The 56,056-nt window shown below is 61.6% G+C and carries 56 protein-coding genes and 1 pseudogene (2 of these 57 cut by a window edge); 38 read left to right on the top strand and 19 right to left on the bottom strand.

Annotated elements, in window-relative coordinates; genetic code table 11:
* The 19 genes from J2W17_RS10115 to J2W17_RS10025 all read left to right on the top strand — a co-directional run.
* Positions 1-56, top strand: partial view of a YncE family protein gene (locus J2W17_RS10115; protein ID WP_307333104.1) — the 3' end only. It extends 1,897 nt beyond the left edge of the window; 56 of the gene's 1,953 nt are visible here — the last part of the coding sequence; the start codon falls outside the window, past its left edge; the stop codon is at positions 54-56.
* 12 nt (positions 57-68) lie between these two features.
* Positions 69-725, top strand: coding sequence for an SCO family protein (locus J2W17_RS10110; RefSeq protein WP_307333103.1), 657 nt, complete (start codon positions 69-71; stop codon positions 723-725).
* Positions 722-1,357, top strand: coding sequence for an SCO family protein (locus J2W17_RS10105; protein ID WP_307333102.1), 636 nt, complete (start codon positions 722-724; stop codon positions 1,355-1,357). The genes J2W17_RS10110 and J2W17_RS10105 overlap by 4 nt, the downstream gene beginning before the upstream one ends.
* 9 nt (positions 1,358-1,366) lie before the next feature.
* Entirely contained in the window at positions 1,367-2,917 is a 1,551-nt protein-coding gene (locus J2W17_RS10100; protein ID WP_307333101.1) for a cytochrome c/ABC transporter substrate-binding protein, read from the top strand.
* A gap of 13 nt (positions 2,918-2,930) precedes the next feature.
* Entirely contained in the window at positions 2,931-3,884 is a 954-nt protein-coding gene (locus tag J2W17_RS10095; RefSeq protein WP_307333099.1) for a peptidylprolyl isomerase, read from the top strand.
* A 223-nt stretch (positions 3,885-4,107) separates the two neighbouring features.
* Complete coding sequence (locus J2W17_RS10090) at positions 4,108-4,641, top strand: response regulator (protein WP_307333098.1); 534 nt, start codon at positions 4,108-4,110, stop codon at positions 4,639-4,641.
* Between the two features lie 69 nt (positions 4,642-4,710).
* On the top strand, positions 4,711-6,417 hold the full coding sequence (locus J2W17_RS10085) for a GspE/PulE family protein (protein ID WP_307333096.1): 1,707 nt from the start codon (positions 4,711-4,713) through the stop codon (positions 6,415-6,417).
* A complete protein-coding gene (locus J2W17_RS10080) occupies positions 6,398-7,201 on the top strand; it encodes a hypothetical protein (protein ID WP_307333095.1) in 804 nt (267 codons plus the stop codon). The genes J2W17_RS10085 and J2W17_RS10080 overlap by 20 nt, the downstream gene beginning before the upstream one ends.
* 1 nt (position 7,202) lies before the next feature.
* Positions 7,203-7,748, top strand: a complete 546-nt coding sequence (locus J2W17_RS10075) for a PilN domain-containing protein (RefSeq protein ID WP_307333093.1) — start codon at positions 7,203-7,205, stop codon at positions 7,746-7,748.
* The gene (locus J2W17_RS10070; protein ID WP_064678373.1) at positions 7,735-8,283 is read left to right on the top strand and encodes a GspMb/PilO family protein; all 549 of its coding nucleotides are present in this window, start codon (positions 7,735-7,737) and stop codon (positions 8,281-8,283) included. The genes J2W17_RS10075 and J2W17_RS10070 overlap by 14 nt, the downstream gene beginning before the upstream one ends.
* Positions 8,283-8,801, top strand: coding sequence for a hypothetical protein (locus J2W17_RS10065; protein ID WP_307333091.1), 519 nt, complete (start codon positions 8,283-8,285; stop codon positions 8,799-8,801). Before J2W17_RS10070 ends, J2W17_RS10065 begins: the two co-directional genes overlap by 1 nt.
* The gene (locus J2W17_RS10060) at positions 8,798-10,630 is read left to right on the top strand and encodes a secretin N-terminal domain-containing protein (protein WP_307333089.1); all 1,833 of its coding nucleotides are present in this window, start codon (positions 8,798-8,800) and stop codon (positions 10,628-10,630) included. The genes J2W17_RS10065 and J2W17_RS10060 overlap by 4 nt, the downstream gene beginning before the upstream one ends.
* Before the next feature lie 2 nt (positions 10,631-10,632).
* Positions 10,633-11,106 (top strand): type II secretion system protein, encoded by a 474-nt coding sequence (locus J2W17_RS10055; protein WP_307333087.1) that lies wholly within the window; start codon positions 10,633-10,635, stop codon positions 11,104-11,106.
* Between the two features lie 3 nt (positions 11,107-11,109).
* Entirely contained in the window at positions 11,110-11,484 is a 375-nt protein-coding gene (locus J2W17_RS10050) for a type II secretion system protein (RefSeq protein WP_064678369.1), read from the top strand.
* Positions 11,459-11,995, top strand: coding sequence for a type II secretion system protein (locus J2W17_RS10045; protein WP_307333082.1), 537 nt, complete (start codon positions 11,459-11,461; stop codon positions 11,993-11,995). Before J2W17_RS10050 ends, J2W17_RS10045 begins: the two co-directional genes overlap by 26 nt.
* Positions 11,992-12,381, top strand: a complete 390-nt coding sequence (csgE, locus tag J2W17_RS10040; protein ID WP_128870090.1) for a curli production assembly/transport protein CsgE — start codon at positions 11,992-11,994, stop codon at positions 12,379-12,381. The genes J2W17_RS10045 and csgE overlap by 4 nt, the downstream gene beginning before the upstream one ends.
* Positions 12,378-12,812 (top strand): curli assembly protein CsgF, encoded by a 435-nt coding sequence (locus tag J2W17_RS10035; protein ID WP_307333078.1) that lies wholly within the window; start codon positions 12,378-12,380, stop codon positions 12,810-12,812. Before csgE ends, J2W17_RS10035 begins: the two co-directional genes overlap by 4 nt.
* 28 nt (positions 12,813-12,840) lie before the next feature.
* Positions 12,841-13,707: a CsgG/HfaB family protein gene (locus J2W17_RS10030; protein WP_307333076.1), complete on the top strand. Its 867-nt coding sequence runs from the start codon at positions 12,841-12,843 to the stop codon at positions 13,705-13,707.
* A 1,136-nt stretch (positions 13,708-14,843) separates the two neighbouring features.
* Entirely contained in the window at positions 14,844-15,200 is a 357-nt protein-coding gene (locus J2W17_RS10025; RefSeq protein WP_307333074.1) for a DUF6124 family protein, read from the top strand.
* A 150-nt stretch (positions 15,201-15,350) separates the two neighbouring features.
* Here J2W17_RS10025 and J2W17_RS10020 read toward each other — a convergent pair whose 3' ends face one another.
* Genes J2W17_RS10020 through J2W17_RS10005 form a run of 4 tightly spaced genes read right to left on the bottom strand, consistent with a single transcriptional unit; the run spans position 15,351 to position 20,965 of the window.
* Positions 15,351-16,799 carry a curlin gene (locus J2W17_RS10020; RefSeq protein WP_307333072.1) on the bottom strand — a complete coding sequence of 483 codons (1,449 nt, stop codon included), beginning with the start codon at positions 16,797-16,799 and terminating at the stop codon, positions 15,351-15,353.
* Between the two features lie 27 nt (positions 16,800-16,826).
* A complete protein-coding gene (locus J2W17_RS10015; RefSeq protein ID WP_307333069.1) occupies positions 16,827-17,288 on the bottom strand; it encodes a curlin in 462 nt (153 codons plus the stop codon).
* Positions 17,289-17,348: 60 nt separating this feature from the next.
* Positions 17,349-19,583 (bottom strand): Ig-like domain-containing protein, encoded by a 2,235-nt coding sequence (locus J2W17_RS10010; protein WP_307333067.1) that lies wholly within the window; start codon positions 19,581-19,583, stop codon positions 17,349-17,351.
* Positions 19,584-19,618: 35 nt separating this feature from the next.
* Complete coding sequence (locus J2W17_RS10005; RefSeq protein WP_307333064.1) at positions 19,619-20,965, bottom strand: hypothetical protein; 1,347 nt, start codon at positions 20,963-20,965, stop codon at positions 19,619-19,621.
* A 520-nt stretch (positions 20,966-21,485) separates the two neighbouring features.
* Here J2W17_RS10005 and J2W17_RS10000 point away from each other — a divergent pair.
* The 5 genes from J2W17_RS10000 to J2W17_RS09980 all read left to right on the top strand — a co-directional run bounded on the left by J2W17_RS10000 (position 21,486) and on the right by J2W17_RS09980 (position 29,948).
* Positions 21,486-22,934 carry a sensor histidine kinase gene (locus J2W17_RS10000; protein WP_307333063.1) on the top strand — a complete coding sequence of 483 codons (1,449 nt, stop codon included), beginning with the start codon at positions 21,486-21,488 and terminating at the stop codon, positions 22,932-22,934.
* 180 nt (positions 22,935-23,114) lie between these two features.
* Positions 23,115-25,922, top strand: coding sequence for a multicopper oxidase domain-containing protein (locus J2W17_RS09995; RefSeq protein ID WP_307333061.1), 2,808 nt, complete (start codon positions 23,115-23,117; stop codon positions 25,920-25,922).
* On the top strand, positions 25,919-26,950 hold the full coding sequence (locus J2W17_RS09990; RefSeq protein ID WP_307333059.1) for an SCO family protein: 1,032 nt from the start codon (positions 25,919-25,921) through the stop codon (positions 26,948-26,950). Before J2W17_RS09995 ends, J2W17_RS09990 begins: the two co-directional genes overlap by 4 nt.
* A gap of 102 nt (positions 26,951-27,052) precedes the next feature.
* Positions 27,053-28,549: an ATP-binding protein gene (locus J2W17_RS09985; protein ID WP_307333057.1), complete on the top strand. Its 1,497-nt coding sequence runs from the start codon at positions 27,053-27,055 to the stop codon at positions 28,547-28,549.
* Positions 28,518-29,948 carry a sigma-54-dependent transcriptional regulator gene (locus tag J2W17_RS09980; RefSeq protein WP_307333056.1) on the top strand — a complete coding sequence of 477 codons (1,431 nt, stop codon included), beginning with the start codon at positions 28,518-28,520 and terminating at the stop codon, positions 29,946-29,948. The genes J2W17_RS09985 and J2W17_RS09980 overlap by 32 nt, the downstream gene beginning before the upstream one ends.
* Here J2W17_RS09980 and J2W17_RS09975 read toward each other — a convergent pair.
* From J2W17_RS09975 to J2W17_RS09965, 3 genes are all read right to left on the bottom strand, one after another.
* The gene (locus J2W17_RS09975) at positions 29,939-30,325 is read right to left on the bottom strand and encodes a hypothetical protein (RefSeq protein WP_307333054.1); all 387 of its coding nucleotides are present in this window, start codon (positions 30,323-30,325) and stop codon (positions 29,939-29,941) included. The two genes, J2W17_RS09980 and J2W17_RS09975, sit on opposite strands and share 10 nt — an antisense overlap.
* 148 nt (positions 30,326-30,473) lie before the next feature.
* On the bottom strand, positions 30,474-30,782 hold the full coding sequence (locus tag J2W17_RS09970) for an addiction module antidote protein (protein WP_307333052.1): 309 nt from the start codon (positions 30,780-30,782) through the stop codon (positions 30,474-30,476).
* Positions 30,783-30,784: 2 nt separating this feature from the next.
* Positions 30,785-31,078: a type II toxin-antitoxin system RelE/ParE family toxin gene (locus J2W17_RS09965; protein ID WP_307333050.1), complete on the bottom strand. Its 294-nt coding sequence runs from the start codon at positions 31,076-31,078 to the stop codon at positions 30,785-30,787.
* Between the two features lie 180 nt (positions 31,079-31,258).
* Between J2W17_RS09965 and J2W17_RS09960 the strand changes: the two genes are divergently transcribed.
* From J2W17_RS09960 to J2W17_RS09935, 6 genes are all read left to right on the top strand, one after another.
* Complete coding sequence (locus tag J2W17_RS09960; RefSeq protein ID WP_307333048.1) at positions 31,259-31,927, top strand: ABC transporter ATP-binding protein; 669 nt, start codon at positions 31,259-31,261, stop codon at positions 31,925-31,927.
* 1 nt (position 31,928) lies between these two features.
* Positions 31,929-34,400, top strand: a complete 2,472-nt coding sequence (locus J2W17_RS09955) for an ABC transporter permease (protein WP_307333341.1) — start codon at positions 31,929-31,931, stop codon at positions 34,398-34,400.
* Positions 34,390-35,460, top strand: a complete 1,071-nt coding sequence (locus J2W17_RS09950) for a lipocalin-like domain-containing protein (RefSeq protein ID WP_307333045.1) — start codon at positions 34,390-34,392, stop codon at positions 35,458-35,460. The genes J2W17_RS09955 and J2W17_RS09950 overlap by 11 nt, the downstream gene beginning before the upstream one ends.
* 137 nt (positions 35,461-35,597) lie before the next feature.
* Positions 35,598-35,840, top strand: coding sequence for a hypothetical protein (locus tag J2W17_RS09945; RefSeq protein ID WP_307333043.1), 243 nt, complete (start codon positions 35,598-35,600; stop codon positions 35,838-35,840).
* Between the two features lie 11 nt (positions 35,841-35,851).
* A complete protein-coding gene (locus J2W17_RS09940) occupies positions 35,852-36,025 on the top strand; it encodes a hypothetical protein (protein WP_307333041.1) in 174 nt (57 codons plus the stop codon).
* Positions 36,026-36,828: 803 nt separating this feature from the next.
* On the top strand, positions 36,829-37,506 hold the full coding sequence (locus J2W17_RS09935) for a type 1 glutamine amidotransferase domain-containing protein (RefSeq protein ID WP_307333039.1): 678 nt from the start codon (positions 36,829-36,831) through the stop codon (positions 37,504-37,506).
* 77 nt (positions 37,507-37,583) lie between these two features.
* On the opposite strand, the gene J2W17_RS09930 is transcribed toward J2W17_RS09935, so the two are convergent.
* Positions 37,584-38,540 carry an alpha/beta fold hydrolase gene (locus J2W17_RS09930; protein ID WP_307333037.1) on the bottom strand — a complete coding sequence of 319 codons (957 nt, stop codon included), beginning with the start codon at positions 38,538-38,540 and terminating at the stop codon, positions 37,584-37,586.
* A 250-nt stretch (positions 38,541-38,790) separates the two neighbouring features.
* Here J2W17_RS09930 and J2W17_RS09925 point away from each other — a divergent pair, with 250 nt between their 5' ends.
* Positions 38,791-39,864 carry a diguanylate cyclase gene (locus J2W17_RS09925; protein ID WP_307333035.1) on the top strand — a complete coding sequence of 358 codons (1,074 nt, stop codon included), beginning with the start codon at positions 38,791-38,793 and terminating at the stop codon, positions 39,862-39,864.
* A 222-nt stretch (positions 39,865-40,086) separates the two neighbouring features.
* Positions 40,087-41,319, top strand: coding sequence for a M20/M25/M40 family metallo-hydrolase (locus J2W17_RS09920; RefSeq protein WP_307333033.1), 1,233 nt, complete (start codon positions 40,087-40,089; stop codon positions 41,317-41,319).
* A 181-nt stretch (positions 41,320-41,500) separates the two neighbouring features.
* Here the strand turns inward: J2W17_RS09920 and J2W17_RS09915 are convergent, their stop codons facing one another.
* The 4 genes from J2W17_RS09915 to J2W17_RS09900 form a co-directional block, all read right to left on the bottom strand.
* Positions 41,501-42,370: an isocitrate lyase/PEP mutase family protein gene (locus tag J2W17_RS09915; protein WP_307333031.1), complete on the bottom strand. Its 870-nt coding sequence runs from the start codon at positions 42,368-42,370 to the stop codon at positions 41,501-41,503.
* A gap of 262 nt (positions 42,371-42,632) precedes the next feature.
* The gene (gene astA, locus J2W17_RS09910) at positions 42,633-43,667 is read right to left on the bottom strand and encodes an arginine N-succinyltransferase (RefSeq protein ID WP_307333029.1); all 1,035 of its coding nucleotides are present in this window, start codon (positions 43,665-43,667) and stop codon (positions 42,633-42,635) included.
* Between the two features lie 61 nt (positions 43,668-43,728).
* Positions 43,729-44,745: an arginine N-succinyltransferase gene (locus J2W17_RS09905; RefSeq protein WP_307333027.1), complete on the bottom strand. Its 1,017-nt coding sequence runs from the start codon at positions 44,743-44,745 to the stop codon at positions 43,729-43,731.
* A gap of 118 nt (positions 44,746-44,863) precedes the next feature.
* Positions 44,864-44,986, bottom strand: a complete 123-nt coding sequence (locus J2W17_RS09900; RefSeq protein ID WP_307333025.1) for a hypothetical protein — start codon at positions 44,984-44,986, stop codon at positions 44,864-44,866.
* Positions 44,987-45,312: 326 nt separating this feature from the next.
* Here J2W17_RS09900 and J2W17_RS09895 point away from each other — a divergent pair, with 326 nt between their 5' ends.
* The 4 genes and pseudogenes from J2W17_RS09895 (at position 45,313) to J2W17_RS09880 (ending at position 47,755) form a co-directional block, all read left to right on the top strand.
* Positions 45,313-45,885, top strand: coding sequence for a histidine phosphatase family protein (locus J2W17_RS09895; protein ID WP_307333023.1), 573 nt, complete (start codon positions 45,313-45,315; stop codon positions 45,883-45,885).
* Complete coding sequence (cobF, locus tag J2W17_RS09890; protein WP_307333020.1) at positions 45,885-46,640, top strand: precorrin-6A synthase (deacetylating); 756 nt, start codon at positions 45,885-45,887, stop codon at positions 46,638-46,640. Before J2W17_RS09895 ends, cobF begins: the two co-directional genes overlap by 1 nt.
* A gap of 46 nt (positions 46,641-46,686) precedes the next feature.
* Positions 46,687-46,932 (top strand): annotated as a pseudogene (locus J2W17_RS09885) (transporter substrate-binding domain-containing protein); the annotation flags it as partial.
* 106 nt (positions 46,933-47,038) lie between these two features.
* Positions 47,039-47,755 (top strand): alpha/beta hydrolase, encoded by a 717-nt coding sequence (locus J2W17_RS09880; RefSeq protein WP_307333017.1) that lies wholly within the window; start codon positions 47,039-47,041, stop codon positions 47,753-47,755.
* Positions 47,756-47,758: 3 nt separating this feature from the next.
* Here the strand turns inward: J2W17_RS09880 and J2W17_RS09875 are convergent, their stop codons facing one another.
* The 5 genes from J2W17_RS09875 to J2W17_RS09855 form a co-directional block, all read right to left on the bottom strand.
* Positions 47,759-48,346, bottom strand: coding sequence for a hypothetical protein (locus J2W17_RS09875; RefSeq protein ID WP_307333015.1), 588 nt, complete (start codon positions 48,344-48,346; stop codon positions 47,759-47,761).
* Positions 48,347-48,521: 175 nt separating this feature from the next.
* The gene (locus tag J2W17_RS09870; RefSeq protein ID WP_307333014.1) at positions 48,522-49,316 is read right to left on the bottom strand and encodes a hypothetical protein; all 795 of its coding nucleotides are present in this window, start codon (positions 49,314-49,316) and stop codon (positions 48,522-48,524) included.
* 327 nt (positions 49,317-49,643) lie between these two features.
* On the bottom strand, positions 49,644-50,825 hold the full coding sequence (locus J2W17_RS09865; protein ID WP_307333012.1) for an acetyl-CoA C-acetyltransferase: 1,182 nt from the start codon (positions 50,823-50,825) through the stop codon (positions 49,644-49,646).
* An 11-nt stretch (positions 50,826-50,836) separates the two neighbouring features.
* Positions 50,837-51,502, bottom strand: coding sequence for a CoA transferase subunit B (locus J2W17_RS09860; RefSeq protein WP_010455523.1), 666 nt, complete (start codon positions 51,500-51,502; stop codon positions 50,837-50,839).
* A 36-nt stretch (positions 51,503-51,538) separates the two neighbouring features.
* A complete protein-coding gene (locus J2W17_RS09855) occupies positions 51,539-52,237 on the bottom strand; it encodes a CoA transferase subunit A (protein ID WP_307333009.1) in 699 nt (232 codons plus the stop codon).
* Between the two features lie 269 nt (positions 52,238-52,506).
* Between J2W17_RS09855 and J2W17_RS09850 the strand changes: the two genes are divergently transcribed.
* On the top strand, positions 52,507-53,409 hold the full coding sequence (locus tag J2W17_RS09850) for a LysR family transcriptional regulator (RefSeq protein WP_307333007.1): 903 nt from the start codon (positions 52,507-52,509) through the stop codon (positions 53,407-53,409).
* Between the two features lie 125 nt (positions 53,410-53,534).
* On the opposite strand, the gene J2W17_RS09845 is transcribed toward J2W17_RS09850, so the two are convergent.
* Entirely contained in the window at positions 53,535-54,377 is an 843-nt protein-coding gene (locus tag J2W17_RS09845; protein ID WP_307333005.1) for an NAD-dependent protein deacetylase, read from the bottom strand.
* Positions 54,378-54,639: 262 nt separating this feature from the next.
* Positions 54,640-55,686: a class I SAM-dependent methyltransferase gene (locus J2W17_RS09840; protein ID WP_307333003.1), complete on the bottom strand. Its 1,047-nt coding sequence runs from the start codon at positions 55,684-55,686 to the stop codon at positions 54,640-54,642.
* Between the two features lie 354 nt (positions 55,687-56,040).
* Between J2W17_RS09840 and J2W17_RS09835 the strand changes: the two genes are divergently transcribed.
* Positions 56,041-56,056 carry the start of an HvfB family MNIO-type RiPP peptide maturase gene (locus tag J2W17_RS09835; protein ID WP_307333001.1) on the top strand. It continues 824 nt past the right edge of the window, so the window shows 16 of its 840 coding nt (coding positions 1-16); the start codon lies at positions 56,041-56,043; the stop codon falls past the right edge of the window.

Genomic DNA, 56,056 nt, shown 5'->3' with positions numbered 1-56,056 from the left:
GTTTCGATGACAAGACATTTGCCAGCGTTCGGGTCATGCCCGGCGATACCCACTAAGAGGAAACTGACATGAATCGCTTCGCAAACAGTGGGCTGCTGACACTCTGCCTGTTGACCGCCGGTATCGGCCAGGCCCTGGCGCATTCGGCAAATGAACACGCCGGGCATGAGATGCCGGCCAAAAGCGCCAGCTCGGAGAGCGCTCAGGTCAAGTTCGCCGACGTCGCCCTGGTGGATCAGAACGATAAAACGGTGCGTCTCGAGAAGGATCTGGTGACCGACAAGATCGTGGTCATGAGCTTCATCTACACCAGTTGCACCACGGTCTGCCCGGTGGTGTCCTCGATCATGGCCAAGGTGCAGAAACAGCTCGGCGCCCGGGTCGGCAGCGAAGTGCAGCTGGTCTCCATCAGCATCGATCCGCAGCGCGACGACGCCAAACGCCTGAACGACTATGCCCGCACCTTTCAGATCGGTCCGGGCTGGAGCTGGCTCACCGGCAGCGTGCAGTCGGTCAACGAAACCCTCAAGGGCCTGGGCAGCTTCAGCGGCGACTTCAAGAGCCATCAACCCTTGATCCTGGTGGGGGACGGCAACAGCCGCAACTGGACCCGTTATTACGGCTTCACCGACCCGGCCGTGCTGACCCGCGAAGTGGAAAAGCTCAGCGGCCAGCGCAACGGACGTAACAAGCACACTGCCATTGCCATGGAGCATCACCCATGAAAGCGCTCGCCTTGATTCTCCTGACGATGGGCCTTTGCGCTAGCGGCGACAGGGCGTTCTCCCACGAAGGGCACGGGAGCGCCGCGCCTGCGGCGGATGCCGCACAACCGGCTGCCGCACAACCGGCTGGCGGCACCCGCGATGCGCAGACCTGGTTCACCGACACGCCGCTGCAGGACCAGAACGGCAACACCCTGCGCTTCTACAGCGACGCGTTGCAGAACCGCGTGGTGCTGCTGAACGTGATTTTCACCAGTTGCAACGATGCCTGCCCGCTGATTACCCGCAAGCTCAAGGAGGTTCGCGAAGTGCTGGGTGACAAGGCCGACGGCATCACCTTTATCTCCCTTACCAGTGATCCGCTGCGGGACACCCCGGCGGTACTCAAGGCCTACACCTTGAAGCAGGGCGTCGATGGGCCCCACTGGCTTTTTCTTACCGGTGACAAGGCGCAGATCGACCTTGTACTGAGCCGCATCGGCCAGATCCTGCCGAGCCCCGAGCAGCATTCCACCCAATTGATCGTCGGTGACGTCGCCAACAAGCGCTGGAGCAAGATCCGTCCCGATGCCCCGGCCGCCGCCATTGCCCAGCGCCTGCAGTTGCTGACAATGCCTGTGGCCGGTCGTTGAGCCCGCGCCATGAAAATCTCACTGATCCTCGGCCTGCTACTGCTCGGCGGCATCAGTCTCGCCGCCCAGGGGCTACCCCTGAGCCCCAGCGAAAGTGCCGGCAAGCGGCTGTATCGCGAAGGGGTGTCGGGCAGCGGTGAGCCGATCATGGCCCGGGTCGGTGCGGCGAACATGCTGCTGCCGGCCAGCAGCCTTCCGTGTGCCAACTGCCATGGCAACGACGGCCAGGGGCGGCCGGAAGGCGGGGTGCGGCCGCCGGACCTGAGCTGGTCGCGACTGACCAGCAACTATGGCCAGCAGCAAATCAATGGCCGTGACTACCCGGCATATACCGAAGGCCTATTGGCGCGGGCGATCCAGGAAGGGCGCGATCCGGGCAACAATCGGCTGGATCCGGCGATGCCGCGGTTCGTGTTGTCGATGAATGATCAGCGCAACCTGACGGCTTACCTCAAGCGCCTGGCCGATGACCGCGACCCGGGCCTGACCCCCGCCACGCTGCATCTGGGCACGTTGTTGCCAAGCCAGGGACCGTTGAGCGAGGAGGGCGCCACGGTGGCCTCGGTGCTCAAGGGCAGCGTGGCGAGCATCAATGAAGCGGGCGGTATCCATGGCCGGCAGTTGTACCTGACCATCGTCGATCCGGGTCCGGATCGCGCCAGTGCCGAGCAGGCGCTGGATCGCTTGATCGAGCAGGAGCAGGTATTCGCCCTGATCGCACCGCTGGTACCGGCACTGGATTCGGATCTGGCGGCGCGCCTGGATCGGGCCGGCATCCCGTTGATCGGACCGCTGTCGCTGTTGGGGACGGCCCAGGCCAGTCGGCAGATTTTCGAGCCGCTGCCGGGATTGCGTGAACAGCTGATCGCCCTGGCCGATTACGCCACCACCAGTTTACGGGTGCTCCAGGGACCGACGCTGATCACCTACCCGGACGAGCCCGGACAACAAGTGGCGGCGCAGAACCTCAGTCAGTACCTGCAGGATCGCGCCTGGCAAAAGGTGAGTCTGCAAGCCTATGACCCGGCCCGGGACGATGTGCCGCTGGGCTCGCGCTCGGTGTTCTACCTGGGCAGCGGTGGTGGATTCAGTCGCTTCGCCGCACGCTTGCAGACCGCAGGGCAAGTGCCTTACCTGTTCGCCGCCTCGAACCAGGTGGCCGGCGATCTGTTGCAAGTGCCCAGTGGGTTTTCCCGGCGGGTGTTTCTGGCCTATCCGTTCGTCCCCAGTGACTGGACGCTGGCCGGACGCCTGGCGCTGACCCGGATGCGCAAGCACCAGGGGCTCGGCGGGCAGCACGCGGTGCTGCAGGTAGGCGCGTTCAGTTCGATGCTGCTGTTCAGCGAGGGCATGAAGCAGGCCGGACGCGACGCCAGCCGCGAGAAGCTCGTCAACGCGCTGGAAGGTCTGCATGACTTCGATACCGGGCTGACCCCGAAGATCAGCTTCGGTCCGGGTCGGCGCCAGGGCTTGAGCGGCGCGCACATCGTCACCGTCGAGCTGCCCGACCAGCGCTTCTATCTGGTAGCACCCTACAAACCCATTGCCGCCACGCCCTGACCGGAGGTCGATGATGAAACTCAACACTGTGCTGATTCTTATGACGATGTGGATGCCCGTGGCGTTTGGCGGCAATAGCCCGGCTGCCGCGCGGGTCAACGGCGAGGAAATTTCCGAATGGCGCCTGGAGCGTTATTTCGCCGAATTCCTCGAGGACCAGGGCCGGGCAGTGGCGAGCATTCGCAACCCCAAGGCCTACAAGCAACTGCGGCAGGCCGCTCTCGACGCGTTGATCGACCGCGAGCTGCTGTGGCAGGAAGCGGTCAAGCGCGGGGTGGTGATCAGCGACGCCATGGTCCACAGCCAGGTCGACCAGACCCGCCAGGCCATCGGCGATGCGGATAAGTTCGCCCGGCGCCTTGAAGATGCCGGCTTCGACGAAGCCGGTTATATCGAGTACACCCGCCGTGAACTCGCCGCCCGTCAGGTGTTCGCCGACCTGACCAAGGCCGCCGAACCGGATGAAAAGCAGATCCGCGCCTTCTATGAAGCGCATCGCGCTGAAATGAGCCGGCCCGAAGAGGTCCAGGCCCGGCACATCCTGATCAAGGTGGCGCAAGATGCCGACCCTTCCACAGTTGAAGCGGCGCGGCTACGCTTGGAGCAGTTGCGTGTGAAAATCACTCAGGGCGAGGACTTTGCCAGCGTGGCCCGGGCCGGCTCCGAAGATGCATCCGCCAGCGAAGGCGGGGACCTGGGCTATTTCCCCCGGGGGCGCATGTTGCCGGCGTTCGAAGCGGCGGCGTTCGCCCTGAAGCCGGGAGCCGTCAGCGAGCCGGTTCGCACGGCGGTCGGCTGGCATCTTATTTATGTGCAGAACCACCTGGAGGCGACCGATGTCTCAGAGGAGCAAGGGCTTGAGATGGTTCGGGTGTACCTCGCCCGGCAAAAACAGGCCCAGGCTCGTCGAGACGTTCTGGCGCAGTTACGTTCCAGTAATCGAATCGAGCGTATTGACGATGAATGAAGGTTTACCCCCCAATAGTGGGGAAAGAGCTTCAGTGCCCATCCACACGCTTCCCCGTCTTTGGGGGCAGTACTTGCTGGACGATAGGGCATTGTCTTCAAATTCAAGGACATGAACAGAGAATAATACCGGCGCCCGGCCTGGCATGAAGTGTGCGTTAGTCCTGTAAAGGGCGCACTCCCAGGGCTGGAACATCGGACCTGCGGTTTTCAAGGAGTCGACCTTGTTAAACAAAGTACTGGTTGTCGAAGACGAACAGCTCCTTGCCGAAAACCTCAAGGATTACCTTCAGGCGCAAGGGCTGGACGTCCGGATTGCACATGACGGTGCGACGGGTATCGGTGAAGCCGAACGGTTTGCACCCGATGTGATGGTGTTCGATTACCGCTTGCCCGATATGGAAGGCTTTGAGGTGCTCGATGCTGTCCGCCGGAACAGGAATTGTCATTTTGTACTGATCACGGGGCACCCAACCGCTGAAGTCTGTGAGCGGGCCCGGCAACTCGGAGTCAGTCATATCCTGTTCAAACCCTTTCCATTGGCGGAATTGGCCCGAGCAGTCTGCGATCTTCTGGGCGTGGAGCGCGAACCCAAAGCAGGCATGAGCAGCTCCGAAGGTTTTGTCGAACGACGCCAGAGCAGGACCGAAAGTTTCCCGCTGCAGTTGTACGACGGCAGTTGGGTGCTGGCAGATCGTCGAAGAACCTCATCGACTTCCAAGGCACCAGACGACGGACAATTGCTCACCGGGGATTAGGGGCGCGACAGGCCGTAACGGCTCGCCGCGTCGACAGGGCTCAAAGCCCCCGGCGTTGGAGAGCATGCCATGGACCGTCTATCCCTTGCCGTCGAACCGGCGCTGCTGGACTGTATACCGTCCCGTTTTTCCAGTGAGCAACTTGCCCAGGCCCGGGCCCGGGCCACCAGTTCCGGCGAGCGGGTCCTGGAAGCCCTCGGGGTGCTGTGCGAACTGGCCCCCATGCCCTTCATCCAGTGCCTGGGCGCGACCCTGCATTATCCGGTGCTCGACACCGACAGCCTGTTTCAAGCCACCCCGGTGTTCGACCGGGTCACCCTGGCCCAATGCCTCAAGCGCGAATTCATCCTTCTGCGTCACGCCGATGCGGTCATCGGTGTGTTTGCCGACCCCTTCGATAGCTCGCGCCTGGCCTGGATCGATGACTGCCTGCACGGCGCGCCGCTGTACCTGGTGCACGCCGACGACCTCAAAGCCTACCTGGCGCGTCACGAAGAGAGCTTCCACGCAGTGGAATCGCTCAACGCCCAGGCCGACGCCAACATCGAAATCGATACCCTGCAAAGCCTGTCCCTGACCAGCATCAGCGAAGACGCCAGCGTGGTGGTCAAGCTGGTCAACTCGACCCTGTACGACGCGCTGAAAATGCACGCCAGCGACATCCACCTGGGCACCACCGGCAGCGGCCTGGTGATCAAGTACCGCATCGACGGCGTGCTGAACAACATCAGCAAGATCCAGGGCAGCGAGTTCGCCGAACAGGTGATTTCCCGGGTCAAGGTCATGGCCGAACTGGACATCGGCGAAAAACGCGTACCCCAGGATGGTCGCTTCAAGATCGGCATCAGCGGCCGGCAGATCGACTTCCGGGTGTCGATCATGCCGAGCATTTTCGGGGAAGACGCGGTGTTGCGGGTGCTGGACAAACAGGACCTGGCGGACAAGGTCAGCGGCGTGCAGTTGCAGGCCCTGGGTTTTGAAGAACACACCCTGCGCCAGCTGCGTCGGCTGGCCGCCGAACCCTACGGCATGGTGCTGGTCACCGGCCCCACCGGCAGCGGCAAGACCACCACCCTCTACGCGATGATCACCGAGATCAACCACGGCGTGGACAAGATCATCACCATCGAAGACCCGGTGGAATATCAACTGCCCGGCGTGCTGCAGATCCCGGTCAACGAAAAGAAAGGCCTGACCTTCGCCCGCGGCCTGCGCTCGATTTTGCGCCATGACCCGGACAAGATCATGGTCGGTGAAATACGCGACCCCGACACCGCGCAGATTGCGGTGCAGTCGGCGCTCACCGGACACCTGGTGTTCACCACCATCCACGCCAACAACGTGTTCGACGTCATCGGCCGTTTCACCCAGATGGAAATCGACCCTTACAGCCTGGTCTCGGCCCTCAACGCGGTGCTGGCGCAACGGTTGATCCGTCTTGTGTGCGCCAGTTGCAGCGCGCCGAGCAACCCGACCGATGAAGAACTGCGCCTCAGCGGACTCGACCCACAGCAGGTCGATCACTACCACTTCGTCCACGGCAAAGGCTGCGGCCATTGCCGGGGCACCGGCTACCGCGGGCGTACCGCGATCGCCGAGCTGCTGCACCTGGACGACGAGCTGCGGCAGATGATCGTCGAGCGCCAACCGGTTTCGAAAATCAAGGCACACGCCTGCAAACGTGGCTTGCGCCTGCTGCGCGAGTCGGCTCTGGAACTGGTTGCAGAGGGGCGGACCACGCTCGAGGAGATCAATCGTGTCACTTTTGTCTCGTGATCGTTTTGTCGCCGTGCTCGGCGCCAGCGGCGTCGGCCTCGGCCAGCGCAAGGGTAACGAAACCCTGTGGCTGGGCAGCGTCGGCTTTATCGACGAAGGGTTCCATGCCTGGGCTGTGGCCCTGGACACCCTCGACTGCCTGCTGGCTGAACATACCCGGGCCGGTGCCGAATTGAGCGTGGTGATTTCCGGGCACTTCAGTCGTTTTTGCCTGGTGCCCTGGAGCGACCAGATCAGCAGCCCTGATGAACTGCAGGGGTTCGCGCACCTGTGTTTCGAAGACCTCTTCGGCGTACCGACTCAACCCTGGAGCCTGGTGCTGTCGGCCGAGCCCGCGGGCTACGACCGCGTCGCCAGTGCGCTGCCGCAAGACCTGCTGGCGCGCCTGCGCAGCCTGGTCAGCGAGCGCGGCCTGCGCTTGCGCTCGGTGCAGCCGTACCTGATGGCCGCTTTCAACCACTTCGATAAAAGCCTCGATGCCGGCGATTTCCTGTTCGTGGTCGCCGAGCCGGTGCGCAGTGTATTGCTGCTGGCCCGGGAAGGGCGCTGGGCGGCGGTGCGTTCGGTCGGCACCGGCGACAGCGACGCCGCACTGACCGCGCTGATCGGTCGTGAAAGCCAGTTGCAGGCCTCCACCAGTGAACGGCCATTGAGCGTTTACCTGCATGCGCCGGCGCGTATCGAGGCGCAGCCCGACGTACCCGGTGTGCTATTGCGCACCCTTGAAGAAGACCGGACCGGCGTACGCGATGCGTTGTACGTCATGTCCCGGGCGGTGGCCTGACATGCGCGCCCTGATGCTCGACTTTCAGCCGCGCCGCCGCTCGGGCCCCTTGGGCTGGAGCCTGCTGGCCGGTGGCCTGGTGCTGACCCTGGGCTGCTTCTTCGTCCAGCAGCACCTCAATGAACAGGCCGCGCAACAGCAAGGCCATCTGCAGACCGCCCAGCGCGTGCTCACCGGTGACACCGGCGCCAAGACCAGCCTGACCCCGGCCGAAACCCGGGAACAGGCGCAGAACCTGGCCGAGATGCGCAAGGTTTCGCAGCAACTGCGTCGGCCCTGGGAGCGGCTGTTCGCCATGCTCGAAAAGATGCCCCGGGATGATATCGCCTTGCTGACCCTTACCCCCGATGCGCGCAAAGGCCAGGTGCGGATCAGCGCCGAGGCACGGGATCTGGAAGCCATGCTCGCGTTCCACCAGCGTCTGGAAGCCAGCGACGAGCTGTCCGACGTGTCGCTGCTCAGCCACGAAATCGTCGTCAAATCGCCGGAACAACCGGTGCAATTCAACCTGTCGGCTGCTTGGGAGATTGGCGATGCAAATCCCTAGATTGATCGTCCACGAATACCTGCAGGGGCTGGGCGTGCCCGGCCTGGCCGGGCTGGCAATGCTGCTGCTGGCGCTGTTGTATGGCCTGGGCGGCCTGATGCCGGACTGGCAGGCGCTGCAAACCCTCAGCCAGCAGACCCGCGAAGCCGGCGAGTACCTGGCCCGGGTCGAAGACGGCAGCGTCGCCGCCCCGGTGGTGCCGCAACGTCAGCTCGACGACTTCCGCAGCAAGCTGCCGTCGCAACCACAGGCTACAGTCGCCATCGACAAGATCTACGCGCTGGCGGCCCAGGAACGCATCACCCTGGCCCGGGGCGAGTATTCCCTGGGCATCGACCCCAAGACGCACCTGGCCCGCTATCAGATCCTGCTGCCGGTGCGCGGCACCTACCCGCAACTGCGGCGCTTCCTGCATGCCTTGCTCGGCCAGTTGCCAGCGGTGGTGGTCGAGGACGTGGAGTTCCAGCGCAAGAAAATCGCCGACACCGACCTGACCGGGCGGATCCGCATGACCCTTTACCTGTCGAGGTCATGATGAATACCAAGCGCGTAATGGGTTGGGCGGCGTTCTTCGGCGTGGCGGCGGCGCTGACCTGGTTGCCCGACTACTGGATGCCGTCGCAGGAGATAGAGGTCTCGGTCGCCCCCGCGTCCACCTCGAGTACCAGCAAAACCCGCGGTGCACTGCCAGCGACGGCGGCCGCTAAAAAACCGGCGGTGGTCAAGGACCTGACCCCGGCTGGCGACCTGTTCGCCGCCCGCAGCTGGAAGGCGGCCCCGACGCTTGCCAGCGTCACCGAACAACCCGTCATCGTCACCCCGGTGGTGCAAGCCCCCAGCGCACCGCCAATGCCGTTCCAGTTCATCGGCAAGTTGAATGACCGTTCCGACCTGCAAGTGTTTTTGCAGAACGGCGAAAAAATATACGTCGTGCGCAAAGGGGATGTGATCGACGAAACCTGGCGGATCGAGGGCATTTCCGATGTGGAATTGAGCTTTGTCTACCTGCCTCTGCATTTGTCCCAGACCTTGTCTGTGGGGAGCACGCAATGAACCAATCCCGGTTGTTGATGAGCCTTGGCCTGTGCGTAGCGCTGGCCGCGTGCAGTACGGCGCAAGTGGCCAACAAGGAAGCGTCCGAGCTGATCGAGCAGGGCCAGTACGAAGCCGGCCTGGCCCGGGTCGAGGAGGGGCTGCGGGAGAACCCTCGCGATACCGAGTTGCACCTGTTGCGCAACAGCGGTCGGGCCAAGGCGATCACGGCGCTGCTGACCCAGGGCGACACCGATCGTGCACGCCGGGATTTCGCCTCGGCACGCATGGCCTACAGCCGGGTGCTGACCATTGAACCCAACAACCGCCGCGCCCAGGACGCCCTGCGCCAGCTCGACTACCTGCGCAGCATGGAAGACAAGCTTGAACTGGCCCGTGGCGACCTGCGCCGCGGTGACATCTACGGCGCCGACCGCCAGGTGAAACAGATCCTCGAGCTGGATCCGAAGAATGAGGGCGCGCTGGAACTGCAAGGCAACATCCGCCTGGTGCAAAGCCGTAACGTGATCACCTATCCGCAGCTGCGCACCCGCCTGGACCGGCCGGTGACCCTGGAGTTTCGCGACGCCAACCTGAAGGTTATTTTTGAAGTGCTGTCCCAGGTCGCCGGTTTGAATTTCATCTTCGACAAGGACCTGCGCCCGGACATGAAAGCCACCATCTTCGTGCGCGACGTGCGCATCGAAGACGCCGTGGAATTGCTGCTGCAACAGAACCAGCTGCACCAGAAAGTGGTGAACGAAAACACCTTGCTGATCTACCCGGACTCGCCGCAGAAGGTCAAGGATTACCAGGAACTGGTGATGCGCACCTTCTACCTGACCAGCATCGATGCCAACACCGCGTTGAACATGATCAAGACCATGCTCAAGACCCGTGACGTGTTCGTCGATGAACGCCTCAACACCCTGACCATGCGCGACAGCGAAGACGCGGTGCGCATGGCGGAAAAACTCCTGCAGTCCCAGGACCAGTCCAACCCGGAAGTGGTGCTGGAGGTGGAGGTGATGGAAGTCGCGACCCAGCGCATTCTCGACCTCGGCCTGCAATGGCCCAACACGTTCGGCGTGGTCAACAGCGACGGTTCGGCGGTGACCTTGCTCGATCAGCTCAAGGGCATCAACTCCGGCCGGATCAGCATCTCGCCCTCGCCCCAGGCCAAGATCAACGCCCAGGACAACGACATCAACACCCTGGCCAGCCCGGTGATTCGCGTCAGCAACCGTGAACAGGCGCGTATCCACATCGGTCAGCGCGTGCCGATCATCAGCGCCACCTCGGTGCCGTCGACCCAGGGTCCGGTGATCACCGAAAGCGTCACCTACCTGGATGTCGGTCTCAAACTTGAAGTGCAGCCGACCGTGCACCTGAACAACGAAGTGGCGATCAAGATCGCCCTGGAAGTCAGTAACGCCACCCCGCTGGAGCCGACCCGCCAGGGCACGATTCCGGTTCAGGTCGACACCCGCAACGCCCAGACCACCCTGCGTCTGCATGACGGCGAAACCCAGATCCTCGCCGGCCTGATGCGCAACGACCACGGCGCCACCGGCAACAAGATTCCCGGTCTCGGCGACATTCCGGGCCTGGGTCGCTTGTTCGGCAGCAACAAGGACACCGTCGGCAAGTCGGAACTGGTGCTGTCGATCACCCCGCGGATCGTGCGCAACCTGCCGTACCAGAGCCCCTCGGACATGGAATTTCCTACCGGCACCGAAACCAGCATGCACATCCAGGCGCCGGACCGGCGGCTGGAGTCGGCTGGCGCGCCTGCGGCGATCGATCGGCCGGTCGCGGTCACCACCCAAGTCGTTATCGAGAAGCCTTGATCATGAACGCCTCGCAACGCGGTTTTACCCTGATCGAAGTCGTGGTGACGCTGGCCCTGATCGGCCTGCTGGCCGGCATGGCCGCGCCGCTGACCGAGACGGTGGTGCGCCGGGGCAAGGAGCAGGAGTTGCGCACGGCCCTGTACCAGATTCGCGACGCCATCGATGCCTACAAACGCGCCTTCGACGCCGGCTACATAGAGAAATCGCTGAACAACAGCGGCTATCCACCGAATCTGCAAGTGCTGGTGGACGGCGTGCGCGATGTGCGCAGTGCCAAGGGCGCCAAGTTCTATTTCCTGCGCCGGGTGCCCCGCGATCCGCTGGCCTCGGTCAAGCGCGACGACGAAGGCGGCTGGGGTTTGCGCTCTTATGACAGTACGGCTCAAAGCCCGCGGGAGGGCGAAGACGTCTTTGACGTCTACTCCCAGGCGCGCGGCAAGGGTCTCAACGGCATCGCCTACCGGGAGTGGTGACTTATGCGCCGGGAAAAGGGTTTTACCCTGCTGGAACTGATGGTGGTCATGGCAATCATCGCGACGCTGATGACCATCGCCTTGCCCCGCTATTTCAACAGCCTCGAAGCCTCGAAGGAGACCACCCTGCGCCAGAGCCTGTCGGCGATGCGCGAGGCGCTGGACCACTATTACGGCGACACCGGGCGCTACCCCGATTCCATCGAACAGCTGGTGGAGCAGCGTTACCTGCGCAACCCGCCGATGGACCCGATCGCCGAACGCAAGGACCTGTGGGTCCTGGTGGCGCCGCCGGACGGTGTACCTGGCGGCGTCGCCGATATCAAGAGCGGTGCGACAGGGAGGGCGCGTGATGGCAGCCTTTATGCCGAGTGGTAGACCCTCGAACCAGGCGGGTTTCACCTACCTGGGGGTGCTGTTCCTGATCATGGTGATGGGCATGGGCCTGGCCAGTGCCGGCGAATTATGGTCGACCGCCTCGCGCCGGGATCGTGAACGCCAGTTGCTCTGGGTCGGTACCCAGTACGCCCAGGCATTGCGCAGTTATTACCGCAGCTCGCCGGGCCTGGCGCAGTACCCCAAGGAACTGGCGGACCTGCTGCAGGACGAACGTTTCCCCAATGCCAAACACCATATTCGCCAGCTGTACCCGGACCCGATCGGGGGCGGCGAATGGGCGCTGATGCGCGGTTTCGACGGGCGCATTACCGGCCTCTACAGCCCTTCGACGGACAAGCCGCTCAAACAGGCGGACTTCCCCAGTCAATGGTCGGACTTCACCGGCATGGCCAGTTACAAGGACTGGCAGTTCGTGGCCGAGAAGGCGTTCCTCGAGGGCACGTCGGGGCCGAAAAGTCCGTCCCGGTCGCCACAAGGGGTGATGCCATGAACAGATTCTGCCTGGCGCTGATCCTGCTGCTGGCGACGCCGTTTGCCGCGGCCGCCGAAGAGGACGAAATGATGGGCTTTATCGTCGATGACACCATCTCGCACATCGGCCACGAGTTTTATTACGCGTTCAGTGAACGCCTGCGCGCCACCAGCCCCATGGATTTCAACCTGGTGGTACGCGAACGACCTTCCGCACGCTGGGGCAGCCTGGTGACGGTGGAGTATCAACAGCGTTTGGTTTATCGGCGCTTCCTGCCGCCGAACACCGTGGACCTCAAGGAGGAGGCGTCCGACGCCGCCGACTGGGTGCGTGGGCAGATCGTCAAACGCAAGCTGGAAGCCTTGTTGCAGGACACCACGGACCTTGAGAGGGACGAACTATGAAAACGAAAACGTTGTTGCACCGCCCCGGACTTTCATTGGCCGCCATCTGCCTGCTCGGGTTCGCCAGTGGCGGCCTGGTCCAGGCCACGGAGCTGGTCTACACGCCGATCAACCCGTCATTCGGCGGCAACCCGTTGAACGGAACCTGGCTGCTCAACAAAGCCCAGTCGCAAAACGACTACGACGATCCGGACTTGAAAGACCGGACTTCGCTGGCCGGGACCTCGGCCCTCGAACGCTTCAGCAGCCAGTTGCAATCGCGGTTGCTGGGACAGTTGCTGGACAACATCTCCACCGGCAACACGGGGAGCCTGTCCACCGACGCTTTTATCGTAAACGTCATCGATGACTCCGGCGCACTGACTATTGAAGTGACCGACCGAGCGACCGGTGAAATTTCGGAAATCCAGGTGAATGGCCTGGCCCCTTGAGGGGCTCGGTCAATGGGGAGTCAAGGACATGAAAAAGATCATAGCGCTAGGGCTGATGTTGGCGGCATTACAAGGGTGCAGTGTGCGCGAGCCGATGTCGGCGGAGCAGGACACCGAAACCCCGACCCTGACACCTCGGGCGTCGACCTATTATGACTTGCTGAACATGCCACGGCCCAAGGGCCGGTTGATGGCGGTGGTGTACGGTTTCCGGGATCAGACCGGGCAGTACAAACCGACCCCGGCCAGTTCCTTTTCCACCAGCGTGACCCAGGGCGCGGCGAGCATGTTGATGGATGCGATGCAGGCCAGCGGCTGGTTCGTGGTGCTGGAACGCGAGGGGCTGCAAAACCTGCTGACCGAACGCAAGATCATCCGCGCCTCGCAGAAAAAGCCGAATACGCCGATGAATATCCAGGGTGAGCTGCCGCCCCTGCAGGCGGCGAACATGATGCTCGAGGGCGGGATCATCGCGTACGACACCAACGTGCGCAGCGGCGGGGAAGGGGCCGGTTACCTGGGCATCGACATTTCCCGCGAGTATCGGGTGGATCAGGTCACGGTGAACCTGCGGGCGGTGGATGTGCGCAGCGGGCAGATCCTGGCCAACGTGATGACCAGCAAGACCATCTACTCTGTGGCCCGCAGTGCCGGGGTGTTCAAGTTCATCGAGTTCAAGAAGTTGCTCGAGGCCGAGGTCGGCTACACCACCAACGAACCGGCGCAGTTGTGTGTGTTGTCGGCGATCGAAGCGGCGGTGGGGCATCTGTTGGCCCAGGGGATTGAACGCAAGATGTGGCAGGTGGCGGGGGACAAGACGGCGCCGGTGCAGGATGAGACGCTGGACCGGTATTTGACCCAGGCCAAGGTGGTGCCTGAGGGTGAGGATGAGTGACGTGGCGGCCTTCGGGCCGACCAGGTTCTTGCGAATATCCGCGGACCCTGTGGGAGCTGGCTTGCCTGCGAAGGCGGCCTGACAGCCGACCTGTATTTTGTTGACTGGGTACATATCCATTCCTGCGGTAACGACCGCCTATGGTTTCGCTCTTACAGCGAGTCCCTTTTGGCAAACGCCCCAAAAGGAACCAAAAGGTCTCGCCCCAGCGTCCGGCCCCTCGCTAGGGCTCGGCGTTCCTTCGCTCCGGCATCCATCCGGGGACACTGCCCTCCGGTCTGCTTCGCGACGACCTACATGCAGCGTGTTCGACTGCGTCGAACGGCGCTGCGCGCCACTCCCCGGATGCACACCTCCACTCAGCCTCCCGAAGGGGCGGGTGGATCAAGATCAAGAGCAGCAGGCGAGCTAACGCTCGGCCTGATGAGTGGTGAAGAGCGTCGGTGTACGCCGATCCTTTGTAGGAGCTGGCTTGCCAGCGAAGGCGGCCTGACAGCCGACCAATCTCTGACGGATGTACGCAGACCCCCTGTAGGAGCTGGCTTGCCAGCGAAGGCGGCCAAACAGCCGACCGATCTCTGACGGATGTACGCAGACCCCCTGTAGGAGCTGGCTTGCCAGCGAAGGCGGCCTGACAGCCGACCTGATCTTGCGGACATACCCGGAACCATTGTGGGAGCGAGCCTGCTCGCGAAAGCGGCGTGCCATTCAGCATTGATGTTGGCTGACACAGCGCCATCGAGCAGGCTCGCGCACAGGGGGATATGTACTGATTTGAGGGTATGTTTAATAGTGTTTAGCGTTACTTCCCGAAAGCTACACCATCTTGCGCCGTTGCCTACAACTACGCCAGAATCCGCCGGCTTGTGCGCCTTGGCCCTGGTCTTTATCGTTCCCCCATCGCTGCCAATTCAGCGATCGGGTTTAGCGACCCGACCAGGTATAAGTGCCACAATGCACCCGTCTTTATTGCAGGCGATCTTAAGCCCGCAGTTTCGATATGGTGGCTGTGCGCGGGAGACCCTCGGGTCTGCCGGGTCTTATACCTCTCGGTTCGCTAACCTGCGTACAGCCGCCACCCTCACTTGTATAGCGACAGGTTTTGGTGGTTCCATCAGGTATAACGGAGGTTCCCCATGTTCAAGGTCACACCCAATCCCCCAGAAACCGACACCGTTTCCCCCTACGCGTCAGCCGATTCAAAAAAACTGCACGAAGCCGCCGATCGCGCCCTCGACCATTATCTCAATTCCCCCCAAGACACCCCGATACGCAAACCCAGCACAATGTTCGTCATCGCCCCGGACATCGACACCGAAAGCCTCCTGGCCCACGCCTGCGAGTCGTTGGCTTCCGCGAGTGTCATGGCCAGTGATTTCGCGACGTTTGTAGATGGGCCGCAGCGCAGCATGGTGTTGGGCATCCAGCAGGTCATCATGCTGGCTGATCTGGCAGTCAACCGGGCACTGGATAACCTCGATCCCCAAGTCTGAACACTCACTACAAGAGATCGTCAGGTAGACCGGGTTATCGTTCTTCGCGGGCAAGTCGAATCGTCGCACCGCTCGCTCCTACGGAACCGCGTCAGCCATAAAAAAACCGCGATCCTGCACCCAGGCTCGCGGTTTTTCACAACCCTACAATCATTGCTGCAAAACAGTCGCCTGGTTCCCCGTCCCATACTGCTGAACAGTTGCCATCTGCGTCACGCCACTCTGGTCAACACGGGCAATGTTCCCCGTCCCGCCCTGGGTCACATACGCCACGTTCATGTTGTCAGCCTGTTTCACAACGATCTGGTTATCATCCCCATACTGCGTAGTGAAAGCCTGGTTGCCCGTGCCCGACTGGTCGTATTCGGTGCTGTTGCCCGTACCGTTGCTGGTGCCCTGAGCCAGGTTGGTGGTGCCCCGTTGCGAGGCGATGAGGATGTTGTCGCTGCCGTTCTGGTCGAAGTACAGCTCGTTGTAGTTGTCGGCCTGGCTGACGGTGGTCTTGTTGCCGGTACCGGCCTGGTTGGTGGTCATGATGTGGCCGGCGCCGGCCTGGGTGAAGCTGGCGATGTTGTTGCTGCCGGTCTGGTTGACGGTTGCCCGCTGGTTGCTGCCGAACTGGCCACCGGCTTGCGGGCCTTTCCAGTTGCTGGCGTAGACCTTGTTGTCGTTCCCAACCGAGTTGGCGTTGAGTACATGGCTGTCGCCGCTCTGGTAGGTGAAGTGCACGTTGCCGGTGCCCTGTTGGTACAGCGCCAGGGTCGAGCCGACGGATTCGAACTGGTCGGCGTAGATTGCGTTGAGGTCGCCGACTTGCAGAACCTGGGCGACGTTGTTTTCGCCAAAGCTCTGGTCGACGATGGTTTCGTTGGCCGAACCGATCTGGTCGACGGTGGCCTGGCTGGCGAGCTGGGAATCCTGCCAGACTTCGCTGCCGTTCATGTTGCCCAGCTGGTTGATGGTCACGGTGCCGCCGTCACCATAGCTCTGGTCACCGTAGGCATAGTTGACTTCGCCCGCCTGGTTGATGTTTATCTGCCCCCCCACGTGGCCGACATGTTCGCCGGTGCCGTAGTTGTCAGTGCCGTACTGGATGACCGTCGCGTTGTTGGCGGTGCCGTACTGCAGTTGCTCGATGTTGGCTCTGTTGCTGTCACCCAGCTGCACGGTGGTGGCGGTATTGCCGTCCTGGCCTTCCTGGTAGATGAAGGAGAAGTTGCCGGTGCCTTGCTGTTGCTGCAACGCGTGGTTGGCGCCAAGTGCGCCTATCGACTGGCTGGCATGGGTGGTGTTCAAGGCGCCGACCTGTTGCTGGGTAATGGTGCTGCCGTTTTCGAACAGCTGCTCGGCATAGCCGGCGTTGAAGTCACCGACCTGGTCCTGGGTAATGGTGCCGGTGGCGTTGTCTTGCTTGGCGGCCGCGTTGTTGCCTTCGCCGAGTTGGGTCTGGGTGGCGGTACTGAAACTGGCCTGTTTTTGCGTCACCTCGGCGATGTTGGCAGTACCGACCTGGTTCTGGGTGGAAAGGCTGTCGTCGGCCATCGCCTGGGCACTGACTATGACCAGGATGGCGGCGGTAAGGGGCGTCAGTTTGAACATGATGAAACCTCCAAGTGGTGCAGTGCTTTAGCGATACTGTTTGACCGAAACGCTCATGCCGTTCCCCGACTGGCTCACGGCGCTGGACAGCCCCGTGCCGGCCTGGTCGATGCTGGCGTCGTTGTTGTTGCCGTTCTGGGAAATCTGCGCGCGGTTGTGGCTGCCGTTTTGCGTGATCTGGGCGTCGTTGCCATAACCTTGCTGGGTGATCAGCGCCATCAGGTCGCTGCCTTGCTGCAGGATGAACGCTTCCTGATTGCTCCCCGACTGGACGATGTGGCCCAGCAGTGACTGGCCGTTCTGTTGCAAGAGCGCGACGTTGGCCTGGCCGTTCTGGTTGATCAGCGCTTGCTGGCCGATCGGCGCTGGCCACTCGCCGAGGTCGGCGCCGGGCGCCAGGTCGTCGTTCTCCATCAGATCATCGGCCCGCACGCCCGCACTGCTGCAAAGCAGGAGCAGGCAGAGCAGGGTGGCGGTCGATATTTTCATGGTGGTGTCCTTGTGAAAGAGGCCTGCCCCACCGATCGGCAAAATCGGTGGGGCGAGGGCTTACTGCACGGTAACGGCGACCGTGCGCACGGTGCCCTGGGAGGAGCGGATGGTTGCTGTCGGGTTCGCCGACGGGATCACCGTGGTGCTGTTGCTCACCGTCAGCCGCCAGCGTCCGGTCAACGGCACCGTGGTGGTACCCAGCGTCACCAGCCCGGTCGGGGTGGTCACCTGGACGGTGATGGTGTTGCCGGTGGTCACCGACGAGGTGCCCGAGAAGTCCCAGTTGAAGCGGTTGTTGGAGCGGGCTGTCACCGTGGCCGCGGTCACCGCGAAGGTTTCCGCTGCCGGCCTTGGCGAGACTTGCACCGTGACCGTGGCCGGCGCCGACTGGGCGCCGAAGCTGTCCCTGGCGATGTAGGTGAAGGTCGTGGTGAAGGCCGTCGTGACCGTGGCCGGTGGGGTGTAGGTGATCACGGTGCCGTCAGTGCTGACGGTGCCGCGACCGGCCGCTGGCTGGGTCAGGCTGGCGACGGTTAACGGCACGTTGCCTTCCGGGTCGGTGTCGTTGGCCAGCACGTTGATCGGTACCGCCACGCCCAGGGTCGCGATGCTGTCGACGACGGCCACCGGAGGCTGGTTAGGCGCCACGGTGATGGTCACGGTCGCCGGAGCGCTCGAAGCCAGGCCTTTGACGTCTTGCGCCTTGTAAGTGAAGGTCGTGGTCAGCGGTGCGTTGACCACGGCCGGTGGGGTATAGACCACCGCTGCGGTGCCGCTCAGGGAGACGGTGCCTTGGCCTGCTGCCGGTTGGGTCAACGCGGTGATGCTCAGTGGCGTGTCGCCGTCCGGGTCGCTGTCGTTGCCCAGCAGGTTGAGGGTGATCGGCACCCCGAAGCTGGTGCTGCCGCTGTCGGCCACAGCCAGTGGCGCCTGGTTCTCGCCGATATCCGGGGCCGAGCCGACCACCACGACTGCCTCGGTATCACTGCCGCCTGCGGCGGATTTGATCGTCACGGTGGCTGGTGGCTGCATCAGGTCGGCAACGGTCAGGCGTTGCAGGGTGCCGGTCTTCGACAGGCGTCCGTAACCCTGGGCGACCATGTCCGGTACCACCACTTCGTCAGTGGAGGTGGCCTCGATCAGCAGGCTGTGATTGCTCCAGTTGTAGCGAGCGGTCTGGACTTTCACCACGTCAGTGACTTTGCTCGACACGGCCGTCGGCCGGGTGGTACCCGTCGGGTTGGTGGCGGTGACCACCACGACCGGAGGCACGTTGCCGATGAACTGACGCTGGCCGAAGAACAAGCCGTTGTTATCGCCGGTCATGTTGAGCAGGCACGGCGAAAGAGGTGGGCCGGGTACCAGGGCCACGCTTTCGCGGAAGCACAGGCTCGAGGTGTTGCTCGATTTGCCGAAGACTTCGACTCGCGTGCCGGCGTCCGTGCGCCGGTAGGTGGCGCGGTCGATTTCCACGGGGGTCTGGGCACGGTTGTCGAGGACTTTGCCGGACACGGTGAACAGGTTGGTCTCGATGGTGCCGGCCGGTCCCTGGATACGCACGAAGTTGGTGTTGTTGGGGCTGCCGGTGACCTGCTCGGTGAGGTTCGGATCGCCGACGAAGGTTTCGACGGTGCCGGTGTCGGGGTTCACTTCGGTGTAGGGGCCGTTGACGCTACGCAGGAACGGGCCGACGTTGCCATTGAGCACGCCGCTGAAATTACCGGGTGCACCGATGCCGATGTCCCGGGTCATGTTGATGGCGCGCCGACCCGTGGTGGTGACGTTGATCGTTTCCACCCCGTATGGGTGGGTGATGGTATAGACCCCGGGTGTCGGTACCGAGGCGCGCAGGCGAATCCGCGCGAAGGAAACCTGATCACCATCCACCGGAGTTTCAGCGCCGAATGCCGCCTCGATCGCGGCCACGTACACTTCCAATTCATACCCGTTGTTGCCCACTTGCGGGATTGCGGTCTCCGCCGCGAACCAGAAGGCTTCTCCAGGCCAGTTGTCGGGGAAGACCATCGGCTGGGCGTCGTCGTAGACACCCGGTTCCGCCGCCAGGATGCACATGTACGACGGCGGGTTGGTGGTCGGCACCCGCGAGCTCGCGGCCCGGGACTGGCACAGCTCCAGCTTCAATTGATTGTTGTCCTGATACCACATTGGGAATTTCCCCGTGGCAAAGGTGTAAGGGCCGGGGTCGACGGCGGCGAGTTGCGCGAACGCGCTGCCGGACAGCGATAGAGTCAGTCCCAGGGCGTTGAGCGCCAGGCGTGGCCAATTGTTCATGATGCCTCCTGATGAGGATCTGGGCGTGTGAGCGTTCATTGCACGATGACCACTTCTTCGGTGTCGCTGCCGCCATTGGATGACGTCACGCGAACCCGGGCCGGTGGAATCGGCGAGATCCCGGTGGCCAGGGTTTTCACCGCGCCTTCGCCACTGAGGGCACCGATGGCGGCACCGCTGGCGGATGAGGCGGTGAGCACCGGCGGCGAAGTTTCATCGCTGGTCGAGGCGACGAGGGTCAGTTGCCCGCTGCTGAGGCTGTACTCCGCACGCTGGATCACCACCAGGTCGGTCAGCGCCATGGACAAGGTGGTCGGTGTGCTGGTGGGGATCGCCAGGTGGTTGTCGGCGGTCACCTGCACCGTGCTCGGCAAGGTCGGGTTGGCCGCGGACTGCCCGTACCAGTTGCCGGTGGTGTTGGCTTCGCTCATGTTCAGCACCGGGTCGCTGCTGGTCACGGCGGCGGTCGCCGGCGGTGGGGGCGCCATGACGAACACGTCCTGCTGGGCGATCGGCGCGCTTTCACCGGCTTTGCGCGAGTAGGTGCTGCGCTGGGCGATCACCGGCGTCGGTCGCACCACTGTCGACAATTTGCCTGAGATGGAAAACAGCGTGGTCCGCAGATCCAGGCCATTGGGCCCTTCGATGCGCACGAAATTGGTGTTGAACGGGCTGCCGGTGATGGCCTCGTCGATGTTCGGGTCGCCGATGAATCGCTCGGCCGCACCGGTCAGCGGATTGGTCTCGGTATAGGGGCCGTTGACGCTGCGCAGGAAGGGTCCGACGTCACCGCGCAGGGCGCCGTCGTAGGTTTTCGGCGAGCCGATGCCAATGTCCCGGGTCATGTTGATGACTCGGGTACCCCCGGCAGGGACGTCGAAGATGTCGACCCCGTAAGGGTGGGTGATGGTGTACGTGCCGGCGGTGGGCACGTCGACGCGGATACGTACCCGGGCAAAACTCATCTGGTCGCCTTCGACCGGTTCTTCAGCGGCGAAGGCCGCTTCGATGGCGGTACCGAACGACAGGTCGATGCCCCGGGCCGCATCGACGATTGCCGCGTCGGCGGTGAACCAGAAGGCTTCGTCAGGGAAGTTGGTCGGGAAGACGATCGGTTGTGTGTCGTCGAACACGCCGGGGGTCGGCAGCAACGTACACATGTACGACGGCGCTCCGGGCGCTCCGGGAGCCCGGGAGCTGACCGCCTTGGACAGGCACAGGTCGAGGGTTCGACCGTGGGTGTCCTGATACCAGGCGGCGAACGAGCCGTTGGATGGAAGGTAAGGTCCGGGGTCGACGGCATACAGCGCCGCCTGGGCGATGCCTTGGGCCAGAGCACTCACGACCAGGGCGGCCGCAGTTTTGGACAGTAAAGGGTGCATGAGTTAATCCCTCTATCAGAGTACCTGTCCCGTGAGGTGGGTCAGTTGAGAGGGGGTGGGGCAACTTCCGTACCAATAGGCGAAAACGTTCTTGAGAGGTCCGGAACGCGGGCATGGGGCGGACAATCGCTATCAGACAGGCGCTCGAGGGAACGGGTCATTGTCCCCAGCATCGGGGGCAGGTGGGGAAGGCGGGGACGTAGTAGCGTTTATCGAGTGACGGATCGGATAGAGATCGTTGCCGTGTTGCATGCCAGGCAAGAATACCCCTGAACGCCAATCCGGGCAGTTTCCCGTAATTGCTGCACTGCGCATGCTCATCCAGCCAATAGCGTTTCAGTCGATTATTGGTAGCACCTCGCGTGCCAAGGCCTGCGCCACGAAATCCCTAATCATCCAGACTCATCCCGCTTCCCGTTGGGTATTTCCCCCGATCCTGCGCCGGTCCAAACCCCGACATCGGGCAAACGGCCAGTAGTGGGCTATAACCCTATAGGGGAAACGTCGGGAACAAATGTCGATGAACATGCCTACCAAAGCGCTCCTGTCGCAGGAGGGCGATACCCGCCTGCACTCGCGCAAGCCGCCGTTCAATCTGTTGCGCTGGTTTTCGCTCGTCAGCTTGGCGGTGATCGGCACGGTCGCCGTGGCGCTGGGGTCGGTGTCCACGCGGTTTGTGATTACCGAGAGCGTGCAGCGCGATGCCTTGCTGACGTCCCAGTTCATCCAGGCGATTGCCTCCGCCGAGGTGCGCCATGTGTCGATTCCCAATGTGCGGACCATGGGCGAGTTGCTCGACCCCCGCAAGGACAAGGACTTCCCCGACGTCGACCCGCTGGCCCGGGCCAATGCCCGTGGCGAATTCCTCGACCATATTGAACACTTGCCGGATGTGATCCTGGCCAACATCTACGCCCCCGATCGCGTGGTGATCTGGTCGACCAACCCGGCATTGATGGGCACCCGGATCCATACCGACGACGACCTGGATCAAGCCTTTGCCTCCAGGACCCCGGTGTCGGCCAGCTATCACGACGTCGACCACAGCCGCATGGAGCAGAAGTTCGTAACGCCCCCTGAATACATCTTCATCGAGAACTACATCCCACTGTTCGATGCCGACGGCAACAAAGTCACCGCGATGGTCGAGATCTACAAGGAGCCCAAGGACCTGATCAACCGCATGGAGCGCGGCCTGATATTGATCTGGCTGGCCACTGCCCTGGGCGGTGGGCTGATTTACCTTGGGCTGTACTGGATCGTGCGCCGGGCCGCGATTCAGCTGGCGGTACAACAGAAGCAGCTGATCACCAACGAGACCTTTGTCGCCTTGGGCGAGATGTCGTCGGCAGTTGCCCATAGCTTGCGCAATCCGCTGGCGACCATTCGCTCCAGCGCTGAACTGGCACTGGAATTCGACAGCGGCGCGGCGCACAAGAACATCAACGACATCATCGGCCAGGTCGATCGCATGTCGAAATGGGTCAGGGAATTGCTGCAATCCTTGCGCCCGCTCAACGACGAGGCGGAACCGGTCAATCTGGTGGCGGCGTTGCACGACAGCCTGATGGCGTTCGAGCAGCAGGTCGCCAAGGCCAACGTTCGGGTGGTGTTCGAGCCCAGGGAAACGCCTATGGTCCTGAGCCAGCAGGTGCAATTGACCCAGATCCTCAACAGCTTGCTGGCCAATGCGCTGGAGGCGATGGAGAAGGGCGGTACGCTTACCATCACGCTGGAGCCGACCGATGCCAACGGCGTTTGCGTGGTCGTGAGCGACACCGGCAAAGGGATGACCGAAGAGCAGCGCAGCATGGCCTTTCGACCGTTTTACACCACCAAGCGCGGTGGCCTGGGGGTCGGACTGGTGCTGGTGAAGCGGATCATGGAGCGTTTCGGCGGTGCGGTGACCCTGGAAAGCCGCGAGGGTGAGGGCACGATTGTCCGTCTTTCGTTCAAACGGCTCACCTGAAAATGGGTATGAACTTTCCCCGTTAGCGGGTGTCATTCCCCAGTGGTTTCCGGTCATGGCACATTGATGTTGATAAGCCACTGTTTTGCCTGGTGTTAATACTTTGTAAAAATCTGTTACAAATCTGGCGAGCTACTTGCACATCACCCGTACCCCTTCATGACTTCGAGGCGGCTGGTGATGAACAGTAATGCGCGGTTTCCCTTCAAGCGGTTCGGCTACCTGACGCCGTTGAGCGTCCTTCTGACGATGACGCTGGGGACAGCCGGTCTTCGCGCCAGCCCCATCGATGACGAACGACAGCCCGAACCCACCGACCCCTCGGCTTATTACGACGAACTCGCAGATAAACCGGCCGCGCTGAACGCTATCCTGACGATGCCGGAGGCCAACGAAGACGCCTTCGATTTGCCCGAAGGCGTCAAAGGCAGCCGCGACACCACGCGCCTGGAAAACATCCTGCCGCCCACAGTGCAGACCAGCTTCAATTACCCCACCAATGGCAAGCCCAGCCCGTTGTTCGGCGCTCAGCCGTTCACCCAGCAACTGGTGCTGTTCGAAGAATTCGGCCCGGAAAAACTCGACCCCACCACACCGGCGGCACCCTTGGGATTTCCCCCCGCGGCGATCGGCCCGGCGCCGCAGCAGGACCCCACCAGTGCGGCCCGCAGTGCGCCACCCGGCGTGGCCCTGGATGCCTTCCTGCGCCAACCGGGGCTGACGCCATTCCCGAGCCAGTTCGCCAACGTGGTCGACCGCAATCCATGGCAGGCGCAGATCGAATACTTTCTCAATCGGCACATTGGCTCGGCCGCTGAAGGCCGTCCGCCAGGAAAGGGTTGGTCGCACCAGCGCTGGAACGAGTTCTACCCGCAAGCGGCCTACAAGACCGTGCAGACCGGTGCGCGAACCAACGGCGGCCTGCGCGACAGTCGCCAGATGCATGGCTATGCCCTGGGTGAGTTCGGCCCCGGTGGCCTTTATCACAACACCGCCGGCGTACCGCTCACCGACGGCACGGCCAAAGGCGTCGATGCGCGTTTTCACCCGAACATGCCGGTGCAGAACCACAATTCGGTCTGGACCTTCGACGGCACCTTGCCGCCAAAATTGCTGATGGTGCGTTACGGCCAGCCGGTGCTGATGCGCCATTACAACGGCTTGCCCATCGACCCGTCGGCGAACATGGGCTTCGGCCTGCACACCATCAGCACCCACGAACACAACGGTCACGCACCGGCGGAAAGCGACGGTTACGCCAACGCGTTTTTCTTTCCGGGGCAGTATTACGACTATCGCTGGCCGATTCAGCTGGCCGGTTACGACAGCATCAATACCCGCGCCGAAGACCCCCGTGCGGCCTTCCCGTGTTCGCCCGGGGAAACCCTCTGGGTCAATGACATGAACCCCGGCCGCAAGACCTGCGACCACGGCACCATCAAGATCCGTGGTGACTGGCGCGAAACCATGAGCACCCACTGGTTCCACGATCACATGCTCGATTTCACCGCGCAGAACGTCTACAAGGGCAACGCGGCGATGATGAACTACTACAGCGCCCTGGACCGCGGCAACGAATCGGTGAACGACGGCGTCAACCTGCGATTGCCCAGCGGCAGCGCCTTGCCCTGGGGCAACCGCGACTACGACGTTAACCTGTTGATCGCCGACAAGGCCTGGGATCAGGGTGGTCAGCTGTGGTTCAACCCGTTCAATACCGATGGCTTTCTCGGTGATCAGATCCTGGTGAACTGGCAGTGGAAGCCGGCCCTGGACGTGCGCGCCCGCAGCTATCGGTTGCGGATCCTCAACGGCTCGGTCTCGCGTTACTTCAAGCTGGCCCTGGTGCGCGAGGTCAAGGGCAGCGACGGTGAGTTCCCCGGCCCGAAAAACTCCGGGGTCTCCTACAGTCGGGTGCCGTTCCACATGATTGCCAACGACGGCAACATCATGGAACACAGCGTACCGTTCGACGGCAGCATGGACCTGGACGCCGACGGCAATAAACAGAATCACAACGCTATCCTGCCCACCCAGGGCATCGCCGAACGCTTCGACATCATCGTCAACTTCGCAAAAAACGGGATCAAACCGGGGGACAAACTGTTCTTCGTCAACTTGCTGGCCCATGACGACGGCAAGGGGCCGAAAGAGCCGATTGCCCTGGGCGATGTGCTCTCGGAAAAATACCTGGCGGTGATCAAGCAAAGCAGCAAGGGCCCGCAGTGGGACAAGGGCGACCCGGCCGTGGGCAAGATCTTGCAGCTCAATGTCAAGGCCTACACCGGTCAAGACCTGGCCATGGACCCGGCAGCCTATGAGCCGGCCAAACCGGGCAAGGCCGAAGGCATGGCAATGATCCCGCTGAAGATCCATCGCGATACCGTCGCCGACAAGGCGCTGCTGGCCAAGGCCCGTCACCGCACCTTCACCTACGGGCGCTCGGACGGCACCGACGCAGCGCCTTGGACGGTCAAGACCGACGGCGGTTTTGGCTTCCATATGGACCCGCGTCGCCTGAACACCTCGACCCAGTTGGCCAGTGGCCCCACCGATGCCGGTGTCACCGGTTTCGGCACCCTGGAAGTGTGGAACATCAAGGCCGGCGGCAAGGGCTGGAGCCACCCGGTGCATGTGCACTTCGAGGAGGGGATCATCCTGAGTCGCGGTGGCAAGGCTCCACCGGAATGGGAGAAGTGGGCGCGCAAGGACGTCTACCGCATCGGTTCGGAAGACGATGGCCTGGACAGCGTCGAGTTCGCGATCAACTTCCGTGAATTCGCCGGCACCTACATGGAGCACTGTCACAACACCCAGCATGAAGACAACTCCATGCTGCTGCGCTGGGACATCGAGAAACCGGGGCAATTGCAGTTGATGCCGACGCCGCTTCCGAGTTGGGATGGCGTGCGTTACGTCAACTCCGCCGCATTGCCGACCTTCCGCACCGGCGATGGCTTCGGCCCGCAAGTGCCGGTCAAGAAATGAATCGGGAGCGAGCCGACATGAACAGGCAACCCCCGCGCTCCAAAGCCTTGGGCCTGCATCTGGTACTGATGCTGCTCAGCTGTCTGCTCGCTACCCGGTTGCTGGTGGCCCACGAGGTCGCCGAGGCGCCGGCTGCGGCGGCGACACCTTGGGGCGCCGGTTATTTCCCCAATACCCTGCTGACCGACCAGGACGGTCGGCAGGTGCATTTCTTCGATGACCTGATCCGGGACAAGGTGGTGGTGATCAATTTCATATTCACTACCTGCAGCGATTCCTGCCCGCTGGAAACCGCGCGCCTGCGCCAGGTGCAACAGTTGCTCGGGGACCGGGTTGGCAAGGATGTTTTCTTCTATTCCATCAGCATCGATCCGCTCAGCGACACGCCCGAGGTGCTCAAGGCCTACGCGCAACGGTTCAAGGTCGGGCCGGGCTGGCAATTTCTCACCGGCGACTTCGACGCTGTCACCGAGCTGCGGCACAAGCTGGGGCTGTTCATCGAAGGCGTCGACAACGGACGCAACAAGGATCACAACCTGAGCCTGATCGTCGGCAACCAGAGCACGGGCCGCTGGATGAAAGCGTCGCCCTTCGAGAATCCGTGGATTCTGGCCGATCAACTGGCCAACACCTTGCAGAACTGGAAGCAGCCCAGTGTCGAGCAAAGCTACGCCAATGCGCCGCAGCTGCGGCCGCCCAGCACTGGTGAAGAATTATTTCGCACCCGCTGCGCCTCATGTCACAGCCTCGGCCCTCAAGATGGGCAAGGCACCGGTATGCGCAACATCGGTCCCGACCTGATCGGCGTTACACGGCAGCGGGAGCCGGCCTGGTTGGCGCGCTGGATCCGCGAACCGGACCGCATGCTGGCGGAAAAGGACCCGATCGCGATGGAGTTGTTTGAGCGCTTCGACAAGATTGCGATGCCCAACCTGCGCCTGGATGAGAACGCGGCGCAGTCCATCCTGGCTTTTTTGCAGGAGGAAACCGAACGGCAGCAGCCGTTACAGGCGGTGCAATCGCACTAGCGGCTAAATAGTATCAATGGCGCCATCTGTCTCGAACAATGACACCTACACTGATTTCAAACACGGCTGAAAAGGCTTGTTGCAAGCACTCAGGACCGACCCATGCAGACATTGGAACAACAAAAAACAGCCGCGTCGTTGCAGACGGCGGCAGCAGAACGCCAGGGCAGGCGCGGGCCATTCAATTTGCTGCGTTGGTTCTCCTTCGGCAGTTTTTTCATCATCGCTGCCGTGGCGCTGGGGCTGGGCTACGTTTCCACGCGATTCGTGGTGATCGAGAGTGTCGAACGCGATTCCATGCTGACCGCGCAGTTCATCCAGGCCATGGGTGAGGCTGAAATCCGCCATGCTGCGATCAATCCCAACCGAACCATGGGTGAAATGCTCGATCCGCGCCAGGACCATGCTTATCCTGATGTCGAACCGGCGACCCGAGCCGCCGCCCGTGTCGAGTTTCTCGATCACGTGGAGCATTTGCCCGACCTGCTGCTGGCCACGGTGTATGCCCTGGACCGTACCGTCGTCTGGTCGACCAATCCCGAGTTGATCGGTGAGCGCATTGAAGGCGATGACGAGCTGGATGAGTCCTTTGCCATGCAGGAGTCGGTGTCTACCAGCTACCACGAGATCGTCGAGGAACGCCCCGAGCAGCGATTGCTGCGCGAGCCTGAATACCTGTTCATCGAGAATTACATTCCGATGTTCAATGCCGACAGAAGCCAAGTGGTCGCCATGGTGGAAATCTACAAGGAACCGGTGGATCTGGTGGCGCGCATCCAGCGCGGTTTCAAGGCCATCTGGCTGGCGACCGTGCTCGGCGGCGTGGGGATCTACCTGGCGTTGTTCTGGATAGTGCGGCGTGCGGCCAAGCTGCTCGAGAGCCAGCAGAAACAGCTGGTTAGCAACGAGACCTTTGTCGCCCTGGGAGAAATGTCCTCGGCGGTGGCTCACAGCCTGCGCAATCCGCTGGCAAATATTCGCTCCAGCGCCGAACTGGCCCAGGACATCGCCAGCCAGGGCGCGCAAAAGAACATCGGCGACATCATCAACCAGGTCGACCGCATGTCGCGCTGGGTCCGGGAGTTGCTGATGTCGTTGCGGCCGGTGAATGACGACGATGAAACGGTGGACCTGGTGCTGGCCATCGACGACACCCTGGGGGCTTTCGACGCGCTGGTCCAGCGTTATGGCGTCGAGGTGCGTTTCACTCCACGGGCTTGTCCGGCGGTTGTCAGCCAACGGGTCTTGCTCACGCAGATTCTCAACAGCCTGTTCGCCAACGCCCTGGAAGCCATGCCCAAGGGCGGCGTGCTCAGTATCGATATCGAATCGCCGCAGCCAGGACGGGTCTGCATGACCCTGAGCGACACGGGCAAGGGCATGAGCCAGCAGCAACAGCAAATGGTGTTCAAGCCGTTTTTCACCACCAAACAAGGCGGGTTGGGCGTAGGCCTGGCCCTGGTCAAACGAATAATGGAGCGTTTCGACGGCTCGGTCGTACTGACCAGCCAGGAGCAGGAAGGAACCCGCGTCATTCTCAACTTTAAAGTGGCAACGGGAGGGGAACATGGAGCGCAGCATACTGCTGGTCGAGGATGATGAACTCCTTGCCGAGAATATTCAGACTTACCTTGAGCGCAAAGACTTCGAGGTGACAATCTGCCACTCGGCCGAGGATGCACTGGAGCAATTGAGCACGTTCGTGCCTGATGTGGTGCTCACCGACAATTCGCTGCCGGGCATGAGCGGTCACGACCTGATCCAGAAGCTGCGCATCAGCGCGCCGGATCTGAAAGTGATCATGATGACCGGCTACGGCAACGTCGAAGATGCCGTGACGGCAATGAAAGAGGGCGCGTTCCATTACGTCACCAAGCCGGTGGCGCTGCCGGAACTCAAGCTGCTGCTGGACAAGGCACTGGCCACCGAGCGGATGGAGCGCACGCTGTCGTTTTATCAGGAGCGCGAAGCGCAGAAGTCCGGGGTGCAGGCCTTGATCGGCGACTCGGCACCCATGCAGTATCTGAAAAACACCATCGGCCAGTTGCTCGACGCCGAACGGCGCATGGCCAATGCCGATCTGCCGCCCGTGCTCATCGAAGGCGAGACCGGCACCGGTAAGGAACTGGTCGCCCGGGCGCTGCACTTCGACGGTCCGCGCAGCAAAGGCCCGTTCATAGAATTCAACTGCGCGTCGATTCCTTCCAACCTGGTGGAGTCGGAGCTGTTCGGTCATGAGAAAGGCGCCTTCACCGACGCCAAGGACCGTCGCGTCGGGCTGGTAGAAGCGGCCGATGGCGGTACGCTGTTTCTCGATGAAGTCGGGGAAATGGACCTGCTGCTGCAAGCCAAACTGCTGAAGCTGCTGGAAGACCGGACCATACGCCGGGTCGGCTCGGTGAAGGAGCGCAAAGTCGACTTGCGGGTGATCAGCGCCACCAACTGCAACCTCGAACAGATGGTGCAGCAGGGCAAGTTCCGCCGCGACCTGTTCTTTCGCTTGCGCATCATCTCGATCAAGATGCCGCGCCTGTACGCCCGTGGCGAAGACATCCTGGTGCTGGCCCGGCATTTCCTGGCGATCCATGGCAAACGCTATGGCAAACCGAACCTGCATTTCAGCGACCAAGCCGAAGAGTTGCTGCTCAACTACAGCTGGCCGGGCAATGTGCGCGAGTTGCGCAACATGCTCGAACAGACCGTGCTGCTGGCCCAAAGCGACACCATTGCCACCCACCAGTTGAACGTGTGCCTGAGCCTGGTGGACGAGCCGCTGGCGTACCAGCAGGAACCCCAGCACAGCGAACCGCGTCCGACCTACAACGGCACCGAGTCGATGAATTTGCCGGAAGTGGAGCGCGACATGGTGCGCAAGATGCTCGACAAGACCGACTGGAACGTCACCAAGTCGGCACGACTGCTGGGCCTGAGCCGCGACATGCTGCGTTATCGGATCGAAAAACTCGGCCTCGCACGTCCGGACAAACGTCAGTGGTAGACCTGGGCAGGCTGTTGCTGGCCGCCGAGGCAAGCGAGCATACAGCTGGGGTCTTGGACTTCTTCGTTGACGTAGACGCCGCGTTCGGCGTCGTAGGAGCGGATGAAAACCCGCACGGTGGCATCCGCGACGGTTGGCAATCTTGAGTCGTAGAACACATGCTGGCTCGCAATCGGGATGAACTCCCCCGGGGCCGTCGGAATGTACGACCGCGGCGGCACGGTGCTCAGGGAGGGTGGAACGGGATGGGCGAAGGGTTGGTTCTCGCCGTAATAGTTGAACCCGCTGCTGTAATCGGTGGTGGGGGTCAGGTCGTCCGCCTGGGCGGCGGTGGTCAGGCAGACAGCGAACGCCAGCATCAGATCGGTTTTGTTCATGGTTGCACCTGCGAAATCGGTATTCCCGCATTTCCCCAAGGTCATTAACTATAGCTGGCATATGGGGTACGCGTTTGCGATGCCTCGGAAGGCGCAATTGCCGTTGTTTACGTGGGTGGGGAAGGGAGCAAGTTGATGCAAAAAAAGCTCAAGGATTGAGATGGTTTACTGCGTGGCCAGGCTGGGCGCAGAGATCGATGCCTAGGGCATGAATGACCTTCATCACTGTTTCAAAACGTGGTTTTGCACCTGGTGAGAAGGCCTTGTACAGACTTTCGCGACCCATACCAGACTCTTTGGCAATTTGTGTCATGCCACGAGCCTTCACCACGTAGCCAATAGCCCGAAGAAATTCCTCGTTGTCTCCGTCTGCGAGTACTTGGGAGAGGTACTCGCTGATAGCTTCGTCACTGTCGAGCAACGCTGCCATATCGAATGTAATCAAAGTCTGGCTCATGTTTAAACTTCCTCTGCCAATTTTTTTGCTCGCCGGATGTCAGCATTTTGCGAAGATTTGTCACCACCAGCCAGCAGGATGATGACCACTCCATTCCGCAAAGTGAAGTAGAGCCGATAGCCAGCTCCGACGTCCACGCGCATTTCGGAAACACCGTCGCCAACCGACTTGACATCGCCAAGATTACCCACAGATGCACGGTCGATTCGACGAGCGATGGCAACCTTCGCTCGCAAGTCGCGAATTGAGGAATGCCACTTCACAAACATTATGGTTTGTTGGATAAGATAATTCATTACTCAAGTGTATCCAAATGGATACGGATGAGCAGTCAGGCGATTCCTTGGGTTTCGAGGTTTTTTCCTAGAGGTGTGTGGGATATATCGCCCTCTTCTCTGGCTTACCGGCGAAGAACGATAACGCGGCATCAGTGCCGTCCGCTATCCTAGCCTCACTGACCTCAACGAGCCTGCCCCATGCTGTCGGTCCAAGGCGTTTTCAAAAGCTACGTCACTCCCCAGGGTCGATTGCCCGTATTGCAAGGCGTCGACCTGACCTTGAAACCCGGCAGCAGCCTGGCGCTGATGGGCGAGTCGGGCAGCGGCAAAAGCACCTTGCTGCACTTGATCGCCGGGCTGGACAAGGTCGATCGCGGCAGCATCGTCAGCGGCGGGCATCGACTGGAGCAGATGAGCGAAGGCCAATTGGCGAACTGGCGGCGGACTGAAATCGGCCTGGTGTTCCAGCAGTTCAACCTGATCGGCAGCTTGCGGGTGGAGGACAACCTGGCGTTCCAGGCACGGCTGGCGGGGCGGCATGATCCGCGCTGGCAGGCGCACCTGGTACAGCGTCTGGGGTTGGCTGATCTGCTGCGACGTTATCCGGAGCAGTTGTCCGGCGGGCAGCAGCAGCGGGTGGCGCTGGGCCGGGCGCTGGCCTCGCAACCGAAACTGCTGCTGGCCGACGAACCCACCGGCAGCCTCGATGAAGCCACCAGCGACGAGGTGTTGAAGTTGCTGCTGGAACTGCTCGACGACAGCCCCACGACCTTGTTGATGGTCACCCACAGCCCTCGGGTCGCGGCGAGACTGGCAGAGAAAGTAGTGCTGCAAGGTGGCCGTCTGGCTGGCGCGGGCGAGCGCTGAGGTGCGGGTCCTCGGCGAAACCTTGCGGGCGCTGCTCAGCCATTGGCGGCAGCACCCGGTGCAATTCTTCAGCGTGTTGACCGGGCTCTGGCTCGCCACCAGTCTGCTGGCCGGTGTGCAGGCGCTGAACAGCCAGGCGCGGGACAGCTATGCCCGGGCCAGCCAGTTGATCGGCGGTGAACCCCAGGCCAGTCTCGGTACCCCCGGCGGCGCCACCTTTTCTCAACAAGTGTTTGTCGATCTGCGCCGTGCGGGCTGGCCGGTGTCCCCGGTGCTGCAAGGTCGGGTGATGCTCAAGGGGCATGAAGACCAGCGTCTGCAGTTGATGGGCATCGAGCCGGTGTCGCTGCCAGCCGGCTCCGCGGTGGCCGGGCAGGCACTGGCGATCGAGCAGATCGTCGAATTTTTCAGCCCGCCAGGCAGGACCTGGGTTTCGCCGCAGACCCTGCAGGCGTTGGGCTTGCGCGAGGGTGAACAGCCTGTGAGCCTGAGTGGCGCCGTGTTGCCGCCATTGCAGGCTGAAACCGATATGGCGCCGGGTATATTGCTGGTGGATATCGGCTTCGCCCAGCAGATCCTCGGCTTGCCGGATCAGCTGTCGCGCCTGCTGCTGCCCAAGGACTTCAGCGCGACGCTGCCCGATCAATTCGAAGGCCAGCTGCAGCTCAAGAGCAGCGGTGAAGAGAACAATCTTGCGCGCCTGACCGAGAGCTTTCACCTGAACCTCGATGCCCTGGGGTTCCTGTCATTCGTGGTCGGCCTGTTCATCGTACACGCCGCCATCGGCCTGGCGTTGGAGCAGCGCCGGGGATTGTTGCGAACCTTGCGCGCCTGCGGCGTCAGCGCGCGGATGTTGATTGCGTGCCTGACCGTTGAACTGGGTGGCCTGGCACTGATCGGCGGTCTCGCCGGCGTGGTCAGCGGCTACTTGCTGGCCAGCGTGCTGTTGCCGGATGTCGCCGCCAGTCTGCGCGGGCTGTATGGCGCCGAGGTGGCGGGGCAGTTGAGCCTCAGTCCGTGGTGGTGGCTCAGCGGTGTCGGCCTTAGCCTGCTCGGTGCCTTGCTGGCAGGTGCCAGCAGCCTGTGGCGGGCAGCGCGTCTGCCATTGCTGGCCCTGGCGGACCCGCAGGCCTGGCATCAGGCCCACGCGCGCTGGTTGCGACGCCAGGGTTGGGTGGCCGGGGCTGCCGCTGTGATTGCGCTGCTGGCGTTGCTGCGGGGCGACAGCCTGGCCAGCGGTTTCGTGCTGATGGCCGCGCTGTTGCTCGGTGCCGCGCTGGCGCTGCCGGTGGTGCTCAATAGCGTGCTGAGCCTGGTGTTGCAGCGCAGCCGCTCGGTGCTTGGCCAATGGTTTGTTGCCGATTGCCGACAGCAATTGCCGGCCCTGAGCCTGGCGCTGATGGCGCTGCTGTTGGCCCTGGCCGCCAACATCGGTGCCGGCAGCATGACCGCCGGTTTCCGCCAGACCTTCAGCGACTGGCTCGAACAACGGTTGACCGCCGAACTCTACCTCAATCCGCAAAACCCGGCGCAAGCCAGGGAGCTGCACACTTGGCTCAAACAACAGCCGCAGCTCACCGCGGTGCTGCCCAACTGGCAGGTGTCCGTCCAGTTGCAAGGTTGGCCGGCGGATGTCTTCGGCGTCATCGATCACCCGACCTACCGCCAGCACTGGCCGCTGCTGGAGGCGTTGGGCGACAAGCCGTGGGATCGCCTGGCCAGCGACGATACGTTGATGCTCAGCGAGCAATTGGCCCGGCGCTTGAAGGTGCGCCTTGGCGATCACCTGACGATACCGACACCGGGTGGACCCTGGTCGCCACAGATCGTCGGAATCTACGCCGACTACGGCAATCCCAAGGGCCACATTCTTGTCAACGCCGACCACCTGCTGCGCGGCTGGCCACAGCTGACCCCCAACCGCTTCAACCTGCGCATCGACCCGCCGTCGATCCCGGCATTCCTCACAACGCTGCAAGCGCGCTTCGATCTGGAAGACAGCCGCATTGTCGATCAGGCACGGCTCAAGGGCTGGTCCACGCAAGTCTTCGAACGCACCTTCGCCGCGACCGCTGCGCTCAACAGCCTGACCCTCTGCGTGGCGGGCGTGGCGTTGTTCATCAGCCTGCTGACCCAGAGCCAGAGTCGCCTGGGGCAGCTTGCACCGCTATGGGCATTGGGTGTGACGCGCCGGCAATTGATGCTGCTCAACCTCGGGCAAACCTGGCTGCTGGCGGTGCTGACGCTGGTGCTGGCGTTGCCGTTGGGCATCGCGCTGGCCTGGTGCCTGGATGCGGTGATCAACGTCCAGGCCTTCGGTTGGCGCCTGCCATTGCGGGTGTTTCCGCTGCAGTTGTTGCAGTTGATGGCGCTGGCGTTGCTCGCGACCTTGCTGGCGTCGGCGTGGCCGCTGTATTCGCTGTATCGCACGCAACCGGCGGATCTGTTGAGGACCTTTGCCCATGAGGATTAAGGTCGGTGTGTTGTTGCTGGCGTTGCTCGGCGGGTGCGATAACCCGGCGCCAGACGAGAAAGGTTTCGCGGGGCTGGGCAATCAGGCTGCCGCGTTCAAACCGGTGGTGCCGGGCAGGGCCTTCAGTTTCCCTGCGGATCACGGCCCACATGACGGTTTTCGCATCGAGTGGTGGTATGTCACCGCGAACCTCAAGGACCGACAGGGTAACGAGTTCGGTGCGCAATGGACGCTATTCCGCAGTGCCCTGAACGCTGCGCCCGAGCACGCTGGCTGGGGTAATCCGATCATCTGGTTGGGGCATGCCGCGGTGACGTCGGCAGCGGTGCACCACGCTGCCGAACGTTACGCCCGGGGTGGCGTCGGTCAAGCCGGGGTAAACCTGACACCGTTCAGTGCGTGGATCGACGATTGGTATTTCAGCAGTCAGGCCAGCGCTGACAACCCTCTGGCCGATCTGCAACTCAGCGCCCGGGGCAAGGCGTTCAACTACCAACTGCGGCTGACTTCTGCGCGTCCCTTGGTGTTGCAGGGCGACCAGGGCTTCAGCCAAAAGTCCGAACTGGGCCAGGCGTCCTACTATTACAGCCAGCCGTTTTTCCAGGCCAGCGGCACACTCGAACTCGATGGCAAGGTGTATCAGGTCAGCGGCCCGGCCTGGCTCGATCGCGAATGGAGCAGCCAGCCGCTGACCGCGAATCAAACGGGCTGGGACTGGTTTTCCCTGCACCTGGACAGCGGCGAACAGGTCATGCTGTACCGCATGCGGCATAAGGACGGCGAGCCGTACCTCACCGGCACCTGGATCGACGCCGAGGGGCAGGCGCAGTCACTGCACGCCACCGACATCCTCCTCACACCGCAGGACACGGCGAAAGTCGCCGGACGTTCCATGCCGGTGCGCTGGTCGATCAAGATTCCCGGCAAGCAACTCCACATCACCCTCGATGCGCTCAACCCCAAGGCCTGGATGGATTTGCGCATTCCCTATTGGGAAGGACCGGTGCAGTTGAGTGGCAGCCATGGCGGGCAGGGCTATCTGGAAATGACCGGCTATTAACTTCAAAAGATCGCGTTGCCCCGTTAGGCGCTGTTGAGCAAAGCGAGGCTGCGATCTCTTGATCTTCACCCAATCCCGTCGGAACTCCGAACGCTGGCCAACCCTCTACCGTACGAATGCCCAAGCTGGAGCCCGTCATGAGCGACGACCTGAAGCCGCCTGACCTTGCGTCGTGGCAGCGCCTGTTGGAAGACAAAGCCTACTGGCAGCAATCCCCTGATGCCCATTACGCCGAGCTGTTGCGAGTGGCCGATGATCTGCTGGGGCAGGGCGCCATTGACCTCCAACAGTGGCAGGCGTTGAAGGCCAGGGCCGATCAATCCCATAAGGACTCCCCTGGAATAAACGTCGCCCGTGAAGTCGACGATCCCGAAGCCTGAGGAGAATCATCATGAAGCACAAAGCGCCAGTGAACACGGAACACCCGGACGAGCCGCGGCCGCCCGGTGAAGTCGAACGGGACAACGACGCCCTGCGCCCCACCGATCCGGCTCGACGCAAGGGCAGTGGTAAAGGCACTGACAGCGGAGAATCTACCGCTCAGGAAACAGCGAATACGCCGTGATGATCAAGGTCAATGCTTGCCTGCACAGTACGGGAAGAGTTGAAGATCAGACGAAACTGAAGCACGGCTTATCATCAACATGCAGAAATGAGGTGTCGATAAGAAAACTGAGTATTGACTCTAAGTGATCCCGAATATTTTTTTAAGGGGTCGGTTCAGTGATCGAACTGGTGAGTTTAAGGTGCATTTAATTATATGTAGGGCGACATGTAAAAACATGTTTTGATAAATTTAATGTTGATATATCCGGACATATTCTTGAAGTTGCATTAAAATACCTCCCGTTCGCCCAGTGTTTGGCTCTTTACCAGTGCATGGAATGCCGAGGCTCTACACTGGGCGAACACCTTAACAGGTGCAAAATATTAAAAGTTACAGCATGAAAAAATGGACGGCCGTCATAGTCGTCCATTTTTACTGGATGATCATTTCTTCCGATTTTACAGATCAGTACATCCTCTGGCAGCACTAATGGATATGCCCTTTGTTTGGATAACGCACTGCAAAATATTCTGGCCGAACAACCGTATCCAAAGAATTCTACTGAAGAGTTTTGCGCAAGTGCGGTCGAACTTACAAGGCGTTGTGCAGTTTTTTGCATTCAACGGGGAAGTTGGTGCGAAGCGGCAAAATACGCTCTTTTGCTGCCAGGCCACTGCAAGGTCTTGCGCGGTTCAAGGCCATATGACATCACTCAAATCTCCCAAGCGACAAGTGAAACAAACTGACACAGGCAGAGGTCCATCACACAGGTCCCTGTGCGCGGTTCAGCGTGCGAAAACCCCTGGAACGGAGCGAACGACATGAAAATCCTGATGGTTCTGACATCCCATGATCAACTGGGCGACACCGGTAAGAAAACCGGCTTCTGGCTGGAGGAGTTCGCTGCACCGTATTACGTGTTCAAGGACGCCGGCGCTCAGTTGACGCTGGTCTCGCCCAAGGGCGGCCAGCCACCCCTGGACCCGAAAAGCGATGAACCGGATGCGCAAACCGCGTCCACCGAACGTTTTCGTAAAGACTCCGCCGCCCAGTCCGCCTTGGCCTCTACGGCGTTGTTAAGCAGTGTCAGGGCCGAAGATTACGACGCGGTGTTCTATCCGGGAGGCCACGGCCCGCTGTGGGATCTGGCTGAAGACCCGAATTCGATTGCGTTGATCGAGGCACTGCACCAGGCCGGGAAACCGGTCGCGGCCGTCTGCCATGCGCCAGGTGTGTTGCGTCACGTCAAGGATGTGGACGGCCAGCCGCTGGCCAAAGGCAAGCGCGTGACGGGCTTCAGCAACTCCGAGGAGGAGGCTGTGCAACTGACGAAGGTCGTGCCGTTTCTGGTGGAGGATGTGCTCAAGCAGCAGGGTGGTATTTATTCCAAGGGCGCTGATTGGGCAAGCTATGTGGTCACCGATGGCCTGTTGCTGACGGGGCAGAATCCGGCGTCTTCCGAGGGTACGGCCGAGGCTCTTTTGGCGGCGCTGAAGTAAGGTTGAAAGATCGCAGCCTTCAGCGGCGCCGACAAACGAAGAATCTTCCGAACTTCATTCTGCAAAGGACTGCTTGTTCAGTGCAGCCGCTGATCTTGTGGCGTTTCCGAGCGCTGGGATGCCAAAAACTCCCGATACAACCGCGCTGTGTTCGACGGTTCTTCAACCATGGGCATGTGGCCGATGCCCTCGAGGATCTCCACGCGCAGGTCGTCGATGCCCTTGCTCCAGACGGCCACGCTGCTGACGTCGATCAAGCGGTCCTTGCGCCCCCACACCAATAGCGCAGGGCACTTGATGTCGCGGAGGCGCGGTTCCATCGGCGCACTGGCGCGATAGTCCCGAAAGATTTCTTCCAGTTCATCGCAGCCCTGTTCGTAGCGCTGAGCAATGGCGTCCAGCACTACACCGGGAACCCAAGGCGGCTGGGCCATGGTCATGGCGTAGAAACGCTGGAACTCTTCCTTGGAATGGATCAGAAACGGGTTGTGCCCCTTGGTCAGATGCCGCTCCAGGTCACTGACCTCGGGGGCGGTGACACCGGCCGGGTCGATCAGGGCTACGGAGACAATGCGATCCGGATAAGTCGCCGCCAGCCACGCCGCCATGTAGCCGCCCATGGAATTGCCGATCACGTGGACCTTTTCGACCCCGCAGACGTCGAGCAACTGGATCATCCGCTTGGCCTGCAACGCAATGTCGTACCCGCCGCCCGCCTTGAAGCCGGTTTCGCCGTGACCGGCAATGTCGGGGATGATGACCCGATAACTGCCGACAAAGTGCCGGGCAAAGCGCAGCCAGATGTTCTTGTCGGCGCTGAAACCGTGGAGCATCAGTACACTGCTGGACGCCTCGTACGGTCCGCCTTGCCAGGTGGAGACGGTCATTTCCGTGATCGGCACAACGAGCTTGTGCAGGCGATACAGCTTGGCTTCTGCCGCCATGTTCAGGTCATACAGCCAGTGTCCGATGGCCGGGTAGCTCAACCAGCTCCAGGCCACGAAAACCGCGATTGCGACAACCAACAAAAGCATCAGCGTCTTCCTTCTATCTGATCAGGACAGGATGTGATCGGCAGGCGTCAACACTTTCAGTGTAGGTCCGTTCCGCTCAGGGGCGAACTTCGATGTGTTCAGGCCCGGCTTTTTGCAGGAGCGAGCTTGCTCCATACGGGATGCTATCCAGACCGCCAACCGGTGATGGCTATTTAACGTTACCCTGATAGACTTCCAGCACATCTGCAACCCCGTAGTGTTCAGGTTCCGTCAGCGGCATAGAGGCCCCATGGAAAAAACGGGAGGAAAAGGACTTTCACTGGCCAGGAGGCTTTATACATCGCGCACCCTGGGCCTGGCCCTTGGGTTGTTGTGCGTGGGCGCGGCGATGTATCCACTCGATCCGGCACCGTGGGTCTGGATGTTGATGCTGTTAAACGGCATTCTCTGGCCGCATGTGGCCTACCAATGGGCACGTCGGGCGAAGGTGCCCTTCCACGCCGAGCACCGCAATATCCTGATGGATGCCTTTCTCGGCGGGTTCTGGGTCGCCGCCATGCAGTTCAACCCGCTGCCCAGCGCGGCGACGCTGTCGATGATGGCGATGAATAATGTGGCGATCGGTGGCCTGCGTTTCCTGCTGGCGGGAACCGTCGCGCAGGTGCTGGGGGCCGGTATCGGCTGGTTGATCTTCAAGCCGCTGTTCATCCCGCAGACCACCCCGTTGCAGTTGTATGCCTGTCTACCGTTGCTGAGTCTCTATCCGTTGGCGCTGGGCTGGATCTGTTTCCGCCAGGCCACGACATTGGGCCGGCACAAGCGTGAATTGCTTGCCCTGAGCCGCACCGACAGCCTCACCGGCCTGCTCAATCACGGCGCCTGGAAGGATCAACTGGAGGTCGAATTCCAGCGCTGCCAACGCCAGCATAAGGGCGGGGCGGTGGCACTGATCGACATTGACCATTTCAAAACCATCAACGACACCTATGGCCATGTCGCCGGGGATATCGTGTTGCGCCAGCTGAGCAGAATGCTCAAACAGAACCTGCGGGCAGCCGACCTCGCCGGGCGTTACGGTGGCGATGAATTCTGCGTGATCCTTCCGGATCTGCCCCTCGCCAGCGCCGCCTCGGCCATGGATGCCCTGCGAGATCGCTTCGCCACGCTGGGCTATGAGCAGAACCCGGCGTTGAAAGTCAGCCTGAGTATCGGCCTGGCGGCCTTCAATCCGGCCCACACCGATGCGACCTTTTGGCTCAACGATGCCGATCGGGCGCTGTATGAGGCCAAGACGACGGGTCGCAACCGGGTCATCTGCTGCGGCGATGGCAGGCCTCGGCGCGAGTTGCTCGACCCGGTCTGAAGGCCTGCATGGGCCCCTGTAGGAGCGAGCTTGCTCGCGATGGACGTCCAGACAATGCGGGCATTCAGACTGCCCGCGTCATCGTTAACGTCCATCGCGAGCAAGCTCGCTCCTACAGGGGATCTGTGGTCATTCAGGTCCGTGTGCGTCGCATTTGGTATGGAGCCGTGCGTCTCAGTCAGGTAGGGTTTCAATCCCCCGACACGAAACAAGGATCGATTCATGATGCCCAATCTTCCTCGCTCCCTGCTCGCCACTTGCCTCGGCTTGACCCTCGCATTCGCCCCCCTGGCATTCGCCGAACCCCACAAACAGATCCTCGCCGATTCCGAACAGTACAAGGGCGAAGCCCTGAAACTGCTGGAGCGATTGGTGAACATCGATTCCGGTTCCGGTTATGAACCGGGCCTGACCCAGGTCAGCGACATCGCTATCGATGAGCTTAAAAAACTCGGCGCAACCATCGAACTCGTGCCGAACACCCCGGACAAAAGCAGCCATGTCCTGGCGACCCTCAAAGGCACCGGCAAGGCGAAAATCCTGTTGATGGCGCACATGGACACCGTATTCAAGGAAGGCTCAGCGGCCCAGCGGCCCTTCCACATCAAGGACGGCCGCGCCTACGGGCCGGGGGTGATGGATGACAAGGGCGGCATCGTCGCCGGCATCTATGCGCTGAAGGTCCTGAAAAACCTCGACTTCAAGGACTACGCCCAGATCACCTTCCTGCTCGACGCCAGCGAAGAAACCGGCTCGGACATCGCCACCGACCTGATCAAGAAAACCGCCAAGGCCCACGACGTGACCCTCAACCTCGAGCCGGGCCGTCCGGCGGATGGCCTGGTGGTGTGGCGCAAAGGCAGTGCTACCGCAGTGGTCGAAGTCAAAGGCAAGGCTGCCCACGCCGGTGTCGCGCCGGAGTTGGGGCGCAACGCCGCGATGGAAGCGGCGCACCAGATTCTGCAACTGGGCAAGCTGGGGGATGCGGAAAAGAAAACCACCATCAACTTCACTGTGATCAAGGCCGGCGACCGTACCAACGTGATCCCGGATCAGGCCACGGCCAGGGCCGACGTGCGGGCCGCGGTGCCGGAAGAGTTCGACCGGATCGAGAAGGACCTGGCGCGGGTGTCCAGGGACAAACTGATTGCCGAAACTGAAGTCACCACCACCCTTCAACGTGGTCTGCCGCCGATGCCGCAGACGGCGGAGTCGGATCGGTTGATGGCCATGGCCCAGGGGATCTACGGTGAAATCGGTCGCAAGTTGACGGAGGAGGGCAGTGGCGGGGCTGCGGATGCAAGTCTCTCGGCCGGTGTGGGCACGCCGACCCTGGATGGCTTCGGGATTGTCGGCGGCAATATTCATACGCCGGAGGAATACGCGGAAGTGGAGAGCGTGGCGCCGCGGATTTACCTGTTGTCGCGGATGATTATGGAGTTGGCGAAGAGGTAAGCGAAGCGCGGGGCAAGCCCGCGGATTTCGCGGTGTAGAGACTGGCCCCTTCGCGAGCAGGCTCGCTCCCACATTGGATCTTTGTCGTACACAACATTTGTATACGCAGGAGATTCAATGTGGGAGCGAGCCTGCTCGCGAAGGCGTCCGGATAGTCAATACAGCTTTACCTGTCGCACTGTCACTCCTTGACGCTCATGAACTCCTCAGCCCAGCGAATATATTCCTCAGGCTGAGTATAGGTATGCGTCAGCTCGGTCGCGCTCAGGTCCGAGGCCTGGGTAAAGATCTGCCGCTGTTCCCGCAAGCTGTCGTAAGTCGCCTTGATCGCAGCAAAGTACGCACCATGGCCATCGATGGTGACCCGCACCCCCAGTTCAGCCAGGCGCTTGTCATCGCGCAGCAGCGGATTGCCATAGGTGACCAGCATCAGCGGCACGCTCAGGTGCTCGGCAATCTGTTCCAGGTGGTCGAAATCCTTGACCCCCACCATGCAAATCCCGTCCGCACCGGCCTGTTGGTACTGCCGGGTGCGGCTGATGATTTCCTGGATCGGCAGGATACCTGCGTTGGTGCGGGCGATGATCGCCAGCTCGGCATCGACCCGGGCTTCCAGCGCCGCGCGAATCTTGCCGACACCTTCGGCGACCGTGATCAGGTCGGTTGATTTTCGGCCGAATTGCGCCGGCAGCAGGGTGTCTTCGATGGTCAGCGCGGCCACGCCGGCGCGCTCGAGTTCGACGATGGTGCGCATCACGTTGAGCGCGTTACCGTAGCCGTGATCGGCGTCGGCAATGACCGGCAATTGGGCTACGCGGCCGATACGGGTGGCCTGCTCGGCGAACTCGCTAAGGGTGATCAAGGCAAAATCGGGGGCGCCCAGCACCTGCAACGACGCAACCGAACCGCCGAGGATCCCCACTTCAAACCCCAGGTCGGCGGCAATGCGCGCCGACATCGGGTCGAAGACCGACGCAGTGTGATAACAGGCATTGGAAGCGAACAGCTGGCGAAAGTTACGCCGCAAATCTTGATGAGAAAGCCTGGACATATGAGTTCCACCAATGGAATGGAAGGGCTTGAGCAAAAGTGTCAACGCCGAAAAAACGAAAGGCTATCACGCTCGAGAGGGAGAAATGATGACGAATTGGCAAGTAGTCCGGAATGACGCCGATTCTGTGGCGAGGGGACTTGCTCCCGCTCGGCTGCTAAGCGGCCGCAAAAATCTTCCGGCCGCTGCGCGACCCAGCGGGAGCAAGCTCCCTCGCCACAGTGCCAGTGATGCCGGTGTCAGTGTCGGTGCTGGCACCCGATCACGCCGCCACCGCCTGCGGTTGTCGATCGAGCAGCGGCACGGCGCGCACCGAGTCGCCGGGTTGCAGTTGCAGGCGCTTGGCGGTCAGGCGGTCGACGATCAGGCTGTTGCCTGCCTGCCGCGCGCGCGCGCTGGTGATGCGACAGTTTTCCAGGCGGCGGTTGTGGATCAGCCATACCGGTGCATCGTCGTCAGGCGTGCCGATGGCCAGCACTAATGGCTGGCTGTCGCGCACGGTGCGAATGTTCGAAATCGGTGCCTCGATGACTGGGCCGGCGTCGAAAATGTCGATATAGCCCTTATGGGCGAAGCCTTCTGCGGTGAGGGTCTTCATCGCCTGCTCGGTGTTCGGATGGGCTTTGCCGATCACCGCCCGGGCCTGTTCGGTCAGCAGGCAGGTGTAGAGCGGCTGACGTGGCATCAGCTCGGCAATGAATGATTTGTTGCCCAGCCCGGACAAGTGATCGGCATGGCTGAACTCCATCTTGAAGAAGTGCCGGCCCAGGCTGTCCCAGAACGGTGAACTGCCTTGTTCGTCGGCGCTGCCACGGAGTTCGGCGATCAGTTTGTCGCCGAACAGGTGCGCAAACTCGGCGACGAACAACAGGCGCCCCAATGACAACAATCGACCATTGTTGCCCTGGCGTTGATCGGGATGCAGGAACAGCGAGCAGAGCTCCGATTGCCCGGTCATTTCATTATTCAGGAACAAGGTCGGGATCTGCCGCTGGATACCCAGGTCCGGCGATGAACTGACCGTGAGCCCGACCCGGTAGTTGTACCAGGGCTCACGCAGGCCGACGGCGCCTGTCAGGGCGCTGACACCCACCACTTGTTGATCGTCATCTTCGAGCACGAACAGGTAGTCGGCATCGGCGCGCTCGACCTGCTCGGCAAAGGTGCGCTGGGCCCAGCGCACCCGGTGGGCCAGGCGCTCCTCGCTGGCAGGCAGGGAGGTGAAGCCGGGGCCGGCCTGCCGCACCAGGGCCAGCAAGGCGGGCAGGTCGGTGACGTTGACCGGGCGGACAATCATGATGCAGTTCCTTGTTCACGCCTGTCCGGACGCTGTCGTCGGGCACGGGGTCGTAGGCTGCTCACAGTACGATCAGCCGGATCGGGTTGCCTTGCGTCACCTTCAGCGCCGCGCACATCCGGGGACTCAAGGCCACCGGTTGTCCCGGCCTGTAGTCCAGGTCGGCGACGATTGCACGATAGTCCTCGAGTGAATCGTTGCTCACCAGATAGCTGCCACGGGCGTCGATGGCCAGGCCCGATTGCGCGACACCGACCTGGCTCTGCGCAATCGAGCGAATGTTCGAGGTGCGCGCATACAGCGTCGGGCCGCCGTCGAACAGGTCGACGTAGCTGTTGGTCTGGAATCCTTCGCGCTCGAGGATATCGAAGGCGTCTTGGCCATCGGGGTGGACGCGGCCGATGCAATCCTGCGCGACCTGGGGCAGCATCGGCACATAGATCGGGTATTGCGGCATCAGTTCGGCGAGAAAAGTCCTGCTTTCCAGTCCGCAGAGCCGCTCGGCCTCGGCATAGGGCAAATCGAAAAAATGCTTGCCCACCGCATTCCAGAATGGCGACTCGCCTTCATCGTCGCTGTAGCCGACGATCTCGGTAATCACCGCGTCGGCAAACCGCTGCGAATGGGCGGCAATGAACAATAGCCGCGCCCTTGACAGCAACTCGGATGCCGGTGCGCGGACCAGCGCCGCGTCTATATGAAAGCACCGCAGCAAGGTGTGGCCACTGAGGTCGTGGCATAACGAGAGCGCGGGTACGCCATGCTCGATGTTCAGCTCCCGGGAGGCGCTGGTGAAGTGCCGGTTGCGCAGGCTGTAGAACGGTTCGCTGAAGCCGGCCGTGGCGAGGATTTCCGAACAGCCGGCCAAACGACCGGTCGACGGATCCTCCAGCACGAAGAAGTAATTCTCCGGGCCATTGCGCTGAACGTCTTTGGCGAATGAGACGCTGGAATCGAGAATCTTGCGGCGCAAGCGTTCGGTGTCGTCCGGCAAGGACGTGACACCCACCATGCTTTCGCGGGCAAGTCGCTGCAACTGGGGCAGATCGGTTAACTCCACTGGGCGTAAGACCAGCATGGATGCACTCCTGTATCAATGGGTTCGGCGGTTGGCACCGAACCTGACCATCACTGTCGGTTCCACGCATTGAATGGGCGATCGTCTGCATGACTGTCAGACGTCACACTTCTTTTTATCAGTCGTTGGTGGGGTAGCGCTGCACCGTGCCGGCGAGCGGTTTTTTGTTGAAATAGCCGTTGAGCTTGCAACTGAGCGCAGGGGAGTCGAGGCGGTCATTGTTGTCGTTGAGAGGGGGCATCCGGGCTCCTGCTGGATGGGTGGTAAGGTTCAATTGCTGATCCGGGAAAGCAGTATTTATTTATCTTCCGCTCCCTGTCTAGTTAATTTTTCACGGTGTTTCCAGGCCTGAAAAACAGGGCGAAATGCCCGTATGCCGGGGGCTACGGCGATGTCGACTGATCTTGTAGGCCATCGCCTATAAAGGTATCGGAGATAGCCGATTTTCGAGCCGGACACTGTGTGCAATCACTGAAACGAAACGCGCCCGATTGCGCAACTTGCGGCACAATTACCCGATTATCGACGGTGTGAAGCTGTCTTTTCCTTTCAACAGAGTGATGATTCGTGCAGTCGACCCGTTTAACGCTGATGTGCCACGCTAGAACCGTCGCACAGAAATTTGGGCGTTTTCCTACAGATGAGCCGCTAGAGATGGCCGGGCAACTGGCGATGGATTCCCGTCGCGCGCGGTTCAGTGGCACGCCGCGTCTACTCTGCGGCCCCGAACTGCGAACCCGGCAAACTGCCGGGTTGTTCGGCCGCGACATGGAGGTGGTCCCGGCGCTGAGGGACTGTGATTTCGGACGCTGGAAAGGCAGGCGGATCGACGATTTGCAAAAATCCGAACCGCAAATGCTTCAGGCATGGCTCGACGACCCTGATTCAGCCCCCCATGGCGGCGAATCGGTGACGCAACTCGGCGAACGGGTGGCCGCCTGGCTGACGACACTCGAAGCGACGCCGGGGCACATCGTTGCCATCACTCACCCGTTTGTCATTCGCGCCGCGCTGACTCAAACGCTGCACGCCGCGGCGTTCAATCTGATCGATGTCGAGCCGCTGTCAGCCATCGAGCTACGGTTCAACGGTTGCTGGCGCTTGCGTTTAACCGGCACGGAACTTGAGGAAACATATTGATGAAGAAACTTCTGGTCATCGGCATCGGTGCCGGCAACCCCGACTACATCACGATGCAAGCGGTGAAAGCGCTGAACCTGGTCGATGTGTTTTTCCTCATGGACAAGGGCCAGAGCAAAGACAAACTGATCGACCTGCGCCGGGAGATCTGCGATCGCTACATCACCGATCGCGCTTATCGCTTCGTCCAAGCCCAGAGCCCGGAGCGTGAGCGGGGTGATGTGGACTACAAGACCAGCGTGGATGACCTGAACCTTGCCAAGCAACTGACCTTTGAACGGTTGATCAATGAGGAAATGACCGACGAGCAGTGCGCCGGTTTTCTGGTGTGGGGCGACCCGGCGTTGTATGACAGCACCATAAGGATCCTGCAGGCGATTCTGGCCTCGGGGCGTTGCGTGTTCGAGTTCGAAGTGATCCCCGGCATCACCAGCGTCCAGGCCCTGGCGGCTCGACACAAGGTGCCGCTGAATCGCATCGGCCGCTCGATTGAAATCACCACCGGCCGCAGGCTTGCGGCGGGGCAGGTGAGCGATGCCGACAGCCTGGTGGTGATGCTCGATGCTGAAGATTCCTACCATCAGGTGGCGGATCAGGACACGGAGATTTACTGGGGCGCCTACCTGGGAACGCCGGATGAGATTCTCGTCCGCGGCAAACTTGGGGAGGTGGCGGATGAGATCGAGCGCGTGCGCAAGGCGGCGCGGCTGGCCAATGGGTGGATCATGGATACCTATTTGCTGCGCAAGCCTTGAGGGCATCGGTGTCTGGGCTGGCGCCGACTACGATTTTTCCATAAGGATGATGGCCGACTCGGTCAACCTCGACGAAGGCTTCCTGAAAACCGACGCGGGCAAGGGCTTCGCGTTTGTCGGCCCGAGCTATAAAGACGCCAAGTACTTCGGCGGCGGTGCCGGTATCGCCGTGCGCAAGGGCGATAAAGAGCTGGCGGACAAGTTCAACACCGCCATCACCGAAATCCGCGCCAATGGCAAGTACAAGCAAGTGCAGGACAAATACTTCGACTTCGACGTTTACGGCCATTGATCAGCGAAGATGGCCCAGGCGGCGATGCCGATCCCCGGGCCATCATCGACTTCCCGTTTCACAGTGTTAGGCTCTAGCCGAATCCTGCACCTGTGAAGGAAGGTTTATGCTGAAGTTTTTTGCCCTGCTGACGCTGCTGGCATCCGCCGCTGTCCACGCTCAATCCCCGCTGCAAACCGATCTGCCGCTCAACTACCTGGAGCAGACCCACGCCGAATCCCGCGATCGACCCCTGGTGATTTTCCTCCACGGTTACGGCAGTAACGAACATGACCTGTTCGACATCAAGGAAGAATTGCCCGCGCAATACAACTACCTGTCGGTGCGGGCACCGATGGTGATGGAGGAGGGTAGTTACAAGTGGTTTCGCGAAAAAGGCACCGGTGCCTATAACGGCGAAACCGATGATCTGAAGTCCAGCGCGCAGAGGCTGCAGGATTTCATCGCACAGGCGGCGAACAAATATCACACCCAACCAGACAAGGTGTTCCTGGTGGGCTTCAGCCAGGGGGCAATCATGTCCTACGAGATGGCGCTGCGTCAGCCCGAGGCGGTAGGCGGCATTGCGGCGTTGAGCGGACGGATTCTGCCGGTGCTCAAGTCCGAGCTCAAACCTGATGAAAAACGCCGGTCGCTGGCGATTTTCATCGGTCATGGCACGGCTGACAAACGCCTGCCGTACAACGATGGCACTGACGCTGACAAGCTGTTGCAGAGCCTGTCACTCAAGCCTGAGTTCCATGCCTACCCGGGTGTCGGTCATAGCATCAGCGCTACGGAAATGCAGGATTTGAGCGCCTGGTTGCAGCGTCTCAATCCCTGATGGTTACTTGCCCGCGACGATCTGTTTGACCAGCGCCTCGTGGCCGGCATTGTCGCTGAGGCGGGAAATCACCTGAACGATCGCCATGCGCTTGCTGGACGCGGCCATCAGCGTGGTGTCGAGGGTTTTGCCGCCGCCTTGGGTGGCGGTGCTGTCGATCTGCCGCAGGCCCAGGCCCGTGCCTTTCTGGGTCAGGCTTTTCTCGCTGAGTTTGGTGAAGTCCGGCAGCGCGGCAGCTTGCTCGGTGGCGAAATTGGACACGGCGGAGTCGAGGAACTGACCGTCGTTGTCCTTGACGGTGACGCCGCCGGGAATGGTGTTTTCAGCCGCAATCACCACGGTTTTGGTGGTGTTGTTGGTGTACATGGTGCCCGTTGCCCCGGCGGTACCGGTCGCCGCGTCACCGGCGGGCAACGGGGTGGCGATAAAGCCCTTGGGCAAGGTGAACTTGAACTTGCCGCCCAGCATCGACACTTTCTGTACCGGCGCCTTGTCGCTGGCCGGCGCCTTGGCGGCCTGTGCATTCAACGCGACGAAGCCGGCGACCGCCATCAGCAACAGGACGACGGTTTTTTTACTCAACAATGACATTCAGAATCTCCAGGGATGCTCGCGCTTTGGCGGGCGATGATCCCACAGAGTCCGGTGCACTCACACTGTGCCGTGCATCGCCGGGGATGGATTACGACAACTGGTTCCGCTGCGGACCGGTCGGTTATTTCAACTCGTCGGGCAAGCGACCTTCGACCGCCAGCCGGAAGAACAGCTAGCGCCGGATTACCGGCCCTCCAACCTCGGGCACAGGTTTCGCCGGCTTTGCCAGCAGGCGTTTGGTGACCCCGAGCATGGCCACGGACACCGCGACGCCGAGCCCGAACCCGCTCAGGCCCATGCTGGGCAAGGTCAATGCCAGGACCAGGCAGAACGCGGCAAACGAATACATCCCGGTCGCGGTGGCCCGCAGCAAGGCCGCAGTAAAGGCCGGTCCACGGGTTTGCTGGGAGAACACCGCCATCACGCTGCCCAGGACCGGGAACACCGCGAGCAGGCCACTCCAGCGTTCACCGACGGTGCTGGCCAGCAGCGTGACGGCCAGGGTCAGCAGGGCGCCGGCCATCATGCGCAACAGTAGTTTGTCGGACTTCGGTGCCGGGCCGGCAACGACGGGCTGCACCTTGGGGAACAACCAGGGCGCGGCCAGCAAGGCGATCGCGGCGGCGATCACCGACAACGTCAACGACGGCGGGATCAAAGACAGCGTCACGGCCGCGCAAGCCCAGACCGCCAGCGAAATAACCAGCGCCCACGGCCATCCCGTGCGTTGGGCGACCTGGGCATAGGTCACGCAGAAGGCAATCATGGCGAACATCGCCGACAACGCTGCGGTCGCCGATTGAGCGGCGAACACCTGGCCTTGCTCGATGGCGAGGAAAAACAGGATCGGCCCGACCACCACCGGCAAACCCGATAGCCAGCCCGCGACGCTAGGTCCCCAACGTTTGCCCGCGAGGGAAATCAGCAAGAGAAACCCGGGAATTACCAGCAGTTTGAGCAACAGCACGCACGCATCTCCGACCTGAGGGAGAAGTAACGTTAGCATCGTCGAGGAAGGATTGCTTTATATATGGGGCAATATTGTATACAAGACAGGATATTAAAAGGGCTTGATATCACCACGGTCACCTGTAGGAGCTGGCTTGCCAGCGAAGGCGGAGTGTCAGGCAACATCAATGTAGCTGACCCATGGCCTTCGCTGGCAAGCCAGCTCCTACAGGGTACGGGTTGACAGCCCGGTAATGGGGAGACCCGGTGCGACGTGAGTCGCACCGGGGGTGTTGCCAGGCTGCGACGGTTCTTCGTGGGCCCCCGACGCAGTCTGTTGAACGCTTTACGCCCGCTCGATCGCCAGGGCCACGCCCTGGCCACCGCCGATGCACAGGGTGGCGAGGCCTTTCTTGGCGTCACGCTTGATCATTTCATGCAGCAAGGTCACCAGCACCCGGCAACCCGAGGCTCCGATCGGGTGACCGAGGGCGATGGCGCCACCGTTGACGTTGACCTTGTCCAGGTCCCACTCCAGGTCCTTGGCCACCGCCAGGGATTGCGCGGCAAACGCTTCGTTGGCCTCAACCAGCTCAAGCTGATCGATCGACCAGCCGGCCTTGTCCAGGCAACGGCGGGTGGCCGAGACCGGGCCGATGCCCATGATGGCCGGGTCGACACCCGCGTTGGCGTAGGCGGCGATTTTCGCCAGCACCGGCAAACCCAGGGCCTTGGCTTTTTCCGCGCTCATCAGGATTACGGCGGCGGCGCCGTCGTTCAGGGACGAGGCGTTACCGGCAGTCACCGAACCCTCCTTCTTGAAGGCGGCCTTGAGCTTGCCCAGGGCTTCGGCGGTGGTGCCGGCCCTTGGCTGTTCATCGGTGGCGAAGGACAGCGGATCGCCCTTGCGCTGCGGAATCAGGATCGGCGTGATCTCTTCGGCAAAACGCCCGGCTTCGATGGCTGCCGTGGCTTTCTGCTGCGAAGCCGCGGCGAAGGCGTCCTGTTGTTCGCGGGTCAGGTTGTACTTTTGCGCCAGGTTCTCGGCGGTGATGCCCATGTGGTAATCGTTGAACGCATCCCAAAGCCCGTCGCTGATCATGGTGTCGACGATTTGTGCGTGACCCATGCGCAGACCGGTGCGAGCGCCGGGCATGACGTAGTTGGACAGGCTCATGTTTTCCTGGCCGCCGGCGATGATCACGTCGGCATCGCCGCAGCGAATGGCCTGGGTGGCCAAATGCAGGGCTTTCAGGCCCGAACCGCAGACCTTGTTCAGGGTCATCGCCGGCACGGTAAACGGCAGGCCGGCTTTGATAGCGGACTGGCGCGCAGGGTTCTGTCCGGCGCCGGCGGTCAAGACCTGGCCCATGATCACTTCATCGACTTCGGCAACGTCCAGACCGGTTTGCGCCAGCAACTGACGGATCACCGCAGCCCCGAGATCAACCGCGGACACGTTGGCCAGGGCGCCCTGGAAACTGCCGATGGCGGTACGGGTGGCGGCGACAATGACGACTTCTTGCATGGAAAGATTCCTCACTGGGCAGCGAACTGCATTTCCGGGACGTGATCGGGCACGATCAGTTTGCCGGCGGTCTTGGCGACGATTTCCTCGACGCTGACGCCCGGCGCGCGTTCCTTGAGAATGAACGCGCCGTTTTCGATTTCAAGATAGGCCAGGTCGGTCAGGACACGCTTGATGCAACCGGCGCCGGTCAGCGGCAGGCTGCATTTGGACAGGAGCTTGGATTCTCCGTCCTTGGACGCGTGGGTCATGATGACGATGATGTTGTCTGCGCCGGCCACCAGGTCCATGGCGCCGCCCATGCCCTTGACCAGCTTGCCCGGGATCATCCACGAGGCAATGTTGCCTTGCACGTCCACTTCAAAGGCACCGAGCACGGTCAGGTCGACATGACCGCCGCGAATCATCGCGAAGGACTCGGCCGAGGAAAAGATCGAAGCGCCGATACGCGCGGTCACGGTTTGCTTGCCGGCGTTGATCATGTCGGCATCGATGGTTTCTTCCGTAGGAAAGGGACCCATGCCGAGCAGGCCGTTTTCCGACTGCAGCATGACTTCCATGCCTTCAGGGATGTAGTTGGCGACCAGGGTCGGAATGCCGATGCCCAGGTTCACGTAGAAGCCGTCCTGCATTTCGCGGGCGACGCGTTGAGCCATTTGTTCGCGGGAAAGTGCCATTGTTGTTATTCCTTCATTCGGTCCGGGGGCAGGGGATCACTTACGCACGGTGCGCTGTTCGATGCGCTTTTCGAACGTGCCGCAAATGACCCGGTCGACGTAGATGCCAGGGGTGTGGATCTGCGCCGGGTCCAGCTCGCCGGGTTCGACGATTTCTTCGACTTCGACCACGGTGATCTTCCCGGCAGTGGCGGCCAGCGGGTTGAAGTTCTGAGCGGTGTGGCGATAGATCACGTTGCCGAAATGGTCGGCTTTCCAGCCTTTGACGATGGCGAAGTCACCGGTGATGGATTCTTCCATCAGGTACTGGCGACCGTGGAATTCACGCACTTCCTTGCCTTCGGCGACCGGGGTGCCGACGCCGGTGGCAGTGAAGAACGCGGGGATGCCGGCACCGCCCGCGCGCATTTTTTCAGCGAGGGTGCCTTGGGGGGTCAGGACGACTTCGATTTCGCCTTTGAGCAGTTGGTCTTCGAACAGTTTGTTCTCACCGACGTAGGAGGCCACCACTTTGCGGATCTGTCGGTCTTCCAGCAGCACGCCGAGGCCGAAACCGTCGACGCCACAGTTGTTGGAAACCACCGTGAGGTCACGGGTGCCCTTGCGCTTGATCTCGGCGATCAGGTTTTCCGGGATGCCGCAGAGGCCGAAGCCGCCGGCGATCACGGTCATGCCGTCTTCAAGACCTGCCAACGCTTGCTCGTAGGAACTGACGCGCTTGTCGAAACCTGCCATATGCACCTCTTTTATTCTTTATGGGCGGCTGGCTAGCCGAATGGAATGGAGTGTCTCGCTGCTGGATTGATTTGTTAAGTTGATTTTTAAGGTAGATTGATAGATAAAACTCACTAATCTGTAGGGGCTGGCTTGTCGGATCGTCGCACCGCAGCAAAGGCGGCCAGTTGAACGCCGCCGAACCAGTGAAGGACCGCGGAGGGCTCTCGGGCCCCTTCGCTGGCAAGCCGGCTCCTACAGGGAATGCGTTCACGTTGGAGACAGTGTTCATGACAGTCAAGCAGATCCGTGCCTTCCTGGCTGTGGCCCAGAGCCTGAGCTTTGCCGTGGCCTGCGAGCGTTTGCACCTGTCGCAGTCGGCGTTGAGCCTGACCATCAAGGCGCTGGAGGAGGGCCTGGGCGGGCGTTTGTTCACCCGCAACACGCGCAATGTGGCACTGACCCCGGAAGGCGAGTCGCTGGTGCCGCTGGCACGGCGCCTGATAGCCGACTGGGACAATGCCGAGGATGAGCTACGCCAGCGTTTCACCCTGCAGCGCGGTCGCGTGACCCTGGCCGCCATGCCTTCGTTTGCCGGCAACCTGCTGCCACCGATCCTCAAGACGTTCCGCGCGCGGTATCCCAAGGTCAACGTCACCGTGAACGACGTGATCAACGAGCAAGTGCTGGAAATGGTGCGGGACCGGCAGGTGGAATTGGGGGTGGCGTTTGAGCCAATGCAGAGTTCGTCGCTGGAATTCACGCCGTTGTACATGGACAGGTTTGTGGCAGTGGTGCCGCACGATTCTGCGCTGGCGGAACTGGGTGACATCGACTGGCAGACCTTGCTCAAGGAGCCGTTCATTACCTTGCAGCGACCGTCGACGGTGCGGGTGATGCTGGAAGAACACTTGCAGGCCCGGGGCATGAAATTGCCGGTGGAGTTCGAAAGCCACCAGTTGGCGACGGTCGGAAGGATGGTCGCCAGCGGGTTGGGCGTGAGCGCGGTGCCGGCGCTGTGCGCGGGGCAGATGCGCGAACTGGGGGCGCGGTGCATTACCTTGCGCGATCCGGTGGTAGAGCGGGCGATCGGAGTGTTGACCAAGCCTGGGGGGGAACTGTCGGCGGCGGCGCAGGCGTTGTTCGATATTCTCAAAGAAGAAAACCTCGGCGAGCAGGTTTCCGTGAGCTGATCACAGTCCCCTGTAGGAGCGAGCCTGCTCGCGATGGACTCAAGGACAACGCGTTCAACCAGAAGGGACGCGTTATCGTTAACGTCCTTCGCGAGCAAGCTCGCTCCTACAGGGTTTTGGGTCAATCAGGATGAGAGGTGTTGAGCCAATAACGGCAGCAACCGCTCGCACGACGCTTCTATCTTCAAATCCAAAATGTCATCCGCCCGGGTCTTGCCCAGGTTGATCGCCATCAACGGCTTGCCCTGATCCGCTACCGCCCGACACAACCGAAACGCCGAATACGCCATCAGCGAAGACCCGACCACCAGCAATCCAGCTGCCTTTTCGACCGCCGCCATGGCCTTGGCCGCCGTTACCTGCGCTACATTCTCGCCAAAGAACACCACATCCGGCTTCATCCGCTCTCCCGCGCAGTGCGGGCAATGGGGCACCCGAAAGCGCGCCTCGAACGCCGCGTCGAGCAGGGTGTCGCCATCGGGTGCCTGCACGGCGTCCACCCCGGCCAGGTAAGGATTCTGTGCTTCCATCAATTGCTGGATCGAATCCCGTTCGCTGCGCTGGCCACAGTCCAGGCACAGCACCCGTTGCAGGCTGCCGTGGAGTTCGATCACGTCGTGGCTGCCAGCCTGGTCGTGCAAGGTGTCGACGTTCTGGGTAATCAGCCCGATGATCTGCCGGGTGCCCTGCAGGCTGGCCAAGGCGTCGTGGGCCTCGTTCGGCCGGGCCTGGCGCACCCGTGGCCAGCCGAGCATTGCCCGCGCCCAGTAGCGACGCCGGGGTTCGGGGGCCGAGAGGAATTCCTGATACATCATCGGTGACCGGCCACGCCGCACACCTTGATTGTCGCGGTAATCCGGAATGCCCGACGGGGTGCTGATGCCGGCACCGGTCAGGACAACAAACGGTCGATCGGTCATCAGCTGCTGGAGCCGGTCGAGTTGTTCGCCGATGAGGCTGTCGAGCATGTTCAACACTCCGCAGGGCCTTGATTGTTTGCAGGGTAGCATTTACGGATCACCCGGACAGGTAGTCTGCGGGTATGGGACAACATAGCGCGGTCCAATGCAGGCGCTGCGGTGCGGCGATCCGACTTGCCGGCGAAAGCGGCCTCACATCCGGCATCGATGTCGGCTGACCCGCAGCCTTCGCCGGCAAGCCGGCTCCTACAGGTTCTTGCGTTTCCCACCATTTAGCGGTTAACACTCAGCCCTCAGCTGTCAACGGTAGCTATTTACGCGCCTCCAGAATCAGGTTGAACGGCGTTTCCGTCGCCCGCCGGAACGTCTTGAAGCCCGCCTCGGTAAAGACCTTGCGCAACCGTGCCTCGCCGGCCTGGGCACCAAGCCCGAGCCCGACTTCCTGGGACAGCGAATTCGGGGTACAGATGAAGGTCGAGGCGGCGTAGAACAAGCGGCCAACCGGGGTGATGTTGTCGTCGAGCGAGTCGTTGGCGAACGGTTCCACCAGCAGTACCGTGCCATCCGGTTTCAGCGACTCATAGGCATGCCGCGCCGCGCCCACGGGATCGCCCATGTCATGCAGGCAGTCGAAGTAGCAGACCAGGTCGTAGTCATCCCCGGGATAGCTTTTTGCGGTGCCCTGGAAGAACCGCGCACGTCCCGACACGCCGCCTTCTTCCGCGCGCTGGGTGGACACGGTGACGGAGGGCGCGTGGTAGTCGAAACCGACGAACCGCGAATTCGGGAACGCCTGGGCCATGATCACGGTGGAAGCGCCGTGGCCGCAACCGATGTCCGCCACTTTGGCGCCCGCTTCCAGTTTGGCGACCACGCCTTCAAGTGCCGGCAACCATTCGGCGATCAGATGTGCTTTATAGCCTGGCCGGAAGAACCGCTCGGTGCCGCTGAACATGCAGGGATGGTGATCACCCCAGGCGAGGGCGCCATTGCCGCGCATGGCGTTGACCAGTTTGTCCTTGTCATGGAAAAACGACGCGACTACCCCGATACCGCCCGCCACATAGACCGGCGAGTCCTCGTTCGCCAGCGCCAGGGCTTGCTCTTCGGGCAGGCTGAACTGGCCGTCGCGGTGTTCCATATAGCCGGAGGCGGCGTGGGCACTGAGCCATTCACGGAGCAAGCGAGTGTTGCAGCCGGTCTTTTCGGCGAGTGCTTCAGGGGTGATCGGCTGGCTGTCGGCCATGGCCCGGTACAGTCCGAGTTCTTCGCCGAGGATGACATTGGCCAGCATCGCCGCGCCGCCCATGTCGTTCACCAGTTTACCCATGAAATCATTAAGTCGGGCCTCGTCCATCATGTGTGCTCCTGTGGTGGATCACGGTCCAGAGGCGAGGTTTTTTCGAGGCGTTCAGCCCTGGGCGGTGGTCGTGTGAATGATCAGGACATGTGTACGTCCTGCGTGCATTAAGTTTAGTCCGGGAGCCGTGCACTGCTGACCGGAGCGACGAAAGTCCCCTGTGAGCCCAATCTCCCTGGTTCACACCGCTCCCACAGGGGCCAGCAGTGGTCATAAGGCTCGTGTGTATCCCACTGTATCCAACCCCCTCCTCGATACAGTACCTCCCATTCCGGGGTGCGGCAGAACACAGTCCCGATACACCCCCGCGATCAACTGTGATTCCGTCCGGCAACCCTTGAGATCGACATCATGCACACCCCCCTCA

This window comes from Pseudomonas lini, assembly GCF_030812475.1.
GTDB classification, from domain to species: Bacteria; Pseudomonadota; Gammaproteobacteria; order Pseudomonadales; family Pseudomonadaceae; genus Aquipseudomonas; species Aquipseudomonas lini_A.
The sequence above is the reverse complement of the archived record's forward strand: the minus strand, read 5'-3'. Positions and strand labels throughout refer to the sequence as shown.

What these genes read in the sequence shown, in the direction of transcription:
- J2W17_RS10110 (WP_307333103.1), top strand. Translation starts at nt 69, where the DNA reads ATGAATCGCTTCGCAAACAGTGGGCTGCTGACACTCTGCCTGTTGACC.
- J2W17_RS10105 (WP_307333102.1), top strand. Translation starts at nt 722, where the DNA reads ATGAAAGCGCTCGCCTTGATTCTCCTGACGATGGGCCTTTGCGCTAGC.
- J2W17_RS10100 (WP_307333101.1), top strand. Translation starts at nt 1,367, where the DNA reads ATGAAAATCTCACTGATCCTCGGCCTGCTACTGCTCGGCGGCATCAGT.
- J2W17_RS10095 (WP_307333099.1), top strand. Translation starts at nt 2,931, where the DNA reads ATGAAACTCAACACTGTGCTGATTCTTATGACGATGTGGATGCCCGTG.
- J2W17_RS10085 (WP_307333096.1), top strand. Translation starts at nt 4,711, where the DNA reads ATGGACCGTCTATCCCTTGCCGTCGAACCGGCGCTGCTGGACTGTATA.
- J2W17_RS10075 (WP_307333093.1), top strand. Translation starts at nt 7,203, where the DNA reads ATGCGCGCCCTGATGCTCGACTTTCAGCCGCGCCGCCGCTCGGGCCCC.
- J2W17_RS10070 (WP_064678373.1), top strand. Translation starts at nt 7,735, where the DNA reads ATGCAAATCCCTAGATTGATCGTCCACGAATACCTGCAGGGGCTGGGC.
- J2W17_RS10065 (WP_307333091.1), top strand. Translation starts at nt 8,283, where the DNA reads ATGAATACCAAGCGCGTAATGGGTTGGGCGGCGTTCTTCGGCGTGGCG.
- J2W17_RS10060 (WP_307333089.1), top strand. Translation starts at nt 8,798, where the DNA reads ATGAACCAATCCCGGTTGTTGATGAGCCTTGGCCTGTGCGTAGCGCTG.
- J2W17_RS10055 (WP_307333087.1), top strand. Translation starts at nt 10,633, where the DNA reads ATGAACGCCTCGCAACGCGGTTTTACCCTGATCGAAGTCGTGGTGACG.
- J2W17_RS10050 (WP_064678369.1), top strand. Translation starts at nt 11,110, where the DNA reads ATGCGCCGGGAAAAGGGTTTTACCCTGCTGGAACTGATGGTGGTCATG.
- J2W17_RS10045 (WP_307333082.1), top strand. Translation starts at nt 11,459, where the DNA reads ATGGCAGCCTTTATGCCGAGTGGTAGACCCTCGAACCAGGCGGGTTTC.
- csgE (WP_128870090.1), top strand. Translation starts at nt 11,992, where the DNA reads ATGAACAGATTCTGCCTGGCGCTGATCCTGCTGCTGGCGACGCCGTTT.
- J2W17_RS10035 (WP_307333078.1), top strand. Translation starts at nt 12,378, where the DNA reads ATGAAAACGAAAACGTTGTTGCACCGCCCCGGACTTTCATTGGCCGCC.
- J2W17_RS10030 (WP_307333076.1), top strand. Translation starts at nt 12,841, where the DNA reads ATGAAAAAGATCATAGCGCTAGGGCTGATGTTGGCGGCATTACAAGGG.
- J2W17_RS10025 (WP_307333074.1), top strand. Translation starts at nt 14,844, where the DNA reads ATGTTCAAGGTCACACCCAATCCCCCAGAAACCGACACCGTTTCCCCC.
- J2W17_RS10020 (WP_307333072.1), bottom strand. Translation starts at nt 16,799, where the DNA reads ATGTTCAAACTGACGCCCCTTACCGCCGCCATCCTGGTCATAGTCAGT.
- J2W17_RS10015 (WP_307333069.1), bottom strand. Translation starts at nt 17,288, where the DNA reads ATGAAAATATCGACCGCCACCCTGCTCTGCCTGCTCCTGCTTTGCAGC.
- J2W17_RS10010 (WP_307333067.1), bottom strand. Translation starts at nt 19,583, where the DNA reads ATGAACAATTGGCCACGCCTGGCGCTCAACGCCCTGGGACTGACTCTA.
- J2W17_RS10005 (WP_307333064.1), bottom strand. Translation starts at nt 20,965, where the DNA reads ATGCACCCTTTACTGTCCAAAACTGCGGCCGCCCTGGTCGTGAGTGCT.
- J2W17_RS10000 (WP_307333063.1), top strand. Translation starts at nt 21,486, where the DNA reads ATGAACATGCCTACCAAAGCGCTCCTGTCGCAGGAGGGCGATACCCGC.
- J2W17_RS09995 (WP_307333061.1), top strand. Translation starts at nt 23,115, where the DNA reads ATGAACAGTAATGCGCGGTTTCCCTTCAAGCGGTTCGGCTACCTGACG.
- J2W17_RS09990 (WP_307333059.1), top strand. Translation starts at nt 25,919, where the DNA reads ATGAATCGGGAGCGAGCCGACATGAACAGGCAACCCCCGCGCTCCAAA.
- J2W17_RS09985 (WP_307333057.1), top strand. Translation starts at nt 27,053, where the DNA reads ATGCAGACATTGGAACAACAAAAAACAGCCGCGTCGTTGCAGACGGCG.
- J2W17_RS09980 (WP_307333056.1), top strand. Translation starts at nt 28,518, where the DNA reads ATGGAGCGCAGCATACTGCTGGTCGAGGATGATGAACTCCTTGCCGAG.
- J2W17_RS09975 (WP_307333054.1), bottom strand. Translation starts at nt 30,325, where the DNA reads ATGAACAAAACCGATCTGATGCTGGCGTTCGCTGTCTGCCTGACCACC.
- J2W17_RS09970 (WP_307333052.1), bottom strand. Translation starts at nt 30,782, where the DNA reads ATGAGCCAGACTTTGATTACATTCGATATGGCAGCGTTGCTCGACAGT.
- J2W17_RS09965 (WP_307333050.1), bottom strand. Translation starts at nt 31,078, where the DNA reads ATGAATTATCTTATCCAACAAACCATAATGTTTGTGAAGTGGCATTCC.
- J2W17_RS09960 (WP_307333048.1), top strand. Translation starts at nt 31,259, where the DNA reads ATGCTGTCGGTCCAAGGCGTTTTCAAAAGCTACGTCACTCCCCAGGGT.
- J2W17_RS09950 (WP_307333045.1), top strand. Translation starts at nt 34,390, where the DNA reads ATGAGGATTAAGGTCGGTGTGTTGTTGCTGGCGTTGCTCGGCGGGTGC.
- J2W17_RS09945 (WP_307333043.1), top strand. Translation starts at nt 35,598, where the DNA reads ATGAGCGACGACCTGAAGCCGCCTGACCTTGCGTCGTGGCAGCGCCTG.
- J2W17_RS09940 (WP_307333041.1), top strand. Translation starts at nt 35,852, where the DNA reads ATGAAGCACAAAGCGCCAGTGAACACGGAACACCCGGACGAGCCGCGG.
- J2W17_RS09935 (WP_307333039.1), top strand. Translation starts at nt 36,829, where the DNA reads ATGAAAATCCTGATGGTTCTGACATCCCATGATCAACTGGGCGACACC.
- J2W17_RS09930 (WP_307333037.1), bottom strand. Translation starts at nt 38,540, where the DNA reads ATGCTTTTGTTGGTTGTCGCAATCGCGGTTTTCGTGGCCTGGAGCTGG.
- J2W17_RS09925 (WP_307333035.1), top strand. Translation starts at nt 38,791, where the DNA reads ATGGAAAAAACGGGAGGAAAAGGACTTTCACTGGCCAGGAGGCTTTAT.
- J2W17_RS09920 (WP_307333033.1), top strand. Translation starts at nt 40,087, where the DNA reads ATGATGCCCAATCTTCCTCGCTCCCTGCTCGCCACTTGCCTCGGCTTG.
- J2W17_RS09915 (WP_307333031.1), bottom strand. Translation starts at nt 42,370, where the DNA reads ATGTCCAGGCTTTCTCATCAAGATTTGCGGCGTAACTTTCGCCAGCTG.
- astA (WP_307333029.1), bottom strand. Translation starts at nt 43,667, where the DNA reads ATGATTGTCCGCCCGGTCAACGTCACCGACCTGCCCGCCTTGCTGGCC.
- J2W17_RS09905 (WP_307333027.1), bottom strand. Translation starts at nt 44,745, where the DNA reads ATGCTGGTCTTACGCCCAGTGGAGTTAACCGATCTGCCCCAGTTGCAG.
- J2W17_RS09900 (WP_307333025.1), bottom strand. Translation starts at nt 44,986, where the DNA reads ATGCCCCCTCTCAACGACAACAATGACCGCCTCGACTCCCCTGCGCTC.
- cobF (WP_307333020.1), top strand. Translation starts at nt 45,885, where the DNA reads ATGAAGAAACTTCTGGTCATCGGCATCGGTGCCGGCAACCCCGACTAC.
- J2W17_RS09880 (WP_307333017.1), top strand. Translation starts at nt 47,039, where the DNA reads ATGCTGAAGTTTTTTGCCCTGCTGACGCTGCTGGCATCCGCCGCTGTC.
- J2W17_RS09875 (WP_307333015.1), bottom strand. Translation starts at nt 48,346, where the DNA reads ATGTCATTGTTGAGTAAAAAAACCGTCGTCCTGTTGCTGATGGCGGTC.
- J2W17_RS09865 (WP_307333012.1), bottom strand. Translation starts at nt 50,825, where the DNA reads ATGCAAGAAGTCGTCATTGTCGCCGCCACCCGTACCGCCATCGGCAGT.
- J2W17_RS09860 (WP_010455523.1), bottom strand. Translation starts at nt 51,502, where the DNA reads ATGGCACTTTCCCGCGAACAAATGGCTCAACGCGTCGCCCGCGAAATG.
- J2W17_RS09855 (WP_307333009.1), bottom strand. Translation starts at nt 52,237, where the DNA reads ATGGCAGGTTTCGACAAGCGCGTCAGTTCCTACGAGCAAGCGTTGGCA.
- J2W17_RS09850 (WP_307333007.1), top strand. Translation starts at nt 52,507, where the DNA reads ATGACAGTCAAGCAGATCCGTGCCTTCCTGGCTGTGGCCCAGAGCCTG.
- J2W17_RS09845 (WP_307333005.1), bottom strand. Translation starts at nt 54,377, where the DNA reads ATGCTCGACAGCCTCATCGGCGAACAACTCGACCGGCTCCAGCAGCTG.
- J2W17_RS09840 (WP_307333003.1), bottom strand. Translation starts at nt 55,686, where the DNA reads ATGGACGAGGCCCGACTTAATGATTTCATGGGTAAACTGGTGAACGAC.